At 64.9% G+C, this 56,875-nt stretch carries 51 protein-coding genes (2 of these 51 only partly in view); 27 read left to right on the top strand and 24 right to left on the bottom strand.

All coding sequences use genetic code 11. The features are described from left to right. Positions 1-1,251, top strand: partial view of a cytochrome P450 gene (locus tag AC0L20_RS08290; protein WP_219683050.1) — the 3' portion only. It extends 15 nt beyond the left edge of the window; 1,251 of the gene's 1,266 nt are visible here — the last part of the coding sequence; its start codon lies beyond the left edge, outside the window; its stop codon occupies positions 1,249-1,251. 207 nt (positions 1,252-1,458) lie between these two features. Beyond that, the gene (locus tag AC0L20_RS08285; RefSeq protein WP_473288142.1) at positions 1,459-2,733 is read left to right on the top strand and encodes a cytochrome P450; all 1,275 of its coding nucleotides are present in this window, start codon (positions 1,459-1,461) and stop codon (positions 2,731-2,733) included. A gap of 225 nt (positions 2,734-2,958) precedes the next feature. Here the strand turns inward: AC0L20_RS08285 and AC0L20_RS08280 are convergent, their stop codons facing one another. Then, positions 2,959-3,879, bottom strand: a complete 921-nt coding sequence (locus AC0L20_RS08280) for a LysR substrate-binding domain-containing protein (protein WP_473288141.1) — start codon at positions 3,877-3,879, stop codon at positions 2,959-2,961. 124 nt (positions 3,880-4,003) lie between these two features. Between AC0L20_RS08280 and AC0L20_RS08275 the strand changes: the two genes are divergently transcribed. The 4 genes from AC0L20_RS08275 (at position 4,004) to mdlC (ending at position 8,914) form a co-directional block, all read left to right on the top strand. After that, on the top strand, positions 4,004-5,173 hold the full coding sequence (locus AC0L20_RS08275; RefSeq protein ID WP_473288140.1) for an acyl-CoA dehydrogenase family protein: 1,170 nt from the start codon (positions 4,004-4,006) through the stop codon (positions 5,171-5,173). Between the two features lie 9 nt (positions 5,174-5,182). Next, positions 5,183-6,286: a CaiB/BaiF CoA transferase family protein gene (locus tag AC0L20_RS08270; protein WP_473288139.1), complete on the top strand. Its 1,104-nt coding sequence runs from the start codon at positions 5,183-5,185 to the stop codon at positions 6,284-6,286. 18 nt (positions 6,287-6,304) lie between these two features. After that, positions 6,305-7,153: an HTD2 family dehydratase gene (locus AC0L20_RS08265; RefSeq protein ID WP_473288138.1), complete on the top strand. Its 849-nt coding sequence runs from the start codon at positions 6,305-6,307 to the stop codon at positions 7,151-7,153. Between the two features lie 138 nt (positions 7,154-7,291). Then, entirely contained in the window at positions 7,292-8,914 is a 1,623-nt protein-coding gene (mdlC, locus tag AC0L20_RS08260) for a benzoylformate decarboxylase (protein ID WP_473288137.1), read from the top strand. 196 nt (positions 8,915-9,110) lie between these two features. Here mdlC and AC0L20_RS08255 read toward each other — a convergent pair whose 3' ends face one another. Next, positions 9,111-9,887 carry an SDR family NAD(P)-dependent oxidoreductase gene (locus tag AC0L20_RS08255; RefSeq protein WP_473288136.1) on the bottom strand — a complete coding sequence of 259 codons (777 nt, stop codon included), beginning with the start codon at positions 9,885-9,887 and terminating at the stop codon, positions 9,111-9,113. A 75-nt stretch (positions 9,888-9,962) separates the two neighbouring features. Here AC0L20_RS08255 and AC0L20_RS08250 point away from each other — a divergent pair, with 75 nt between their 5' ends. Further along, positions 9,963-10,424 carry a MarR family winged helix-turn-helix transcriptional regulator gene (locus tag AC0L20_RS08250; RefSeq protein ID WP_473288135.1) on the top strand — a complete coding sequence of 154 codons (462 nt, stop codon included), beginning with the start codon at positions 9,963-9,965 and terminating at the stop codon, positions 10,422-10,424. 120 nt (positions 10,425-10,544) lie between these two features. Here AC0L20_RS08250 and AC0L20_RS08245 read toward each other — a convergent pair whose 3' ends face one another. Together AC0L20_RS08245 and trhA are read right to left on the bottom strand one after the other, a co-directional pair. After that, a complete protein-coding gene (locus AC0L20_RS08245) occupies positions 10,545-11,339 on the bottom strand; it encodes an SDR family oxidoreductase (RefSeq protein ID WP_456767893.1) in 795 nt (264 codons plus the stop codon). A gap of 55 nt (positions 11,340-11,394) precedes the next feature. Beyond that, positions 11,395-12,090: a PAQR family membrane homeostasis protein TrhA gene (gene trhA / locus AC0L20_RS08240; protein ID WP_473288134.1), complete on the bottom strand. Its 696-nt coding sequence runs from the start codon at positions 12,088-12,090 to the stop codon at positions 11,395-11,397. A gap of 184 nt (positions 12,091-12,274) precedes the next feature. On the opposite strand from trhA, the gene AC0L20_RS08235 reads away from it, so the two are divergent. Both AC0L20_RS08235 and AC0L20_RS08230 read left to right on the top strand, forming a co-directional pair. Then, positions 12,275-13,744 carry a YcjX family GTP-binding protein gene (locus AC0L20_RS08235; RefSeq protein WP_473288133.1) on the top strand — a complete coding sequence of 490 codons (1,470 nt, stop codon included), beginning with the start codon at positions 12,275-12,277 and terminating at the stop codon, positions 13,742-13,744. After that, positions 13,741-14,769 (top strand): YcjF family protein, encoded by a 1,029-nt coding sequence (locus tag AC0L20_RS08230; protein WP_473288132.1) that lies wholly within the window; start codon positions 13,741-13,743, stop codon positions 14,767-14,769. Before AC0L20_RS08235 ends, AC0L20_RS08230 begins: the two co-directional genes overlap by 4 nt. Positions 14,770-14,966: 197 nt before the next feature. On the opposite strand, the gene AC0L20_RS08225 is transcribed toward AC0L20_RS08230, so the two are convergent. Continuing rightward, a complete protein-coding gene (locus AC0L20_RS08225) occupies positions 14,967-16,532 on the bottom strand; it encodes a glycosyltransferase family 39 protein (RefSeq protein ID WP_473288204.1) in 1,566 nt (521 codons plus the stop codon). A gap of 357 nt (positions 16,533-16,889) precedes the next feature. On the opposite strand from AC0L20_RS08225, the gene AC0L20_RS08220 reads away from it, so the two are divergent. From AC0L20_RS08220 to AC0L20_RS08205, 4 genes are all read left to right on the top strand, one after another. Beyond that, positions 16,890-18,623, top strand: a complete 1,734-nt coding sequence (locus AC0L20_RS08220; protein WP_473288131.1) for an adenylate/guanylate cyclase domain-containing protein — start codon at positions 16,890-16,892, stop codon at positions 18,621-18,623. Positions 18,624-18,941: 318 nt separating this feature from the next. After that, the gene (sorA, locus tag AC0L20_RS08215) at positions 18,942-20,141 is read left to right on the top strand and encodes a SorA family sulfite dehydrogenase catalytic subunit (RefSeq protein ID WP_473288130.1); all 1,200 of its coding nucleotides are present in this window, start codon (positions 18,942-18,944) and stop codon (positions 20,139-20,141) included. A gap of 11 nt (positions 20,142-20,152) precedes the next feature. Next, a complete protein-coding gene (sorB, locus tag AC0L20_RS08210; protein WP_473288129.1) occupies positions 20,153-20,461 on the top strand; it encodes a SorB family sulfite dehydrogenase c-type cytochrome subunit in 309 nt (102 codons plus the stop codon). Between the two features lie 208 nt (positions 20,462-20,669). Continuing rightward, positions 20,670-20,870 carry a cold-shock protein gene (locus AC0L20_RS08205; protein WP_007596519.1) on the top strand — a complete coding sequence of 67 codons (201 nt, stop codon included), beginning with the start codon at positions 20,670-20,672 and terminating at the stop codon, positions 20,868-20,870. 169 nt (positions 20,871-21,039) lie between these two features. Here the strand turns inward: AC0L20_RS08205 and AC0L20_RS08200 are convergent, their stop codons facing one another. Further along, positions 21,040-21,501 carry an Lrp/AsnC ligand binding domain-containing protein gene (locus AC0L20_RS08200; RefSeq protein ID WP_007596520.1) on the bottom strand — a complete coding sequence of 154 codons (462 nt, stop codon included), beginning with the start codon at positions 21,499-21,501 and terminating at the stop codon, positions 21,040-21,042. A gap of 114 nt (positions 21,502-21,615) precedes the next feature. Between AC0L20_RS08200 and putA the strand changes: the two genes are divergently transcribed. The 3 genes from putA (at position 21,616) to AC0L20_RS08185 (ending at position 26,788) form a co-directional block, all read left to right on the top strand. After that, on the top strand, positions 21,616-24,627 hold the full coding sequence (gene putA / locus AC0L20_RS08195) for a bifunctional proline dehydrogenase/L-glutamate gamma-semialdehyde dehydrogenase PutA (RefSeq protein ID WP_473288128.1): 3,012 nt from the start codon (positions 21,616-21,618) through the stop codon (positions 24,625-24,627). 113 nt (positions 24,628-24,740) lie between these two features. Then, positions 24,741-25,946, top strand: coding sequence for a CaiB/BaiF CoA transferase family protein (locus tag AC0L20_RS08190; RefSeq protein ID WP_473288127.1), 1,206 nt, complete (start codon positions 24,741-24,743; stop codon positions 25,944-25,946). Between the two features lie 194 nt (positions 25,947-26,140). Next, complete coding sequence (locus tag AC0L20_RS08185) at positions 26,141-26,788, top strand: glutathione S-transferase family protein (RefSeq protein WP_473288126.1); 648 nt, start codon at positions 26,141-26,143, stop codon at positions 26,786-26,788. 9 nt (positions 26,789-26,797) lie between these two features. On the opposite strand, the gene AC0L20_RS08180 is transcribed toward AC0L20_RS08185, so the two are convergent. The 3 genes from AC0L20_RS08180 to AC0L20_RS08170 all read right to left on the bottom strand — a co-directional run bounded on the left by AC0L20_RS08180 (position 26,798) and on the right by AC0L20_RS08170 (position 29,611). Continuing rightward, the gene (locus tag AC0L20_RS08180; RefSeq protein WP_473288125.1) at positions 26,798-26,962 is read right to left on the bottom strand and encodes a hypothetical protein; all 165 of its coding nucleotides are present in this window, start codon (positions 26,960-26,962) and stop codon (positions 26,798-26,800) included. 24 nt (positions 26,963-26,986) lie between these two features. Then, the gene (locus AC0L20_RS08175; RefSeq protein ID WP_473288124.1) at positions 26,987-28,537 is read right to left on the bottom strand and encodes a hypothetical protein; all 1,551 of its coding nucleotides are present in this window, start codon (positions 28,535-28,537) and stop codon (positions 26,987-26,989) included. A 93-nt stretch (positions 28,538-28,630) separates the two neighbouring features. After that, entirely contained in the window at positions 28,631-29,611 is a 981-nt protein-coding gene (locus tag AC0L20_RS08170) for a hypothetical protein (RefSeq protein WP_473288203.1), read from the bottom strand. Between the two features lie 289 nt (positions 29,612-29,900). On the opposite strand from AC0L20_RS08170, the gene AC0L20_RS08165 reads away from it, so the two are divergent. After that, a complete protein-coding gene (locus tag AC0L20_RS08165; protein WP_473288123.1) occupies positions 29,901-30,272 on the top strand; it encodes a Crp/Fnr family transcriptional regulator in 372 nt (123 codons plus the stop codon). Continuing rightward, the gene (locus AC0L20_RS08160) at positions 30,269-31,081 is read left to right on the top strand and encodes an MBL fold metallo-hydrolase (protein ID WP_473288122.1); all 813 of its coding nucleotides are present in this window, start codon (positions 30,269-30,271) and stop codon (positions 31,079-31,081) included. The genes AC0L20_RS08165 and AC0L20_RS08160 overlap by 4 nt, the downstream gene beginning before the upstream one ends. Before the next feature lie 212 nt (positions 31,082-31,293). Here the strand turns inward: AC0L20_RS08160 and AC0L20_RS08155 are convergent, their stop codons facing one another. From AC0L20_RS08155 to AC0L20_RS08145, 3 genes are all read right to left on the bottom strand, one after another. Continuing rightward, entirely contained in the window at positions 31,294-31,791 is a 498-nt protein-coding gene (locus tag AC0L20_RS08155; protein ID WP_473288120.1) for a TPM domain-containing protein, read from the bottom strand. Between the two features lie 3 nt (positions 31,792-31,794). Next, positions 31,795-32,685, bottom strand: coding sequence for a TPM domain-containing protein (locus AC0L20_RS08150; RefSeq protein WP_473288119.1), 891 nt, complete (start codon positions 32,683-32,685; stop codon positions 31,795-31,797). Between the two features lie 138 nt (positions 32,686-32,823). Continuing rightward, a complete protein-coding gene (locus tag AC0L20_RS08145; protein ID WP_027520238.1) occupies positions 32,824-33,432 on the bottom strand; it encodes a LemA family protein in 609 nt (202 codons plus the stop codon). A 183-nt stretch (positions 33,433-33,615) separates the two neighbouring features. On the opposite strand from AC0L20_RS08145, the gene AC0L20_RS08140 reads away from it, so the two are divergent. The 3 genes from AC0L20_RS08140 to AC0L20_RS08130 are packed head-to-tail and all read left to right on the top strand — an operon-like array spanning position 33,616 to position 36,836. Further along, entirely contained in the window at positions 33,616-34,470 is an 855-nt protein-coding gene (locus tag AC0L20_RS08140) for an enoyl-CoA hydratase (RefSeq protein WP_473288118.1), read from the top strand. 5 nt (positions 34,471-34,475) lie between these two features. Next, complete coding sequence (locus AC0L20_RS08135) at positions 34,476-35,624, top strand: acyl-CoA dehydrogenase family protein (RefSeq protein ID WP_473288117.1); 1,149 nt, start codon at positions 34,476-34,478, stop codon at positions 35,622-35,624. A 15-nt stretch (positions 35,625-35,639) separates the two neighbouring features. Next, complete coding sequence (locus tag AC0L20_RS08130; protein WP_473288116.1) at positions 35,640-36,836, top strand: acyl-CoA dehydrogenase family protein; 1,197 nt, start codon at positions 35,640-35,642, stop codon at positions 36,834-36,836. 197 nt (positions 36,837-37,033) lie between these two features. On the opposite strand, the gene AC0L20_RS08125 is transcribed toward AC0L20_RS08130, so the two are convergent. The 3 genes from AC0L20_RS08125 to AC0L20_RS08115 form a co-directional block, all read right to left on the bottom strand. After that, complete coding sequence (locus tag AC0L20_RS08125; RefSeq protein WP_473288115.1) at positions 37,034-39,355, bottom strand: xanthine dehydrogenase family protein molybdopterin-binding subunit; 2,322 nt, start codon at positions 39,353-39,355, stop codon at positions 37,034-37,036. A 144-nt stretch (positions 39,356-39,499) separates the two neighbouring features. Continuing rightward, the gene (locus AC0L20_RS08120) at positions 39,500-40,375 is read right to left on the bottom strand and encodes a dihydrodipicolinate synthase family protein (RefSeq protein WP_473288114.1); all 876 of its coding nucleotides are present in this window, start codon (positions 40,373-40,375) and stop codon (positions 39,500-39,502) included. A 64-nt stretch (positions 40,376-40,439) separates the two neighbouring features. Beyond that, positions 40,440-41,405: a VOC family protein gene (locus tag AC0L20_RS08115; RefSeq protein WP_473288113.1), complete on the bottom strand. Its 966-nt coding sequence runs from the start codon at positions 41,403-41,405 to the stop codon at positions 40,440-40,442. Positions 41,406-41,601: 196 nt separating this feature from the next. On the opposite strand from AC0L20_RS08115, the gene AC0L20_RS08110 reads away from it, so the two are divergent. Both AC0L20_RS08110 and AC0L20_RS08105 read left to right on the top strand, forming a co-directional pair. After that, positions 41,602-42,468, top strand: a complete 867-nt coding sequence (locus tag AC0L20_RS08110) for a S1C family serine protease (protein WP_473288112.1) — start codon at positions 41,602-41,604, stop codon at positions 42,466-42,468. Next, positions 42,465-42,836: a response regulator transcription factor gene (locus AC0L20_RS08105; protein WP_247358052.1), complete on the top strand. Its 372-nt coding sequence runs from the start codon at positions 42,465-42,467 to the stop codon at positions 42,834-42,836. Before AC0L20_RS08110 ends, AC0L20_RS08105 begins: the two co-directional genes overlap by 4 nt. On the opposite strand, the gene AC0L20_RS08100 is transcribed toward AC0L20_RS08105, so the two are convergent. From AC0L20_RS08100 to AC0L20_RS08085, 4 genes are all read right to left on the bottom strand, one after another. Then, complete coding sequence (locus AC0L20_RS08100) at positions 42,833-43,906, bottom strand: sensor histidine kinase (RefSeq protein ID WP_473288111.1); 1,074 nt, start codon at positions 43,904-43,906, stop codon at positions 42,833-42,835. The genes AC0L20_RS08105 and AC0L20_RS08100 overlap by 4 nt on opposite strands. Further along, positions 43,893-44,585 (bottom strand): response regulator transcription factor, encoded by a 693-nt coding sequence (locus tag AC0L20_RS08095; RefSeq protein ID WP_007596553.1) that lies wholly within the window; start codon positions 44,583-44,585, stop codon positions 43,893-43,895. Before AC0L20_RS08095 ends, AC0L20_RS08100 begins: the two co-directional genes overlap by 14 nt. A gap of 97 nt (positions 44,586-44,682) precedes the next feature. Beyond that, the gene (locus AC0L20_RS08090) at positions 44,683-45,132 is read right to left on the bottom strand and encodes a hypothetical protein (protein WP_473288110.1); all 450 of its coding nucleotides are present in this window, start codon (positions 45,130-45,132) and stop codon (positions 44,683-44,685) included. A 331-nt stretch (positions 45,133-45,463) separates the two neighbouring features. Beyond that, the gene (locus AC0L20_RS08085; protein ID WP_473288109.1) at positions 45,464-47,806 is read right to left on the bottom strand and encodes a Tex family protein; all 2,343 of its coding nucleotides are present in this window, start codon (positions 47,804-47,806) and stop codon (positions 45,464-45,466) included. A gap of 300 nt (positions 47,807-48,106) precedes the next feature. Here AC0L20_RS08085 and atzD point away from each other — a divergent pair, with 300 nt between their 5' ends. Further along, on the top strand, positions 48,107-49,219 hold the full coding sequence (atzD, locus tag AC0L20_RS08080) for a cyanuric acid amidohydrolase (RefSeq protein WP_473288107.1): 1,113 nt from the start codon (positions 48,107-48,109) through the stop codon (positions 49,217-49,219). A gap of 125 nt (positions 49,220-49,344) precedes the next feature. Continuing rightward, positions 49,345-50,814 (top strand): amidase, encoded by a 1,470-nt coding sequence (locus AC0L20_RS08075; RefSeq protein WP_473288106.1) that lies wholly within the window; start codon positions 49,345-49,347, stop codon positions 50,812-50,814. Between the two features lie 38 nt (positions 50,815-50,852). Here AC0L20_RS08075 and AC0L20_RS08070 read toward each other — a convergent pair whose 3' ends face one another. After that, entirely contained in the window at positions 50,853-51,173 is a 321-nt protein-coding gene (locus tag AC0L20_RS08070; RefSeq protein ID WP_354061762.1) for a hypothetical protein, read from the bottom strand. Between the two features lie 150 nt (positions 51,174-51,323). Here AC0L20_RS08070 and AC0L20_RS08065 point away from each other — a divergent pair, with 150 nt between their 5' ends. Beyond that, positions 51,324-52,232, top strand: coding sequence for a PaaI family thioesterase (locus AC0L20_RS08065; protein WP_473288105.1), 909 nt, complete (start codon positions 51,324-51,326; stop codon positions 52,230-52,232). 67 nt (positions 52,233-52,299) lie between these two features. Further along, positions 52,300-52,665, top strand: coding sequence for a hypothetical protein (locus AC0L20_RS08060; protein ID WP_027565260.1), 366 nt, complete (start codon positions 52,300-52,302; stop codon positions 52,663-52,665). Here AC0L20_RS08060 and AC0L20_RS08055 read toward each other — a convergent pair. The 4 genes from AC0L20_RS08055 to poxB all read right to left on the bottom strand — a co-directional run. Then, on the bottom strand, positions 52,662-53,822 hold the full coding sequence (locus AC0L20_RS08055; RefSeq protein WP_473288104.1) for an SCO family protein: 1,161 nt from the start codon (positions 53,820-53,822) through the stop codon (positions 52,662-52,664). The two genes, AC0L20_RS08060 and AC0L20_RS08055, sit on opposite strands and share 4 nt — an antisense overlap. Position 53,823: 1 nt before the next feature. Further along, positions 53,824-54,492 carry a hypothetical protein gene (locus tag AC0L20_RS08050; RefSeq protein ID WP_473288103.1) on the bottom strand — a complete coding sequence of 223 codons (669 nt, stop codon included), beginning with the start codon at positions 54,490-54,492 and terminating at the stop codon, positions 53,824-53,826. Between the two features lie 189 nt (positions 54,493-54,681). Then, entirely contained in the window at positions 54,682-55,911 is a 1,230-nt protein-coding gene (locus tag AC0L20_RS08045; RefSeq protein WP_473288102.1) for a tyrosinase family protein, read from the bottom strand. Positions 55,912-56,102: 191 nt separating this feature from the next. Then, a protein-coding gene (gene poxB, locus AC0L20_RS08040) for a ubiquinone-dependent pyruvate dehydrogenase (RefSeq protein WP_473288101.1) crosses the window boundary here: on the bottom strand, positions 56,103-56,875 show its end. Its footprint extends 964 nt past the window's final position; 773 of the gene's 1,737 nt are visible here — the last part of the coding sequence; its start codon lies beyond the right edge, outside the window; the stop codon is at positions 56,103-56,105.

The following is a 56,875-nucleotide window of genomic DNA, read 5'->3' as shown; positions in this document are numbered from 1 at the left end:
GAAAGCGCGGCGAAGCTCGACGCGTTACGCGCACGCGCAACGTCACTGCCGCTGGAGCAGTTCGATCCGGGCGACCCCGAGCTGTTCAGGACCGATACGTTCTGGCCCTATTTCGATCGCCTGCGCCGCGAAGATCCCGTGCACTATTGCAAGGACTCGATGTTCGGCCCGTATTGGTCGGTGACGCGCTACAACGACATCATGGAGATCGAGACCAATCATTCGGTGTTCTCCTCGGCCTCCTCGCTCGGCGGCATCACCATCCGCGACATCGATCCGGAACTGCGCCGCGAGAGCTTCATCTCGATGGACCCGCCGCGCCACGCGGCGCAGCGCAAGACCGTGGCACCGATGTTCACGCCGACGCATCTGGACAATCTCGCGCTGAGCATCCGCAAGCGCTCGGCCGAGTGCCTGGACAATCTGCCGCGCGGCGAGGTGTTCGACTGGGTCGACCGCGTCTCGATCGAGCTCACAACGCAGATGCTCGCCGTGCTGTTCGACTTCCCCTGGGAGGACCGCCGCAAGCTGACGCGCTGGTCGGACATCGCGACCACCATTCCCGGACCCGACGGCCTCGTCGCCACCGAAGACGAGCGTCAGGCCGAGCTGACGGAATGCGCGGGCTATTTCGCGCGGCTGTGGAAGGAGCGCATCGAGCAGCCGCCCAAGAGCGACTTGTTGTCGATGATGGCGCATGGTGCCGCGACGCGCGACATGGACGCAAAAAACTTTCTTGGCAATCTCATCCTTTTGATCGTCGGCGGCAACGACACCACTCGCAACACCATGTCCGGATCGCTCGATGCACTCAGCCAGCATCCGGAGCAATATCGCAAGCTGCGCGAAAACCCCGCGCTGCTCGACAGCTTCGTGCCGGAAGTGATCCGCTGGCAGACGCCGCTGGCCCATATGCGCCGCACCGCGCTTGCGGACTTCGAGTTCCGCGGCAAGCAGATCAAGAAAGGTGACAAGGTCGTGATGTGGTACGTTTCGGGCAACCGTGACGCCGACGCGATCGAAAAGCCCTACGAATTCATCATTGACCGCGCTCGCCCGCGCACGCATCTCTCGTTCGGCTTCGGCATCCACCGCTGCGTCGGCTTGCGGCTTGCCGAACTCCAGCTCAAGATTATCTGGGAAGAGATCCTCAAGCGATTCGACCACATCGAGGTGGTCGGCGAACCCAAGCGGGTCTATTCGAGTTTCGTGAAGGGTCTCGAAACCTTGCCGGTGAAGATTGCGGCGTGATGTGGCATACGCCGGTGCTTCTCTCCCTCGCCCCGCTTGCGGGGAGAGGGTGGGGTGAGGGGGAGTCTCCACGAGGACGGTGACAGCCGACTCGTGGAGACTCCCCCTCACCCGGATCGCATCTAGCGATGCGATCCGACCTCTCCCCGCAAGCGGGGCGAAGTGAACTGCGTCCCGGCGTCCGATTCAAACACTGGAGCAACCACCATGAACATCCAGACTCCGGTCCAAGCCGACAAGGCCGAACGCATGCGCAGGGCTCACGAGGAGGCCTATGCGACCCCGCTGGCGCAGTTCCACCCGGGCGCGCCAAGGCTGTTCCAGGATGACACCCTGTGGCCGTGGTTCGAGCGGCTGCGCAAGGAAGAGCCGGTGCATTACTGCACCAACGCGCCGATCGAGCCGTATTGGTCGGTGGTGAAGTACAACGACATCATGCATGTCGACACCAACCACGGCCTGTTCTCCTCTGACTCGACGCTCGGCGGCATCGGAATCCGCGACGTGCCGGAAGGTTATGATTGGCCGAGCTTCATCGCCATGGACCAGCCGCGTCATTCGTCGCAGCGCAAGACGGTGTCGCCGATGTTCACGCCGACGCATCTGGACGAACTGGCGAAACTGATCCGCCAGCGTTCGCAGACCGTGCTCGACAATCTGCCGCGCAACGAGACCTTCAATTTCGTCGAGCGCGTCTCGATCGAGCTGACGACGCAGATGCTTGCCACCCTGTTCGACTTTCCCTGGGAAGAACGGCGCAAGCTGACGCGCTGGTCCGATGTCGCGACCGCGCTGCCCAAGAGCGGCATCGTGGCTTCGGCCGAAGAGCGCCGCCGCGAGATGGACGAATGCTACGCCTACATGTCCAAGCTCTGGAACGAGCGGGTCAACTCCGCGCCGCGCAACGATCTGCTGTCGCTGATGGCGCACAACGACGCCACGCGGTTCATGGATCCCGACAATCTCATGGGCAACATCATCCTGCTCATCGTCGGAGGCAACGATACCACGCGCAATACCATGACGGGCTCGGTGCTGGCGCTGAACGAGAATCCGGAGCAGTACGACAGGCTGCGCGCCAACCCGGAATTGATCGATTCCATGGTGCCCGAGGTGATCCGCTGGCAGACCCCGCTCGCGCATATGCGGCGCACCGCGCTGCAGGACACTGAAGTTGGCGGCAAGCACGTCAAGAAGGGCGACCGCGTCGTGATGTGGTACGTCTCCGGCAACCGCGACGAGGAGATGTTCGAGCGGCCGAACGAGTTCGTCATCGATCGCCCGCGGCCGCGCACCCACCTCTCCTTCGGCTTCGGCATCCACCGCTGCGTCGGCATGCGCCTCGCCGAGCTCCAGCTCAAGATCGTCTGGGAAGAGATGCTGAAGCGCTTCGACCGTATCGAGGTGGTCGGCGAGCCCAAGCGGATCTATTCGAGCTTCATCAAGGGATATGAGTCGCTGCCGGTGAGGATTCCGGGGTAGGCTCATCCTCCGTCATTGCGAGGAGCCCTTGCGACGAAGCAATCCAGACCGCCACGGCGGAAAGATTGCTGGATTGCTTCGCTGCGCTCGCAATGACGAGGTTTTGGCGGCACATGCCCGCCAAACTGGCGGCGCACGAACCCAGCTATAAAATTCCGGCATGACAGCTCGCACAACATGCGATGGGTCGCATACGGCCTTCTGTCCTAAACCGCACCGGCACATCTAACTCAACTTGATGTCCCACACGCCGTCCTTGCGACAGGCGGCGACTTCCTCGCGCAGGAGGGTGGTGACGGCAACCGAGGCCGTCGAGACCGGACGGTCGATCGGAGAGGCAAATATGAGCTCGCGCGTCATCGGCTTCGAGACGACGGCCGTTTCCAGCCGCCCGTCCGCGACCTCGGCGTGGACCGACGAGGGCGGCAACAGCGCGAAGCCGAGGCCTTCCTCGACGAGGCTGGTGAGCACGCGGAACGAATCCGCCTCGAGCTGGACGTTGAGCTTGATCTTGCGCTGCGCCGCCGCATGCTCGATCAGCGCGCGGAGACCGTGGGAATGACTGGGCAGCACCAGCTGTTGCCGCAGCAGCCAGCCGACATCGACGCTCTTCTTGCGCGCCAGGCCGCAACCGCGCGGACCCACCGCGACGATGTTGTCGCGCCCCAAGCTCTCCACGTTGAGATGCAGATCGGCGGAGCGGCCGTAGAGGATGGCGAGATCCATCTCGCCGCGATGCAGCCATTCGACGAGATGGCCGCTGTAGCTCTCGACGATGCGCAGCGAAATGCCGGGAAATTTTTCGACGCAGCGCCGCGCGAAGCGAGCCGACAGCACGCAGCTCACGGTCGGGACCAGGCCGAGCACGACCTGGCCGGACGGCGGCCCCTTGGACGACTGGATGTCGTCGCGGATCTGGTCGATCTGCCGCACGATGCCGGAGGTGCGCGCCAGCAACAGGCGGCCGGCATCCGTGAGCACCATGCCGCGGCCGTTGCGGGTGAACAATTCGGTGCGCAGCTCGTGTTCCAGCAGCTTGATCTGCCGGGAGAGCGCCGGCTGCGCCACGCGCAACGTGTCGGACGCCTTGGAGAGGCTGCCGAGCTCCGCCACGCAACTGAAGGTCCTGAGCTGACGGAAATCCATGCTTGCCAATCCTGGAAGGCTACTCCATACGCTATAGCAAATGAGCATAGGGGGCTGGCATTGTTTTCACAACGCCAGAGGATCGGCCGGCGTTATCCTACCTGCCGCACATACGGGAAACCCCATGAGTGAAGAACACCACACCGAACATCACGCCGACATCCGCGAGGCCGTCGCAAAGCTGTGCGCGCAGTTTCCCGGCGAATACTGGCGCAAGCTCGACCGTGAGATGGCCTACCCGAAAGCCTTCGTCGACGCGCTGACCGAGGCCGGTTATCTCTCGGTGCTGATCCCCGAGGAATATGGCGGCGCGGGCTTGAAGCTTTCAGCGGCCGCCGCGATCCTCGAAGAGATCCAGCGCGCGGGCTGCAACGGCGGCGGCTGCCACGCCCAGATGTACACGATGGGCACCGTGCTGCGGCACGGCAATGACGAGCAGAAGGCAAAATACCTGCCGAAGGTCGCGAGCGGCGAATTGCGCCTGCAGGCCTTCGGCGTCACCGAGCCGACCAGCGGCACCGACACGACATCGCTGAAGACCTTCGCACGCAAGGACGGCAATGCCGGCTACGTGGTCAACGGCCAGAAGATCTGGACCAGCCGCGCCGAACATTCTGACCTGATGCTTCTGCTGGCGCGGACCACGCCGAAGGACCAGGTCAAGAAGCGCACCGACGGTCTTTCGGTGTTCATCGTCGACATGCGTGAGGCCAAGAACAAGGGCCTCGAGATCCGCCCGATCCGCACCATGATGAACCACGCCACCACCGAAGTGTTCTTTACCGACATGAAGGTGCCGGCGGAAAATCTGATCGGCGAAGAGGGCAAGGGTTTTCGCTACATCCTCTCCGGCATGAATGCCGAACGCATCCTGATCGCGGCCGAATGCGTCGGCGACGCGAAATGGTTCATCGCCAAAGCCACCAACTACGCCAAGGAGCGCAGCGTTTTCGGCCGGCCGATCGGCCAGAATCAAGGCATCCAGTTTCCGATCGCCAAGGCCTACGCCGCGATGCGCGCGGCCGAGCTGATGGTGAAGGAAGCGACGCGCAAATACGAAGCCGGGCTCGACTGCGGCGCGGAGGCCAACATGGCAAAGATGCTCGCGGCTGATGCGTCGTGGGAAGCGGCCAATGCCTGCGTCCAGACCCATGGCGGCTTTGGATTTGCCGAGGAGTACGACGTCGAGCGCAAATTCCGCGAGACGCGGCTCTATCAGGTGGCGCCGATCTCGACCAATCTCGTGCTGTCCTTCATCGCCGAGCACGTGCTCGGCATGCCCCGTTCGTACTGAGGCAGCATCATGGGAGCTCTTGACGGGATCAGGGTGATTGCGGTCGAGCAGGCGGTGGCGGCGCCATTCTGCTCGTCGCGGCTGGCGGATGCCGGCGCGGAGGTGATCAAGATCGAGCGGCCCGAAGGCGATTTCGCCCGCGGCTATGACGCGGCGGCCAAGGGCCAGAGCAGCTACTTCGTGTGGCTCAACCGCGGCAAGCAATCGGCGGTGGTCGATCTCGCCACCAAGGAGGGCTGCGCCGAGCTGGAGAGACTGATCGCGAGCGCCGACGTGCTGATCCAGAATCTCAAGCCGGGCTCGATGGACAAGCTCGGCTTTTCGCGCGAGCGGCTGCTGAAGGACTATCCAAAACTGATCTCGTGCACGATCACCGGCTATGGCGACGAGGGCCCCTATGCGCACCGCAAGGCCTATGATTTGCTGATCCAGGCCGAGAGCGGCCTTGCCTCGATTACCGGCAATCCCGACGGCGCCTCGCGCGTCGGCATGTCGATCGTCGATGTCGCGACCGGCGCGACCGCGCATGCGGCGATTTTGGAGGCGCTGATCGGGCGCGGACGCACCGGCAAGGGCTGTGACATCCGCATCTCCATGTTCGACGTGATGGCGGACTGGTGCACCGTGCCGCTGCTCAACTCGGAAGCCGGCAATCCGCCCAAGCGCATGGGGCTGCGCCATCCCTCGATCGCACCCTATGGCGTGTTCACGTCCAGCGACGGCAAGGACATCCTGATCTCGATCCAGAGCGAGCGCGAGTGGAAGACGCTTTGCGCGAAAGTGCTGGACCAACCCGATCTGCCCGCAGATCCGCGCGTTGCCAACATGGTCGAGCGCGTGCGCAACCGCGACTTCACCGACAAGACAGTCGCGGATGCCTTTGGCAAGATGACGCGCGATGAGCTATTGAAGCGACTGTCCGATGCCGATATCGCCTTTGCCGAGGTCAACACCATGGCCGACCTCACCAAACATCCGCATCTGCGCCGCATCGAGGTGGACACGCCGCAGGGACGTGTCAGCTACCCCGCGCCGGCGCCGATCATTGTCGGCGAAACGCGCAGCTATGGCGCGGTGCCAGGGATCGGCGAACGACCGGTCAAGAAATCATAACAACAAGAGCGAGGCGTCATGACCGGGAAGCTCGACATCGATCATCTCAGGCAGTGGATCGGCCGCAGCGAAGAGGCAACCGACACCGTCACCGCGCAGCTTGTGAAGGGTTTGCGCGCGACGCTGTTCCAGGAGGTCGGCGCGCCCAAGTCCGGCGATGCGGCGCCGTTCACGGTGCATTGGTGCCTGGCGCAGCCGGTGTTTCCGATGGCGATGCTCGGCCCCGACGGCCACCCCACCCGCGGCGGCTTCCTGCCGCCGGTGCCGCTGCCGCGCCGGATGTGGGCCGGCGGCGAGATCGAGTTCCTGCAGCCGTTGCGCGTCGGCGACGAATCGACGCGGACCTCGCGCATCGCGGACGTGCAGGTGAAATCAGGCTCGACCGGCACGCTGTGCTTCGTCTCAGTCGAGCACAGCATCTCCTCGCCGCGCGGCATCGCCATCCGGGAGCGGCAGGACATCGTCTATCGCGAGATGACGACGACGCCTGCGCCGGCAAAGACCCCGCCTCCGCCGCCCAAGGCGCAGCATCGCGAGACCCATGTCTCCGATCCCGTGCTGCTGTTTCGATATTCCGCGCTGACCTTCAACGGCCACCGCATTCATTACGACCGCGACTACGTCACCAAAGTCGAGGGCTATCCGGGGCTGATCTTCCACGGGCCGTTGCAGGCAACCTTCATCGTCGAGATGGCCGCGAAGCTGCGCGGCGGCAAGCCGCCGAAGAAGTTCACCTATCGCGGGTTGCAGCCGCTGTTCGAGGGCTCGGAGTTCTCCATCAACGCCAACGAGACCGCTGATGGCATGGAGCTGTGGACCGCGAACGCGGAGGGGCAGCCGACGATGAAGGGGACCGCGGTGTGGTGATAGTCTCTCCTCGTCATTGCGAGGAGCGAAGCGACGAAGCAATCCAGACTGTCACCGCGGCGGCATTCTGGATTGCTTCGCTGCGCTCGCAATGACGGGCGGGTTAGCGGCGCCGATAAACATCAAGGAACGGAAACCATGGCGAAGAACGGCAAGACCGGCAGCAAATCCGTCACCGTCAAGCAGGCGACGCTCGACCTGCTGCGCTCCTTCGGCATCAAAAAAGTGTTCGGCAACCCAGGCTCGACCGAGCTGCCGTTCCTGAGCGACTGGCCCGACGATATCGACTACGTGCTCGCGCTTCAGGAAGCCTCGGCCGTCGGCATGGCCGATGGATATGCGCAGGCCACGCGCAATGCCGGCTTCGTCAACCTGCATTCGGCCGCCGGCGTCGGCAATGCGCTCGGCAACATCTATACCGCGCATCGCAACCAGACGCCGCTGGTCATCACCGCGGGCCAGCAGGCGCGCTCGATCCTCCCGTTGCAGGCGTTCCTGTATGCGGAGCGTGCGTCCGAATTCCCGCGGCCTTATGTGAAGTACAGCGTCGAGCCGGCGCGGCCCGAGGACGTGCCGGCCGCGATCGCGCGCGCCTATTACACCGCGATGCAGCCGCCATGCGGGCCGACTTTCGTCTCGATCCCGGTCGACGACTGGGCGCATGCGGCAGCTCCCATCGAAGCCCGCAAAGTCAGCCGCGAGATCGGGCCCGAGGCTGACGCGATGAAGGCGCTGGTCACCGCGCTCGGTTCTGCCAAGCACCCTGCCCTCGTCGTCGGGCCCGGCGTCGACCGCGCCGGTGCGGTCGATTTGATGGTGCGCGTGGCCGAGAAGGCCAAGGCCAGCGTCTGGGTCAGCCCGTTTTCGGCGCGCTGCTCGTTCCCCGAGCGCCATCCGCAGTTTGCAGGTTTCCTGCACGCCTCTCCCGCGCAGCTCTCCGACGCATTACGGGAGCACGACCTCGTCGTCGTGATCGGCGCGCCGGTGTTCACCTTCCACGTCGAAGGCCACGCCGCGATCTTCGACGGCGACGCGACGATCTTCCAGATCACCGATGACCCGGATGCCGCAGCGGTGACGCCGGTCGGAACCAGCATCATCGCGACGATGAAGCCGGCGCTCGCGATGCTGCTCGAGCTCCTGCCCGAGAGCAAGCGCGCGGCACCGAAGGGGCGAACGCTGCCGCCGGCCCCGCAAGCCGCCGATCCGCTGCCGGTCGAATTCCTGCTGCATTCGCTGTCGCAGGCGATGCCGGACGGCGCGTCGCTGGTCGAGGAAATCCCTTCGCACCGGCCAGCGATGCAGAAGTTCATGCCGATGCGCGGTCAGGACAGTTTTTACACCATGGCGAGCGGCGGCCTCGGCTACTCGCTGCCGGCCGCGGTCGGCATGGCGCTCGGCAAACCAAAGAGCCGCACGGTGTGCCTGATCGGCGACGGCTCGGCGATGTATTCGATCCAGGCGCTGTGGACCGCCGCGCAGCGCAAGCTGCCGCTCACCATCGTCGTCATCAACAATTCCGGCTACGGCGCGATGCGCTCGTTCAGCCAGGTGATGCAGGTGCGCAACGTGCCGGGACTGGAGTTGCCGGGGATCGATTTCGTCCGGCTCGCCGAGGGCATGGGTTGCCATGCGGTGCGGGTGAGCAAGGCGGCGGAGCTGGGCGAGGCGCTCAAGCGCGGGATGGCGCACGAAGGCACGAGCCTTGTCGAGGTGATCGTGGATTCGGCGGTGCCGGTGCTGTACGGCCAGAAGCATTAGGGACGCACGGTATATCCACATCGTCGTCCCGGCGCAGGCCGGGACCCATACCGCGTGATCTATCGATTGCGCGCATTGCTAATCCCGAACAACCAATCTTCGCCAAATTACTCCCTGGGGTTATGGGTCCCGGCCCCCGTGCGCAATTGCGCACTAGGCCGGGACGACAGCGAATGTTTGGCGCGACCGCCCAAATCTACGACGCCAAAAATCCCCCATCCGCCGCCAGCACATGCCCGACGACATACGACGACGCGTCGGACGATAGCCAGACCACCGCCTCGGCCACCTCCTCCGGGCTGCCCATCCGCCGCAGCGGCAGACCGGCGGCGACGGTTGCGACATCGCCGACCCCGGCGCGCAGCATCATGTCGGTGACGACGCGGCCGGGCGCGACGGCGTTGATGCGGATGCCGCGTGGAGCGTTTTCCATCGCAGCAGAGCGTGTCAGCGAGATCGCTGCAGCTTTGGATGCCGAGTAGAGCGAGAAGCCGGGATTGGGATTGCGCACGCCGCTGACGGAGGCGTTGACGACGATGCTGCCGCGGCCTTGCGCGAGCATGACTGGCAATTGATGGCGCAAGCACAGGAACAGCGCGCGGACATTGGTGTCGAACACGCTGTCGTAGACATCCGTGCCCTGCTGCTCCAGCGGCGCCCGGCGCTCCTGGAAGCCGGCATTGTTGAAGGCGACGTCGAGCCGGCCGCAACGCTCGACCGCAGTGCCAACCAGGCGCGCGACGTCGTCCTCGCACGTGATATCGGTCTTGATCGCGATGGCGTCCGTACCGAGTTCGCGGCACGCCGCGCTGGTGGCGTCGATCTCGGCTTCGCGCCGGCCCGCCACGACAATCGCCTCCGCGCCTTCGGACGCCATTCGCAACGCCGTGGCACGGCCGATGCCACTGCCGCCGCCCGTCACCAGGCAGACCTTGCCCCTCATTCGCACCCCCGCAGGCAAAATTCCGCTCATGGCTCGCTCCAAACGCTTGCGCGCGTCGTTGCGCGCATATAGTTGTATCGTACAACTATATGCGCGGAGTCAAGCATGACCGGTCTTTCGCTGATCGACGACATTCGCGCGGCCTCGCGCCTGATGGTGCGGGAGCTCGGCTTCATGGATGCGACCGTGGCGGCATCGGACTATCCGCCGTCGGCCGTGCACACCATTCTGGAGATCGGTATCCGCGGCCCGATGAATTCGGGCGAGCTCGGCGATTTCCTGCGGCTGGAGAAATCGAGCGTCAGCCGCCTGGTGCGCAAGCTAGTCGACTGCGGCGAGCTGCGGGAGACGCCCGACGAAACCGATGCACGCAGCAAGCAGCTGTCGCTAACGGCGAAGGGCCGCCGCACGCTGGAGGCGCTGCACGCGTTCGGACGGCAGCAGGTGAGCGGCGCCCTTGCCGCGCTGACGGAGGCCGAGCAGCGCACGGTGCGGGAAGGGATGATGCTCTATGCGCAGGCATTGCGGCAGAGCCGGGTGGAGGACGAGGGGCGGACTGCGGCGTGAGTCCGTAGCCCGGATGGAGCGGAGCGCAATCCGGGGCCTTGCGTGCGGCGGAAAGACTTTCCCGGATTACGCTTCGCTCCATCCGGGCTACGACACCGCAGGTCGTGGCAAGCCTCTTCCTTACGTCCCGAACTCGTCGCGCATCCTGGCCTGGATCTTGGCCATGCCGCCGATCCAGCGGTCGTAATTCTCGGTCTTCTTGCGCATGTAGCCGAGCACCTGCGGGTGCGGCAGGATCAGGAAAGTCTCCTGATCGAGGCCAGCGAGCACGTCCTTGGCGACCTGCTCGGGCGAAAGGTCGCCGTCGCCGGATTGCGGGCCCTTGGGGATCGAACGCAGCATGTTGGTGTCGACACCCTGCGGACAAAGGATCGAGACGCGGATGTTGTGCGCCTTGTGCGAGATCGCGAGATTTTCGGCAAAGCCGACCGCGGCATGCTTGGTGGTGGAGTAAGCCGGGCTGCCGACCTGCGACAGCAGGCCCGCGGCCGAGATGGTGTTGAGGAAATAACCGCCGCCGCGCGCCTTCATGCGCGGGATCAGATGCCGCGCCGCATAGACATGCGCCATGACGTGAATAGCCCAGCTGCGCTGCCAGGGCTCGTCGGAGGCGCCGCCGGCGTTGACCGACATCGGGTCGAAACCGCCGCCGATGCCGGCATTGGAGCAGAACAATTCGATCGGGCCGAACTGCCGCTCGGTCTCCTCGATGACGTGGGAAATATCCTTTTCCTGCGCGACGTCGCATTTGAAGGCCGCGCCATCCACCGTGGCTGCGACCGCCCGCGCATTGTCCGCGTCCATGTCGGCGACCACGACCTTGGCCGCACCCGCCTTGTGAAAGGCTTCGCACAGCGCCTTGCCGATGCCGTTGGCGCCGCCCGTGACGACCACGACCTTGCCGGTCACCTGCATGCGACGTCTCCTCTTGTCTTATACCGCTTCGCTCATTCCGCCTCGCGGAGCTTGCTCAGCTCAACACGAGGTCGAGCACCGCGGTATAATGGCACGCCGCGCCGGCCAAGACAAAGCCGTGCCAGATCGCATTCTGGAAGCGCAGCCGTCGCCAGGCATGGAAGATCACGCCGAAGCTGTAGAGCAGGCCACCCGCAAGGATGAAGCCCAGCACCAGCGCAGGCAGCGCCTTGACCACGGAATCGTAGAGCATCACGCCGCTCCAGCCCATCGCGAGGTAGATGCCGACCGCGACGCGGTCGAACCGGCCGGGGTAGAGAAGTTTCAGCACGATGCCGAGGAGTGCCACGCACCAGACGCCGGCGAGCAGCACCAGCGCGAACCCGCTGTCCTTCACCTCCAGGATGAACGGCGTGTAGGTCGCCGCGATCAGGAGATAGATCGCCGAATGGTCGAAGCGCCGCAGCAGCCATTTGGCCGGCGAGATCGGCCAGAGATTATAGGTCGCCGACAAAACCAGCATCGAGAGCAGGCCGGCGACGTAGATCGAGACCCCGACGATGTCGGTTGCGTCGGCATAGAGCACCGTCAGTACCACCAGCACGGTCGCAGCGACGATGCCGCAGAGCACGCCGATCGCGTGGATCACGCCGTCGGCGATCAGCTCGGCGCGGTCGTAATGCCAGCCGATCGCGTCGGCGGCTGCGTGGACGGAGGAGGACGCGAGCTGTTTCAGTTGGAAGACGGTCATGGCAATCCGCAAAGTGAGACAATACCCTCTTGTATGGGTGTTTCGGGATCGGCGCGTCGTTCAAACGGCTGATTTGCCGACAAAGACGGTGGAAGTATGAAGCTTGATTTTCCTCAGCCAGTTGCCACTTTTGTGACTAGTCCTTTTTACGTATCCGCCCCCGCCCGGGATTCCCAACGTTCATATGGCATTTAGTTTCCAGGATATGTTCGAGGAGGCGCGCCTGTCGGCTCGGGCGCTGATCGACTACGGCGAACATTTCTTCAATCCGACGGTACGATTGGGGGTTACCGGCCTGTCGCGGGCCGGCAAGACCGTGTTCATCACCGCGCTGATCCACGGCCTCACCCGTGGCGGCCGGTTTCCGGTGTTCGAGGCCTATTCATCCGGACGGATCGCGCGGGCGCATCTGGCGCCGCAGCCGGACGACGCCGTGCCGCGCTTTGCCTATGAGAGCCATCTGCGCGCGCTGATCGAGGAGCGGCGCTGGCCGAGCTCGACTGTCGACATCAGCGAGCTCAGGCTCGTGATCGACTACCAGCGCCCGAACGGCGCCGACCGCACACTGACGCTCGACATCGTCGACTATCCCGGCGAGTGGCTGCTCGACCTGCCGCTGCTGCAGAAGAGCTTTGAGCAATGGTCAGCCGAAAGTCTCGCTTTGTCGCGCGAGGCGCCGCGCGTCCATCTTGCCGCGGACTGGCACGCGCATCTCGCAACCCTCAAGCCCGAGGCGCGCGAGGACGAGCAGGCGACGCTGACGGCCGCAAAGCTGTTCAGGGGCTATTTGCAAGGCTGCCGCGACGAGCGGTTTGCGATGAGCCTGCTGCCGCCCGGCCGCTTCCTGATGCCGGGCAATCTCGCCGACACACCGGCGCTGACCTTTGCGCCGCTCGACGTGCCCGCGGGCGGCCAGGCACCGGAAGGATCGCTGTGGGCGATGATGGTGCGCCGCTACGAGGCCTACAAGGACGTCGTGGTGCGGCCGTTCTTCCGCGATCATTTTGCCCGGCTCGATCGCCAGATCGTGCTGGCCGACGCGCTCGCCGCGTTCAATGCCGGCCCCGAAGCGCTGCACGATCTCGAAGCCGCGCTCGCGGGCATTCTCGACTGCTTCAACATCGGCCGCAGCACGATCCTCTCCGGCCTGTTCCGGCCGCGGATCGACCGCGTTCTGTTCGCGGCGACCAAGGCGGATCATCTGCATCATTCCAGCCACGACCGGCTTGAGGCCGTGCTGCGCCGCGCGGTCACCCATGCGGTTGCGCGCGCGGAAACGACCGGCGCGGCGATCGACGTCGTCGCGCTCGCCGCCGTCCGCGCCACCCGCGAGGCGCAGGTCGCGCATGGCCGTGACAAATTGCCCTCGATCCTGGGGACGCCGGCCGCGGGCGAAAGCGCCGGCGGCGAGTTCTTCGACGGCAACACCGAGGTCGCGACCTTTCCGGGCGACCTGCCGCTCGATCCCGAGCCGCTGTTCAACGGCACCGACGCGTTCCGCGGGCTCTCGACCGAGGCCGCCGAGAAGAGCGATTTTCGCTTCCTGCGCTTCCGTCCGCCAAAGCTCGAGCGCGAGGGGGCCGACCAGCCGGCGCTGCCTCACATCCGCCTCGACCGTGCCTTGCAGTTCCTGATCGGAGACAAATTGTCATGAACGACCGATCGAAGCCACGGCGACCGGCGACGTTCCGGCTCGACGACCCCGGCGTCGTCGTCACGGAGGCCGACGAGACGACCCGGCTCGGCCGCACCACCATCCAGATCACGCCGGAGCCCGATCCGGCGAATTTGCCGGTGCCGATCGCATCCGCGCTCCCGGCGCGGCGCGGCTTCCCCTGGGGCGCATTGTTCTGGTCCGGCGTTGCCGGGCTGACGCTGCTCGGGGTCGGGCTCGGCGTCGTCCGTCTGATCGAGGATCTGTTTGCGCGCAGCGAAAGCCTCGGCTTCGTCGGACTGGCGCTTGCCTCCGTCACCGCGCTTGCGCTCGCGGTGGTGACCGGACGCGAGGCGTACGGGCTGGCGCGGCTGGCAACGATCGAAAAGCTGCATCAGCGCGCGGCCGCCGTCCTTGCCAGCGACGATCGCAAGGAGAGCCGCATCATCGTGCAGGATCTGCTCAAGATCGCACATCAGAACCCGCAGCTCGCGCGCGCCCGTGCCGCACTGGAGAGCCACGCCGGCGAGATCATCGACGGCGCCGACATGATCCGGCTCGCCGAGCGCGAATTGATGTCGCCGCTGGACATCGAGGCGCGGCGGCTGGTGTCGTCAGCCGCGCAGAAGGTCTCGATCGTCACGGCGGTTTCGCCCCGCGCGCTGATCGACGTGCTGTTCGTGTTCGTGGCCTCGCTGAGATTGATACGCCAGCTCGCTTTTCTCTATGGCGGCCGTCCCGGTGCGCTCGGCATGATCCGCCTGCTCCGCCACGTCATCGCCCATCTCGCCATCACCGGCGGCATGGCGGCGAGTGACAGCCTGGTGCAGCAGATGCTCGGCCACGGCATTGCGGCGAAGCTGTCGCAGCGGCTGGGCGAAGGCATGCTGAATGGATTGCTGACGGCGCGGCTGGGCCTCGCCGCGATCGACGTCACACGGCCGCTGCCGTTCGCGGCACTGCCGCCGCCGAAGCTGTCGGATCTCGCGACGGATCTGCTGCGGAAGAAGGACGAGGAGGAGTAGCGTTCTGTTTGCGCGACGCGCTCGTTTTCCCCTCTCCCCTTGTGGGAGAGGGTGGCTCGACGCGAAGCGGCGAGACGGGTGAGGGGTCTCTCTCCGCGAGTCCAACTCTCACTCGAATTTGCGGAGAGATACCCCTCATCCGGCGCTTCGCGCCACCTTCTCCCACAAGGGGAGAAGGGAATTCGGAGCTTGCCGCGCTAGCTGAGCATACGCCTCTCGAATTCCCCCGCCAGCACGCGCCACTGGAATAGCGGCGAGTTCTTCGGCGGCGACAGCACTGGGGTCCAGCCAGACAGCTTCTCTAGCACATACGTATCCATCACGAGGCCGCGCCAGCGGCGCTCGACTTGACCGAGCGGCTCGCGCTTGGCGGGGATGTTCTCCCATAGCGATGAATGATTGTCCGGCTCGCGCCCGACATAGATGCCGGCGTGGTCCTTGATCCGGTCCAGGCCGGGATCACGAAAGTCCTGGAAGCGGCCGCGCTCGTTGATCTCGATCACGGGCACGCGGCCCCTGAACAGCCAGCGCATCATGGCATAGGTGCGGTAGTCCGTGGTGGCGATCCAGGTCGCACCGGTTTCATCCAATGCGGCCTGTGCGCGCGCGGCAACCTGCTCGTAGCCGGACTCGGCGCCGATCGGATCGATCTTGCTGAGCAAATTCCACGGCGCGGCGACGTAATAGAGGAACACGACCACGACAAAGGCGATGCCGGAGACCACCGCTGTGTTGGCCCAGAACAGCGCCGACCTGATCATCCGCGCAGACCATTTTTCACGCTGCAACATGGTGAGGTTGACAGCGGCGGCGGCGAAACCGACCGGCCACATGAACATCGGCCAGGTGTCGCCGACGCGGAGGGTCAGGGATTTCGCGAGAAAATAGAGAAACGGCACCAGGACCGCGGTCGACAACAAAATCGCGACCGGCTCGCGCGTGCGATAGCCGCGCCACGCCGTCATCACCACTCCCGTCAGCACCACCGGCAGCATGACGAAGCCGACCAGTCCGAATTGCAGGCCGATGTAATCGCCGAAGGTGCGGAGCGAGATGCCGTAACTGGTGGTGGCGCGCACGCCCTGGAAGCGGATTGCGGCCCAGTCGTGCTGCACATTCCAGATCAGGACGGGCGAGAACACGACGATTGCGATCAGCACCGCGAGATACGGATAGGGGCTGCGCAGCCAGCGCCAGCGCCAATCCGGCACCAGCAGAAAGGCGGCAACGGCAGGCGCAAACATGATCACGGTAAATTTCGACAGCATCGCCAATCCGGCGAACAGGCCGGCGGCGAGCCACCAGCGGCCGTCGCCGCCCTGCGCAAGCCGCACCAGGGACCACATCATCGCCACCGCAAACGGGATCATGGCGACATCGGGCGCGACCTTGGCCATCAGCAGGCCGTAATAGAGCGCGGCCTCCGGCATCAGCACCGCGAGCACGACGGCGCGCATGTCGTGGGTGAGGCGGCGGACGATATCGGCGAGCAGGAGCTGCGTCACCAGCATCGCGACGATGCCGCCGAAGCGCACACCGAGCCTGGTGTCGCCGAAGATCGCAGTGCCGAACCGGATCAGCCAGGCGATGCCGGGGGGATGATCCAGGAAACTGAGCGCCGTCTCCTGCGACCACGTCCAGTAATAGGCCTCGTCCGTGCGCAGCTCGATGGCCGAGGCGTAGACGATGCGCAGCAGCGTCATCGCGGCGACGATCGCCGTGGCCATGACGAGCGGCCGGCGCGCCGCGCCGGCGGGGGGCATCGTGATGTCGGGAGCTGTCGCCACGGCGGCGCTTTTCGCCAACCTGGGAGGGGGAGTCAATGTTGGGGGGACCGAAGCTGGGACCGCATACACCGCTGTCGTCCCGGGGCGCGACGCAGTCGCGAGCCCGGGACCCATAACCACAGGAAGGGGTTTGGCGAGCTGATCACCACGAGTCGTCGCCAAACCCGGTCCTGTGGCTATAGGTCCCGGATCTGCGCGCGCCCAAGGGCGCGCTTGTCCGGGACGACGTCGAGTGTGCGGCGGCTTGCCGCGGATGTGATCCCGCAAGCTGTCCACCCCCGGAATTAAACGCGGCGCTGGCTGTTCTCCTTCATGAACTGATACAAGCGAATCATGGCCGCAACCGCATCCTCACGATTTTCCGAGCTCTCCCGCGCGATCAGCTTGCGCCAGGTGCGGCTGGTCTGCGGCGTCATTCTGTTCGCCTATGTGGTCAGCCATTTCCTCAACCATGCGCTCGGCAACATCTCGGTCGATGCCATGGAGATCGGGGTCACCTACCACACGCTGTTCTGGCAGTTCCTGCCGGTTGCGATCACGTTCTACACGGCGGCGCTCACGCATATGGGGCTCGGCATCTATGCACTGTATCAGCGCCGGCAGTTCCGCTGGCGGACGGTCGAGCCGCTGCAGCTCGTGCTGGGCTTGAGCATCCCCGCGCTGGTCATGGCGCATGTGATCGGCGTGCGGCTCGGCCAGACGCTTTATGGGCACCAAAAACTCTATCCGCAGGAACTCTATCTGTTCTTCGTCGCGTCGAACCGTATCTGGACCATGACGATCCTGCTTCTGATCGCCTGGGTGCACGGCTGCATCGGCATCTATTTCTGGCTTCGCCTCAAACCGTTCTTCACGCGCGCGGCGCCCTATCTGCTCGCGGCGGCCGTGCTGATCCCGACGCTGTCGCTGCTGGGTGTCTACCAGGGTGGCCGCAGCGTCGAGGTCGAGGCCGACGACGGGGAATGGCGGACGCATAATCTCACACGCCGCCAGGTCGGCACGGCTGCCGAAGCCACGACGCTCGACCGCATCACCGGTGGCCTCACCGCCGGTTATCTCGGATTGCTCGCCTTGGCGCTCGCCGCACGCGGCGTACGGGCCTTGCGCGAACGACGCGGTGGCATGATCGCGCTGTCCTACGGTAACGGCAAGACGGTGCGGGTGCCAAAAGGCCTCTCCGTGCTGGAGGCGAGCCTGCGCCACAATGTGCCGCATGCCAGCGTCTGCGGCGGCCGCGCCCGCTGCTCGACCTGCCGCATCCGCATCATCGGCGATCATGGCGCCCTGCCCGAGCCGTCGCAGCGCGAGGCGTTCGTGCTCACCCGTGTCGGCACCAGCGACCCCTCGATCAGGCTGGCCTGCCAGTTGCGGCCGACGTCGGATCTCTCCTTCTTCCAGCTCTTCACCGCACACACCCTGACGGCGAGCACACAGGCCTCGACGCCTGCCAGAATCGGCCAGGAGCGCTATCTCGTCAGCCTGTTCGTGGACATGCGCGGCTCGACGCAGCTGGCCGAGAAGCGGCTGCCGTTCGACACCGTCTTCATCGTCAACCGCTTCCTCGGCGCCGTCTCGCAGGCCGTGATCGAGAATGGCGGCCAGCCGAACCAATTCGTCGGCGACGGCATGCTGGCGCTGTTCGGGCTGAGCGCCGATCCGCAAGAGGCCTGCCGGCAGTCGCTGAGGGCCGCCGCCGGCATCGCCAGGCAAATCGACGATCTGAATGAGCTCCTGAGCCACGATCTGCGCCAGCCGATCCGCTTCGGCATCGGCATCCACGGCGGCGAGGTCATCATCGGCGACATCGGCTATCGCGATCACATCGTGTTCACGGCGCTGGGCGATGCCGTCAACGTCGCGGCCCGCCTCCAGGACATGACCAAGACACTGGCCTGCGAAGCGATCGTCTCGGAGGAAGTCCGCCGCACCGCGGGCCTTGCCGACGATGCGCTGCCGCAGCAGGAGGTCGCGATCCGCGGCCGCGACGAACCAATGGCCGTGCGCGTCGTCGCGGACGCGAGGGAGCTGTCGGCGCTCGTCGATCGCGGCGAACGCGTGGCTGCGTGAGGCGCAACCTCGCCCCGCTTGCGGGGAGAGGTCAGATCGCGGAGCGATCCGGATGAGGGGGGACTCTCCGCGTGTCCAACTCTTACCATCCTTGCGGAAGCAGCCCCTCACCCCAACCCTCTCCCCGTAAGAACGGGGCGAGGGAGTGCACCGTCGCGGCGGTTACGACTCGAGTCCGCGTAACACCGGCTTGCTGCAACGCAGCGGCATGGGCCTGCTGCGAAAGCACGAATTGACTTCAACTGAGTCGTTGCGACACATGAGTGCGAGATCGCGGTGATGACCGTGATCCACCGAAAAGCTCCGGGAGGAGACCACATGTTCGATCGACGCGACCTGCTCAAAGGAGCGGGCCTTGCCGCTGTTGCGACTGCACTGAACTCGACCAAAGCGCTGGCACTCGACACCGTCGCCCTGCCCTTCGCCAATGGCGAACGGCCCTTGGTGAAATATCCGCAGAAGCGGCCGATGATCGGCCTGACCAGCCGCCCGCCGCAGCTCGAGACGCCGTTCGCGGTCTTCAACGACGGCCCGATCACGCCGAATAACGCGTTCTTCGTGCGCTATCACCTTTCCGACCTGCCCTACAATCTCGACCCCGACAAGTTCACCCTCGAGGTCAAGGGCAAGGTCGACAAGCCGCTCAAGCTGTCGCTGAAGGACATAAGGAAGATGAAGGCGACCGAGATCGTCGCCGTCAACCAGTGCTCCGGCAACAGCCGCGGCTTCCTGGATCCGCGCGTGGCCGGCGGCCAGCTCGCCAACGGCGCGATGGGCAATGCGCGCTGGCGCGGCGTGCCGCTGAAGGCGGTGCTGGCGATGGCGGGCGTGCAGAGCGGCGCCAAGCAGGTCACCTTCAACGGCATGGACGGTCCGGTCAGCGACAAGACGCCCGACTTCGTCAAGGCGCTCGATATCGATCACGCCAGCGACGGCGAGGTGATGCTGGCCTATGGCATGAACGGCGAGGACCTGCCGTTCCTCAACGGCTTTCCGCTGCGCCTGATCGTGCCCGGCTATTTCGGCACCTATTGGGTCAAGCACGTCAACGAGATCACCGTCATCGACAATGTCTATGACGGCTTCTGGATGAAGTCGGCCTATCGCATTCCGGACACGCCGAACAATGCGGTCGAGCCGGGCACCGCACCGAAGGCGACGATCCCGATCAACCGCTTCACCATCCGTTCCTTCATCACCAGCGTCCCCGACGGAGCCAAGCTGAAAGCAGGCGGCACGACGTTGCGCGGCATCGCCTTCGACGGCGGCAAGGGTATTAAGGAGGTCGCGGTCTCCACCGACGGTGGCAAGACCTGGATCGGCGCCAGGCTCGGCAAGGACCTTGGCAAATACTCGTTCCGTGAATGGACGCTGCCGGTGAAGCTCGCGGCGGGCTCCCACGAGCTCAAGGTGCGCGCCACCGGCAATGGCGGCGAAACCCAGCCGGATACGCCGCGCTGGAATCCGGCGGGTTACTTGCGCAACGTCGTCGAAACCGTCCGCGTCACCGTGGCTTGAGGGGAATGATCATGCAGCGCACCGTTTTCCTCGCCATCACGCTCGCCCTCGCCGCCGTGGTGGATTCGGCACTTGCGGCACCGGTCAATTACAAGACCCCCGATGAGGTCGCGGCGTTCAAGCCCGGGCCCAATCTCGAAGTCGTGCAGGGCAATTGCAGCGCCTGCCACTCCGCCGACTACATCAACACGCAGCCGCCGATGAAGGACAAGAAAGGTTTCTGGCAGGCCGAGGTGACCAAGATGATCAAGGTCTATGGCGCCCCCATCGACGATGCCGACGTCGGCAAGATCGTCGATTATCTGGCCGCGACTTATTGACGGAGAGCGCGCGGCGCGCGGACCAAGTGACCGCGAAACGGGCAAATCCGGCAAAAACGCCGCGAAGTTGAGCGGAATTCGGCGAAAGGCGGATGTGGTTTGAGCTACCAAGCCAGCCACATTCCGCGTATCGTATTAGGACCGAACCGGCCGGTTGGCGGGGACTGGCGGTTCGCGATCTCGGAGGAAGACCCGCGGAGAAGTCGTGATGGCTAAAGGTACGGTCAAGTGGTTCAACCCGACGAAGGGTTATGGATTTATCCAGCCTGCGTCGGGCGGCAAGGATGTGTTCGTGCATATCTCGGCAGTGCAGAAAGCCGGTCTGTCGTCCCTGAACGAAGGACAGACGGTGGAATATGAAGAGATCGCAAACCGAGGCAAAAGCTCCGCAGAGAACCTCAAAGTATAAGCCCGCCGGCTGTTGCTAACTCCCGGATTGATCCGGGAGACGGGCCAAGAAATTTCAGAAGACGGTCAGTGCATTCGACGACAAGCGTTGCGATTGCACACGGAGAACTATTTGCCCGCGAAGACCGCCCGTTCAATGCCACAGCAATGACAATCGCGGCTGCACTTCGTTAGTCCACCGGCAATGGTGCGTCGCGCTTGATCTCTTCCATCACCGCATAGGTTCGCGTTTCGCGCACGCCGGGCATCGACAGCAAGGTCTCGCCGAGGAAACGTCGATACGCGGTCATGTCCGCCAGCCGCGCCTTCACAAGATAGTCGAAGCCGCCGGCAACCATGTGACACTCCAGCACTTCGGGCGCGAGTTTCACGGCGCGGGCAAAACGCTCGAAATTATCAGGCGTGGTCTTGTCGAGCAGCACTTCGACGAAGACCAGGAGCCCGAGGCCGAGCCGGTGCGGGTTGAGTCGCGCGCCATAGCCCTCGATAAAGCCCTCTCGCTGCAAACGCTTCAGCCGCTCGCCGATCGAGGTCGGCGACAGCCCGATGCGTTCCGCGAGCTCGACATTGGCGATTCGCCCGTCCTGCTGCAAAATCGAGAGGATTTTGCGGTCGGTTCGATCTAGTTCCATATTTCATAAGGCCTGATGGCTACTAAGCCTCATTTCCTAAGCCAAATCAGCTAAATTGTCTATCGAGCTAAGGTAGCGTGGGCATTATCCTGGATTGGAGCCACAGGACACGCCATGCCGAACATTCCGCCTCCCTTCTCCGCCGCCTACGCGCCCGATGATGCCGATATCGCCGCGCGCCTTTTGCCGTCTGCGCATCTCGGCCCGCCGCAGGAGGCGAGGATCGATCGCACCGCGACACGGCTGATCGAAGCCATCCGCAAGCGCGACGATCGACTTGGCGGCGGTCTTGGCGGCGTCGAGGACATGCTGCGGGAATTCGCGCTCTCGACCAAGGAAGGGCTCGCTTTGATGGTGCTGGCCGAGGCGCTGCTGCGCGTGCCTGACGCGCGCACCGCCGACCAGTTCATCGAGGACAAGCTCGGCGAGGGCGACTTCATCCACCACGAGACCAAGTCCACCGCCTTCCTGGTCAACGCCTCGGCCTGGGCATTGGGCCTCTCGGCACGGGTGATCCAGCCCGGCGAGACGCCCGACGGCACCATCGGCCGGCTGGTGAAGCGGCTGGGCGCACCGGCCGTGCGCACCGCCACGCGCCAGGCGATGCGGCTGATGGGCAATCATTTCGTGCTGGGCGAGACGATCGCGCAGGCGCTGGAGCGGGCCCGGCCGCGCTCCGGCGAGAGGGCGCGCTATTCCTTCGACATGCTCGGCGAAGGCGCGCGCACGGCTGCCGACGCCAAGCGCTATTTCGACGCCTATGCCAGCGCGATCGAGACGATCGGCAAGGCGGCCGGCAACCATCCCCTGCCCGACCGGCCCGGCATCTCTGTCAAACTCTCGGCGCTGCATCCGCGCTTGGAGGCGATCAGCCGCGGCCGCGTGATGGCTGAGCTGGTGCCGCAACTGCTGGACCTGGCGCAGCGCGCCAAGGCCCATGACCTCAATTTCACCGTCGATGCCGAGGAAGCCGACCGGCTGGAATTGTCGCTCGACGTGATCGCGGCAACGCTCACCGATCCCTCGCTTGCGGGTTGGGACGGATTTGGCCTCGCGATCCAGGCCTATCAGAAGCGCGCCGGCGACGTGATCGACTATGTCGATGCGCTCGCCCGCGCGCACGACCGCAAGCTGATGGTGCGGCTGGTCAAGGGCGCCTATTGGGACACCGAGATCAAGCGCGCGCAGGAGCGCGGGCTCGACGGCTATCCCGTGTTCACCCGCAAGGCGATGACGGATCTGAACTACGTCGCCTGCGCTCAAAAGCTGTTGAGTCTGCGGCCGCGGATCTTCCCGCAATTCGCCACCCACAACGCGCTGAGCGTCGCGACCGTGCTGGAGCTTGCCGGTGCGAACGGCGGCTTCGAATTCCAGCGCCTGCATGGCATGGGCGAGGCGCTCTACGAGCAGCTCGCCAAGGATCACCCCGAGATCGCCTACCGCACCTACGCCCCGGTCGGCAGCCATCGCGACCTGCTCGCTTATCTGGTGCGGCGACTACTGGAGAACGGTGCCAACTCCTCCTTCGTGGCGCAGGCGTCCGATTACCGCGTGCCGGTTACGGCGCTGTTGCAACGTCCGGCGGATGCCATCGTCCGGCCGCAGCAGGCCGCCCATCCCAAAATTCCACTGCCGTGCGACCTGTTCGCGCCGGAGCGGCGCAATTCACGTGGCGTCGAGTTCGGCGCGCGCGCCGCACTCGACCGGTTACTGACGGAGGTCAAAGCCGAGACGATCGACCTCAAACCGATCGCGGACGCAACGCCGGATCAGGCCAATGCGGCAGTGGCTGCAGCGCGCGCCGGCTTTGCCGCCTGGAGCCGGACTCCGGCAGCCACGCGCGCGGCGGCGCTGGAGCAGGCCGCGCATCTTCTGGAGAACCGCGCGCCCCATTTCATTGCCCTCCTGCAACGCGAGGGCGGCAAGACGCTCGACGATGCCCTGTCGGAGTTGCGCGAGGCCGCCGACTTCTGCCGCTATTATGCCGCGCAGGGCCGCAAGCTGTTCGGCAACGATGTGGCGATGCCGGGTCCGACCGGCGAGAGCAATGCGCTGGCCATGCGCGGCCGTGGCGTCTTCGTGGCGATCTCGCCCTGGAATTTTCCGCTGGCGATCTTCCTCGGCCAGGTCACGGCCGCGCTGATGGCCGGCAACAGCGTGGTGGCCAAGCCCGCAGAGCAGACCCCGCGGATCGCGGTGGAGGCGGTGCGGCTGCTGCACGAGGCGGGCATCCCCGCAAGCGCGCTGCACCTCATCGCCGGCGACGGCAGCGTCGGCGCCGCGCTGACGGCGCATCCCGATATCGCCGGAATCGTCTTCACCGGCTCAACCGAGGTCGCGCGCAGCATCAACCGGGCGCTGGCCGCCAAGGACGGGCCGATCGTGCCGCTGATCGCGGAGACCGGCGGCATCAACACCATGATCGCGGATGCGACTGCACTGCCCGAGCAGGTCGCAGACGACGTCGTCACCTCGGCGTTTCGTTCCGCCGGCCAGCGCTGCTCCGCGCTGCGGCTGCTGTTCGTGCAGGAGGACGTCGGCGACCGCATGATCGAGATGATCGCGGGCGCCGCGCGCGAGCTGAAGATCGGCGACCCCAGCGATGTTGCAACCCATATCGGTCCGGTGATCGATGTCGAGGCCAAGCAGCGCCTCGATGCGCATATCGCACGGATGAAGAGAGAGGCGCGGCTGCACTTTGCCGGCACCGCGCCCGAGGGCTGCTTCGTCGCGCCGCATATTTTCGAGCTTGGGGATGCCGGCCAGCTCACCTCGGAGGTGTTCGGCCCGATCCTCCACGTGGTGCGCTACCCTGCCGAAAATCTCGAACGCGTCCTGCAAGCGATCGAGCGCACCGGCTACGGGCTGACGCTCGGCATCCATTCCCGCATCGACGATACCATCGAGGCGATCGTGGACCGCGTGCAGATCGGCAACATCTACGTCAACCGCAACATGATCGGCGCCGTGGTCGGCGTGCAGCCGTTCGGCGGCAACGGCCTGTCCGGAACCGGCCCGAAAGCCGGCGGCCCGCACTACCTCGCGCGCTTCGCGACCGAGCAGACCGTGACGATCAACACCGCAGCAGCCGGCGGCAACGCTGCCCTGCTCGCAGGGGATGAGTGAGGCGCGGCGAGGAGCGTTGCATCCCGCCGAAACATCGGTCTAATGCTGCCCGTAACGTGCCCTCGCCAATTCCAGCGCGCGGGAAACGACACGAGTGAGGGAGCAATTCGGCGATGGAAAAGGGCATTTTTGCAGGGCTCAAGGTGCTGGATTGCGCGAGCTTCATCGCAGCGCCAGCGGCCGCGACCGTGCTGTCGGATTTCGGCGCCGATGTCGTCAAGATCGAACCGCCCGGTGCCGGCGATCCCTACCGCAATCTGCCCAACATTCCGGGCTATCCGACCAGCGAGCACAATTTCGCTTGGCTGCTGGAGGCCCGCAACAAGAAGAGCATCGCGCTCGACCTCGCAAAGCCCGAGGCGCAGGCCGTGCTCTACAAGCTCGTGGAAGAGGCCGACGTCTTCATCACCAACATGCCGCCGCCGGTGCGCGCCAAGCTCGGCATCACCTACGACCATCTCGCCCATCTCAATGATCGCCTGATCTACGCCTCCTTCACTGGCTATGGCGAAAAAGGCGAAGAGGCCAACAAGCCCGGCTTCGACAGCAACGCCTATTGGGCGCGCTCCGGCCTGATGGACCTCGTCCGCGCCGACACCGACACGACGCCGGCCCGCTCGGTCGCCGGCATGGGCGACCATCCCTGCGCGATGGCGTTCTATGGCGCGATCGTCACCGCGCTGTACCAGCGCGAGAAGACCGGCAAGGGCTCGCATGTCGCCTCCAATTTGATGGCAAACGGCGTGTGGGCTGCGAGCGTGCTGGCGCAGGCAAAGCTCTGCGGCGCCAAATTCGCCGAGCGGCGGCCGCGCGAACGCGCGTTGAACGCAGTCGCCAACCACTACCAATGCAAGGACGGCCGCTGGCTGATCCTGTCGCTGCTGAGCGAGGAGAAACAGTTTCCAACGCTGGCCAGATGTCTCGGCCGCGAAGACCTCATCACCGATCCGCGCTTCGCCACCAAACCCGACCGTCACGCCCGCTCGATCGAGCTCATCGAGATCTTTGACGAGACCTTTGCGACCAGGGATCTCGCCGAATGGCGCAAGATCCTCGACGGCAACGGGCTGGTGTTCGGCATCGTCGGCATTCTGGACGATATCCCGAACGACAAGCAGATGCTCGACAACGAAGTTCTGGTGCCGTTCGAGAACGACACCATGCTCACCATCTCCAGCCCGATCTGGATCGACGGCGCCAAGAAAGTGCAGCCGCGCAAGCCGCCCGGCGTCGGCGAGCACAGTGACGAGATTTTGCGTGGCGCGGGATACGACGACGCCGCGATCAAGCGGCTGCGGTCGCAGGGGGCGGTGGGGTAAGGGCCGCGGCTCGCTGCATCTACTTGTCGTCCCGGCGAAGGCCGGGACCCATATTCCAGAGTGAGAGTTGTCGCGCAAACCGGGCAACTCCAAGTCTTCGCCAAACCACGTTCGGTGGTTATGGGTCCCGGCCTTCGCCGGGACGACCGTAAGGGAATAGCTTGCTTCAACAATCACCGTCATCGCGAGGTCCCATGCCCAGCTACCGCCTGCACTACTTCCCCGAATCCGGCAACAGCTACAAGCTGGCGCTGATGCTGACGCTTTGTGGCGAGAGGTTCGAGCCGGTCTGGACCGACTTTGGCGGCGGCGTCACGCGCACGCCGGAATGGCGCAAGAGCGTGAACGAGATGGGCGAGATTCCCGTGCTCGAGGTCGACGGTGTGAAGATGACGCAGACCGCGCCTCTCCTGCTCAAGCTTGCCGAGCAGTACGGGCGTTTCGGTGCCGAGACCGAGGAGGAAAAGTTCGAGCTGCTGCGCTGGCTGTTCTGGGACAACCACAAGCTCACCGGCTACATGGCGACCTATCGCTTCATGCGCGCCTTCACGCAAAACAACGATCCGCAGGTGCTGAAACATTTTCGCAGGCGGCTCGAAGACTTCCTCGGCATTCTCGCCGGCCATCTCCAGCACAATGAATTCGCGATCGGCACCAGGCCGACCGTCGCCGATATCTCGATGATGGCCTATCTGCACTATCCGAGCGACGAGCACGGCTTCGATTTCGCGGAAAGCTATCCCGCCATCCACGCCTGGCTTGGCCGCATGGCCGCACTGCCCGGCTGGCAGCCGGCCTACGAGCTGCTGCCCGGCAAGCGGATGACAAATTACGCGAAGTGAGAGCGCCGTCTACTTCAGCGCCAGCCAGCCGAGCGTAAACAGGATTCCACCGATGATGACGACGAAAGCGACCGCCCAGGTGCTGACGCGGATGCTGCCGGTGACCTGCTTGGCCTCTTCATTCTGCGCGATCTCGCGATTGCGCTCCTTGTTGGCGTCGCTCGTATTCGTCATGGGTCATCCAAATCGCTTGTGGGCTTAACGCGTCTTGATGAAGCACATGCCGATGCGGCGCGAGGCCGCGGCAGCCTGACAGGTCAATCCTTTAGCACAGCTCCATGACGTAAAACTCCTGTCGGCCGATCCCGATCCCGCATTTTCCAGGGAACAATGCGCGCCCCAGCCGTCCTGATATTCGGTCCCGGCCAGCTCAGTGCTGCCGCGGGTCTGCGGTCGGCTGGCAAATCCACGTGAGAAATCAGGACGTTTGCCTGCGGCCATCGCAGTCAGGATGTCGCGGCGACGGACCTGGTCGCCAAGAAAATGCGGCGAGGCCGGCACGATGGTGGCGATGGACGGCTTGTCCGCAAGCCAATCGACGCCGGGGAAATGAAAGCCGCCGATGCCGCGGGTCTGGTGGCAGCCGGAACAAGTGACGTCGTTGAGGCGGCGCTGGAAGCCCGCGACCGAGCGGACGTTCTGCAGATCGATGCCACGCGCCGCCGCCTGCTTCAGCGCCCCAACTACGTCGCTGTCGGAGAAGAGCGGCTCGCCTTGCCCCTCTCCGTTGCCCTCCCCCTGCATCATCCCGAACTCCGGCTGCAACGGAGAAGCATCGAGGCCGGCCGGCGTCGGCACGATTGCAGCCTTGGCGAGGAATTTCTCCGGGATCAGCACCGTGCCGCGATCGAAGTCGCGAAGATGATCGGACGCGAGCAGCCAATCCCTGAAGTCGCGCCGGAGATCATTGTCGGCGAGAATGCGGTCGCGGTCGATCTGGTTCTCCAGCGTCGATTCCTCGAAGGTCTTCGAGGCAGCGTCGTACTTGAACACCTTGAGCAGATAGTCGGAGCGGAAGTCGTGCAGCGCCGATTTCGCTGCAACCGAGATCTGAACATTGGTCTCGATGCGATCGAGCATCGCGTCGTAAGGGAAGAAGTCGCTGCCGATCAGCCCCTGCCAGTCGCCATTGCCGAGCCAGCGTCGCGCGACCTCGGCGCAGGTGATCGGCTTGCCGTTCCCGTCCATCTGGCGCGCGTCGCGCGCCTTCATCACCAGATTGAGCGTCATCGGCAGCCGCGTGGCTGTCCTGCCGCTATCCGGCTTGGTCTCGAAACGCGCGAGACGATAGATCAGCCTGATCTCGCCGCAAGAGTCTTCCGAGACATAGGCGCGGTCCATGCGGTTGACGATGCCGGCCAGCACGAAACGGGTGTCGCGGGATTTCAGATTGGCGCGATCGAACAATTGTACGTCGAAGCCCTCGCCGACGCCGATGGTCTCGGTCGGATATGCCGCCTTCTGCCGCGCGACGTAACGGTCGATCTCGGCGTCGATTGCGGGGCGAATTTCCTTGAGCTGCGACAGCCACGAGAACATCAGATCGGTCGTCAGCGGAAAGTTCGCGTTCCGCTCCGGCCACAACAGGCGCGAGATCGTGAGCGCATCGTGCTGGTCGAGCTCGCGCAGGAGATCGGGATCGGTGATCGCCGTGCCGCGCGCCAGTTGCGCGTTCTCCGCGGCCAACAACGACACGATGCCGCCGAAAAACACGGCGGCGGCAACGAGAATTCGCAAGGCGCGGCTCATGCTTCAGGTAACACCGCGCAGGGATCGCTATTCAAGCAAAAAGGCGCTTCACATGGTGGTGAAGCGCCTCTTCGAAAGTCTGATATGGGTCGCTCAGCGCGCGACGATCAGCCCCTTGCTGGTGACGACCACCCAGCGGCCGTCCTGGCGGCGGATCGCATCGACACGGCCGACGCCCGGAATGGGGTCACCGGCATAAACCTCGTAGAGGCCATTGCGGCCTTCGACCAGTGCGCCGCCGTTGGAGACGTCGCGCAGCACCCAGCCTTCGACGGTCGGCAACCGGCCGACCTCGGTCTTGGGTGCGGCGGGAGCCGGCGCAGCTGCGGCGGTCGCAACCTGGGTCGGCGCGATCGAGCCGGTGGTCTCACGGGCCGGCACGGCGGCTGCGGCTTGGGCGGGCGCCGCCGGCGGGGTGGCACGGAGCTTGTCGACGGTCTCGGACAGCTTCGCGATTTTGGCCATCGGCTCGGCCTGCGCCTTCTCGAGCTTGTCGAGGCGGTCGTTGGTCCTGTTGAACTGGCCGAGGCCGGTCTTGGAGGTATGCTCGACATTGGCCTTGAGCGCGACGACATCGGCATCGATCCGGGCGACCGAGGATTCCAGCGCGCTGGTGTCGGCAACCTGTGCCGGCGCGGGGCTTGCGAAGTGCATCATCCCTGCGGTCGCGAGCGCGCCACTGATGGCGCCGACACTGGCCGCAATCGCTACCACCGCGGCCATGGCCGACAGGCGGCGCTTGCCGCCGGTCTCGCGTGGCTCGTCCGCCTTCACATGCGGCGCAAACTCCTCACGGTCCCAGGACCGCTCCGCGGGTGTCATGACGATGAGCTTGCCGGGCTTTGGCTCGGACCTGGTCTCAGGCTTGGTCTCGGCCTTGACATCGAACTTCGGCGCCTCGATCCTCGATGCCTCGATTTTTGGCGGCTCGATCTTGACCGGGTCGGGCTTCGGCGGCGTCTCGTGGTCGGGGGCAATCGAGGGGGCCTCGATGCCGGCGGCAGCCTCGATGGCCTGTGGCACGGTCGCTGCGGCTTCGACGACGCCAGTATCCTGGGCGGCCCGCTCGGGCATTGGTTCGCTCACGGCTCAAATACTCCAGTCTCGGTTGACCTTTTGGTAACTTTCATTGCTTGCGAATTCCTTACCTCCGGACCCGCTTACCGAAATTTTAGGAAGTCTTCCGGGGCCGAATTGGGCCGGGAACGTGGAACCGGTGTGGCGCTGTGCAACAAATTGTCAGCCGATGCTGCCCTGCGGCAGGCCACGCTCCCGCCAGAACAGGCTGTTTGCCCGCCCCTGTTACCCCGCTAACATGACTGCCTGTCAGCCAGAACGGCTGCAGAGGCCCTTGGGGGGTGTCATGACGATCGAGAAGTGCATCAACGAGTTTGGCATCGATGACATCATCTTCGAGGAGGGCTCGACCGGCCGCGAGCTTTACGTTGTCCTCGACGGGGAGGTCGAGATCGCCAAGATCAGCGGCGCCAGCAAGACCAGCATCATCAAACTCGGCAAGGGCGAATTCTTCGGCGAGATGGCCGTGATCGACGGCTCCGCACGTTCGGCGACCGCGATCGCGGCGGCGCCGAACACCAGGGTGATGAGGGTCAACCACGCCCGCTTCGTCTATCTCGTCAGCCAGCAGCCGGCGTTTGCGCTGATGGTGATGGATGCGCTGTCGAAGCGCCTGCGCGCCGCCAACGCGGTCAGCTACCGGGCGGCCCAATCATGAGCGACGGCAAGCCGACGGCCTTTCCGGTCCTGATGAAGAACGACACCTGCTCGCTGATCCAGGCAGCGGACGACGTCTACCAGATCCGTTTCTCCAATCGTGCCGCCAACGTCTATCTCGTGCGCGGCTCGGCGCGGACCATCCTGATCGATACCGGGCTGTCCTCCAATTATGCGGCGATGGTCGAATGCCTGAACTTTGTCGGCTGCCCGCCGGAGAAGATCGACATGGTGGTTCTCAGCCACGAGCATCTCGACCACATCGGCGCGGCCTGGCACTTCAACGAACGCCGCACCTTCGTAGCCGCCCATCGCCTCGCAGCCAACAAGATCATGCTGCGCGACGACTTCTCGATGCTGCGCAAGATGTTCAACGAGCCGAACGTGCCTGTCAATATCGACATCTGGCTCGAAGAGGGCAATCTGATCGACCTCGGCAATTTCCGTCTCAACGTGATGCACACGCCGGGACACACCTCGGCCTGCATCACGCTGTTCGACCAGGACAAGGGGCTGTTGTTCGCCGCCGATACGCTCATGCCCGGCGGCGTGATGGGCGGCGTGTTCGGCTCGGGCAGCATCGCCGACTACATCGAATCGCTGGAGCGGCTCAAAGGATTGAACGCGAAGATCCTGCTATCAGGCCACGGCCGGCTGTCGGACACGCCACAGGAAGACGTGCGCATCGCCATCGCGCGGTCGCATGGTCTATTGGACGACACCGCGCAATTGTTCGACGCGCTGGATGCGCGCTCGAACTTCGAGCCAATCATGCAGTCTGTGCGGGATTTGAACAAGCTGGACGATTAGGGGGGCGTGCGGCTGCGTGTGCCGGCGAGGCGAAGCACCGATGCCCCCACAACGTCGTCCTGGCGAAAGCCAGGACCCATACCGCGAGGTTTATCGGTTGTACGCAGCAGGCGTACCGAACGATGAATCTTCGCCAAACTTCTCCCTGGGGTAATGGGTCCTGGCTTTCGCCAGGACGACAGCGGGGCTCCATCACCGCCTGCTTGTAGCGACTACATCACCACCGGCGCATCCGGCAGCTCGTTCGCATGCGGGCCCTGCGGCGGGAAATGCTTTGCCAGCTCCTGGGATACCGCCTCGATCCCGTCGATCACGCCGCGTTCGAATTGCCCTGACGTGAACTCCGCCTCCATCGCGCGGCAGATTTTCTCCCAACCCTCGGCGCCAACCTTCGCATCGATACCGCGGTCGGCGATGATCTCGACATCGCGGTCGGCAAGCAGGAGATAGATCAGGACGCCGTTGTTGTGCGCGGTGTCCCAGATGCGCAGTTGCGAGAACACGTCGAGCGCGCGCTCGCGCGCCGGCTGGTCACGAAACAGCGGGCCGCCGTCGAGCGCGCCTTCGACCACGAACCGCACCTGTCCGGAATGCATGGCTTCGCCACGCTTGATCGCCTGCTCGATGCGGTCGAGCACGTCTTTCGGAAACACCTGCTTGGCACGCCAATGATGCTGGAGCAGATGCCGGGTGATGCGCCTGATGCTCATGACCTACCAGCTCCCCGAAGCACCGCCGCCGCCAAAGCTGCCGCCACCGCCGCTGAAGCCGCCGCTCGATGACGATCCGCTGCTCCAGCCGCCGGATGACGAGCCGCTCGACCACGAGCCACGACGCGAGGACCCCGTGCCCGATCCCGCCCCAAATAGATCGGCGATAAACGTCAGGACGGCGCCGAGCAAACCGACGCCCAGTCCAATGACCGCGGAACCGATCACGAACCAGGCGATGACACCAACGATCGCTCCGGTTATCCCCGAACCGAACAGCCGCCCGAACATGGAGCGCAGGATGCCGCCGATGACCAGCGGGCCGAACAGCAGAAAGAAAAAAAGCGGCTCGATGTCGTTCCAATCGCCGAAATTCACGCTGCGCGAGGGCGTCGGCAGCGGCTCGCCATCGATGACGCGGATCATGCGGTCGACGCCCGCCGTGATGCCGCCGGCGAAATCGCCACTCCTGAATTTCGGCGTGATCGCTTCGTCAATAATACGCCGCGAGGTGACGTCGGTGAGCGCGCCCTCGAGGCCGTAACCGACCTCGATGCGCAAATGCCGGTCGTTCTTGGCCACCACGAGGATGGCGCCGTCGTCGACCTTCTTGCGTCCGATCTTCCAGGCCTCCGCAACGCGGATCGCGAACTGCTCGATGGTCTCCGGATCCGTCGTCGGCACGATCAGGACGACGAGCTGGCTGCCCTTGCGGGTCTCGAAGTCCTGCAGCTTTTGCGACAGTGCGGCGATGTCGCCACTGGAGAGCGTGCCGGTCTGATCGACCACGCGGCCGGTGAGCTGGGGTATGGCGACATCGGCTGAGGCGGGAAGCGCAAAGGTGAACAGGAGCGCGATTATGATCGCAACACGCCACCACACACTCGGTGTCATCGCCCGGCTCGACCGGGCGATCCAGTATTCCAGAGACGCCAGCGGGATGCGGTGAAGCCGCGGCGTACTGGATTCCCCGCTTTCGCGGGGAATGACGGCGGTGGGTGGGGCTGCGCGCATGCGCAAAATAGCGCGCACTTACTTCGACGGCGCGGGGGCCGGATTGAAATCGACCTTCGGTGCGGTGGAGATTTCCTTCTCGTTTCCGACCGAGAAGTTCGGCTTCTCCTTGTAGCCGAACATCATCGCGGTGACGTTGCTCGGGAACGAACGGATGGTGACGTTATAGTCCTGCACCGCCTTGATGTAGCGGTTGCGCGCCACGGTGATGCGGTTCTCGGTGCCTTCGAGCTGCGACATCAAATCCTTGAACAGCGCATCCGACTTGAGCTGCGGGTAGTTCTCGGTGACCACGAGCAGCCGGGACAGCGCGCCGGAGAGCTCGCCCTGCGCCGCCTGGAATTTCTGGAATGCGGCGGGATCGTTCAGCACCTCGGGCGTCGCCTGGATGCTGCCGACCTTGGCGCGGGCATTGGTGACGCCGAGCAGCACATCCTTCTCCTGCTGCGCAAAACCCTTCACCGAGTTGACGAGGTTCGGCACGAGATCGGCGCGGCGCTGATACTGGTTCACGACCTCGGACCAATTGGCCTTGATCTGCTCGTCCTCGCTCTGGATCGCGTTATAGCCGCAATTGGTGAGGCTCAACGAGGCCAGCGCCGCCAGTACGGTCAGGATCTTCCGCATCAAATTTCTCCCGGTGGAATCGGGCGCAAGCTACCAGATTGCGCGCGCGAGATGCCAGACATCTTGCGTCACGGCCGAAGCCGCCAAAGGCAGCCGATGTACGCAAGCCTCTTGCTTAATCCCGGCTGTAATAGTCAACTTGAGGGAACAATAATACCGGGTCGGGAACGCCAGGGGAATGCGATGAGTTCGTTCGAGACCATCCTCGTGGAGAGGCCGGAGCCGGCGATTGCCCGGGTCGTCATGAACCGGCCCGACGCGCGCAACGCGCAGAACCTGCAAATGACCTACGATCTCAACGCTGCCTTCGATGAGGCGGTGCAGGACGACGCGGTCAAGGTGATCATTCTGGCCGGCAACGGCCCGCACTTCTCCTCGGGCCATGATTTGCGACCCGGCAGCAAGAATGAAGCGGGCGTCGATTTTCCGCCGATCGGAAATTGGGGCGGCTTCGCCGAATCAAATGCTCATGGCCGCTTCGCGCGCGAGCAGGAGATCTATCTCCAGATCACACGGCGCTGGCGCAACCTCGCCAAGCCGACCATTGCAGAGGTGCACGGCAAGTGCATCGCCGGCGGCCTGATGCTGGCCTGGGCCTGCGATCTCATCGTCGCCAGCGACGATGCGCAGTTCTGCGATCCCGTGGTCACCATGGGTGTCTGCGGCGTCGAATGGTTCGTGCATCCCTGGGAGCTCGGGCCACGCAAGGCCAAGGAATTTCTGTTCACGGCCGACAGCTGGAGCGCGCAGGAGGCGCACCAGCTCGGCATGGTCAACAAGGTCGTGCCGCGCGCGGAGCTCTCATCGCAGGTGCTGGAGCTGGCACGCCGGATCGCATCAAAGCCGTCCTTTGCGCTGAAACTGACCAAGGAAGCCGTGAATCGTTCGGTTGACGTGATGGGCCAACCGGCCGCAATCGACCAGGCCTTTGCGCTGCATCAGCTCTGTCACGCGCATAATCTTCAGGAATTCGGCATGGTGGTCGATCCATCCGGCCTGCACCCCTCCGTGCGCAAACCGCCGGCCGCCGCGGAGTAGATACGATGGATCTCAATCTCACCGACGAGCAACGGCTGCTGCGCGAAAGCGCGGAGCGCTTCGTGGCCGAAAGCTACGATGCCGCTCACCGCCGCAGGATGGCGAACGATCCGCTCAGCTTCAGCCCGGCGGTGTGGACGCAATTCGGCGAGCTCGGTTGGCTGGCATTGCCGATCGCGGAAGAGTTTGGCGGGCTCGGCGGCAGCGCGGTCGAGATCGGCATTTTGATGGACGCCTTCGGCCGCGGGCTGGTGTCGGAGCCGTATATCGCGACGGTCGTGCTTGGCGCTGCGTTGATCGAGCGGTGCGGCAGCACGACGCAGAAGCAGGCCATCCTGCCGAAGATCGCGGAGGGATCGTTGAAGCTCGCGTTCGCGCATTCCGAGCGCGCGGCGCGGTTCGATCTTGCCAAGGTCGCAACCACCGCCCACAAGACGGCGCAAGGCTGGCGCCTGGCCGGCAGCAAGATTGCCGTGCTCGACGGCCATGCCGCCGACGAGATCATCGTCTCCGCGCATATCCACGATCATCAGGGGCCATCGGCGCGGATCGGCCTGTTCCTGGTGCCCGCGACGACTCCGAATGTTGCGATCTCCGATTACGAGCGGCTCGGCGGCGGGCGCGCCTGCAACATCGAGTTGTCGGATGCGCAACTGCCGGAGGATGCCTTGCTCGGCAACGGGCATGACGCACTGCCGGCCATCGAATGGGCCGTTGATCGCGCCATGGCCGCACTCGGTGCCGAGGCCGTTGGCATCATGCAGGTGCTGCTGGACACCACGCTGGAGTACACAAAAATTCGAAAGCAATTCGGCCGGCCGCTCTCGGCCAACCAGGTGATCCGCCACCGCCTCGCCGACATGGCGGTGCAGGTGGACGAGGCGCGCTCGATGGCGCTGCGCGCCGCGCTGAAGGTCGATGCCGATCCGGTCGAGCGCGCGCGGGCCGCGTCGGGCGCGAAGGCGAAGATCGGCAAATCCGCGCGCTTCGTCGGCGAGCAATCGATCCAGCTTCACGGCGGCATGGGCGTCACCGAGGAGCTCGAGGTCGGCGCTTATTTCAAGCGGCTGATCGCGTTCGACACGCTGTTCGGCGGCAGCGCCCACCATTATGGCCGCCACGCCCGGCTTGGCCGCACCACGGTGCCAGCCTGACACTGGGAGAGCCTCATGGACCTGTCCTTCAATGCCGAAGAGCGCGCCTTCCAGGACGAGGTGCGCGGCTTCATTGCCAAAAATCTCACCGAGGAGATGAAGCGCGCGACCGCGCTGACGCCGTCGGTGTTCTCCGACCCCGATATCGGCATGGCCTGGCAGCGCACGCTGCACAGCCGCGGCTGGGGCGCGCCGGGCTGGCCGGTCGAGCATGGCGGTCCCGACTGGACGCCGGCGCAGCGCTGGATCTTCGAGACTGAAAGCGCGCGGGCCGGCGTGCCCAATGTCAACGTGATGGGCGTGAAGATGGTCGGCCCCGTCATCATCGGCTTCGGCTCGCCTGAGCAGAAGAACTTCTACCTGCCGCGGATTCTCGCCGGCGAGGACTATTGGTGCCAAGGCTATTCCGAGCCGGGCTCCGGCTCCGATCTCTCCTCGCTGAAGACGCGCGCGGTGCGCGACGGCGACGACTACATCATCAACGGCACCAAGATCTGGACCACGCATGCCCACCACGCCAACCGCATGTTCGCGCTGGTGCGCACCAGCGACGGCCCGCGGCAGCAGGACGGCATCAGCTTCATCCTGATCGACATGAAGACGCCGGGCATCACGACGCGCCCGATCCTCACCATCGGCGGCGACCACGAGGTCAACCAGGTGTTCTTCGACGATGTACGCGTTCCCGTGGCGAACCGCGTCGGCGAGGAAGGCAAGGGCTGGACCTACGGCAAGTATCTGCTCGAGTTCGAACGCGGCTCCGGCATCGCATCGGCAAAATTGCGCGAAGGGCTGAAGGCGGTCGCGGAGCTTGCCGAGTCCGACCTGACGGGCCGCGCGATCGACAGTCCCGACATCGCGACGCGCATCTCCAAGGTGGAGGTCGACATCGACGCGCTGGAGATGACCGAGCTGCGCGTGCTCTCGGCACTGCAGACCGGCCAGAATCCCGGCGCGGTGTCGTCGATCCTGAAGCTGCGCAACAGCGAGATCCGGCAGGCCGTGACCCGGCTTGGCGCCGACGTGATCGGCCATGACGCCCTCGCGGTCGAGCCGATGCGCCCGCTCTACAGGCTCAACCATGAGCCGGCGATGCCGGAGGAGATGCTGACGGTGGTGCCGGAATATCTCAACGGGCGAGCGTATACGATCTTCGGCGGTACCTCGGAGATTCAGCGCGATATTATTGCGAAGATGATGTTGGGGATTTGAGGGGCACTGGCGCTACATTCTCACTGTCGTCCCGGCCTAGTGCGCAATTGCGCACGGGGGGCCGGGACCTATACGCCGTGACCAAGTTGTAGCGCGAAGCTGGTCACCACCAGCCGTCACCAAATTAGACTCGGTGGTTATGGGTCCCGGCCTTCGCCGGGACGACGGCGGAGATCGCCGCCACAGCGCGGGCTCAACTACCCCACCTTCGCGTCCCGGATCGCCTGCCAGATCTTCTGCGGCGTCAGCGGCGTGTTGAGCTGGGTGATGCCGAGCTCGGCGAGCGCATCCATCACGCCGTTGGTGACGCAAGGCGGGCCGCCGATGGCACCGGATTCGCCGCAGCCCTTGGCGCCGAGCGGATTGGTGCGGCAGGGCGCGGAATCGTCCAGCGTCACCACGATCGGCGGAACGTCGTCGGCGCGCGGGATGCAATAGTCCTGGTAGCTCGCGGTGAGCAACTGGCCGTCGGCATCATAGGTCACGCCCTCATACAGCGCCTGGCCGATACCCTGCGCCACGCCGCCATGGATCTGGCCGGTGACCAGCATCGGGTTCACGGCGACACCGACGTCGTCGACGGTGGTGTAGCGCACGACCTTGGAGACGCCGGTCTCCGGATCGATCTCGACCTCGCAGATATGCGTGCCGTTCGGCCAGCTCGGACCATCCACCTCGCCTTCGGAATCGACGCTGAGTTTCGCGCCACTTTCCTTCTCGGCGAGATCGAACAGGCTGATGCGGCGGTCGGTACCGACCACGGTGAGCAGGCCGCCCTGATATTCGATGTCCTCGATCGAGGTCTCCAGCACGTTCGCCGCCTTCTCGCGCGCCTTTTGGATCAGATCGTTGGAGGAGACCGCGACCGCCGTGCCGCCGACGAACAGCGAACGCGAGCCGACGCTGCCGAAGCCCGTCGCCAGATCAGTATCGCCCTGGACCACGTCGATCTTGTCCATGGCAATGCCGAGCGTGTCGGAGATCATCTGGGTGTAGGTGGTCTGCAACCCCTGCCCCATCGCCATGGTGCCGGAATGCAGGACGACGCGGCCTTCCGAGGTCGCGTGCAGGCTGACCTTTTCGGTGTGGGCGCGGCCGCCGGTCCATTCGATATAGGAGGTGAGCCCGCGGCCATAGAGCAGGCCCTTCTTCTTCGCCGCCTTCTTGCGCGCGGCAAAGCCGTCCCAATCCGCAAGCTTCACAGCGCGATCGAGCATGTGCGCGAAGGCGCCGGAATCGTAAACCTGCCCCGCAGCGTTGGTGTAAGGCAGTTGCCCCGGCTTGATGTAGTTGGCTTTCCGGATCGCGCGCGGATCCATGCCGATTTTCCGCGCGGCAGCGTCGAACAGGCGCTCGACGATGAACACGGCCTCCGGCCGGCCCGCGCCGCGATAGGCGCCGACCGGCGCGGTGTGGGTCATCACCGACTTCACCTCGAAATGCACCAGCGGCAAATCATAGACGCCGGTCTGGACGAACGGCCCCAGCACCAGCGGAATGATGTTGGCCGCGCCCGACGAATACGCGCCGGTGCAGCCGATCGAGCTGACGCGATAAGCCAGCACCTTGCCCTTGTCGTCGAGCGCGAAGGAAGCGGTCGAGGTGAGATCGCGGCCGTGAGTGCCGCCGACGAATTCGTCAGTGCGGTCGCCGCGCCAGCGGATCTTCTTGTTCAGCTTGGTCGCGGCATAGGCGACGATGCCATCTTCCGGATAGAGGTTGGTCTTCTGGCCAAAGCCGCCGCCGATATCGCCGACCAGCACGCGCACGCTGTCCTTCGGACGCTTCAGCACGGCCTCGGCCAGCACGTCGCGGGTCGAGGCGGGCGTCTGCGACTGCACATGCAGCAGAAGGCGGCCGGAGGTCTTGTCGATCTCGGCAATGGTCGAGCGCGGCTCCATGGCAGACGGCACCAGGCGCTGGCTGACGAGATCGAGCTCGACGGTATGCGCCGCCTTGGCAAAAGCCTCGTCCACCTTGGTAGCATCGCCATAGCTCATCGCGCCGACGATATTGTCGGGCGCCTCCGGCCACACCAATGGCGCGCCGGGCTTGACCGCCTCGACGGGATCGACCACCGCCGGCTGCACGTCATATTCGACCACGATCGCTTCGGCCGCGCTCTGCGCGTCGGCACGCGAGGAGGCCACTACGGCGGCCACGGCCTCGCCGGCATAGCGCACGATGTCGTGCGCCAGCAGGCGGCGTGGCGGCACCGTCATCGGCTTGCCGTCGGGGCGCTTGAAGATGCTCAAAGTCGGGATGATTCCGATGTCGTCCTTGACGAGGTCGGCGCCGGTGTAGACCGCGGTCACGCCGGGCATCGCAGCCGCCGCGCTGGTGTCGATCGAGACGATCTTCGCATGGGCATGCGGCGAGCGCAGCAGGTACAACCACAGCGCGCCATCTTCCGGCTTGTCGTCGATGAACTGCCCCTTCCCGGTGAGCAGTCGCTGGTCTTCCAAACGCTTGACGGGCTGCCCCGCTCCGAAACGCAAATTGCCGGGAAGAATGTTCATTCCGTGGGGTCCCTTAATCTCTCAAATGCGGCCGCCTTTTAGCGGATCGAGGCATGCGAGGCCAGCCGCGGTTTTGGGCGGTATATCCACGATTTCGTCATGCCGGGGCATAGGCGAGCGGAAGCAAAGCCGTCCTATGGACGCCTAGCCCAGCTCCCGCAGGGCCGCTTCCACGACCTTGCGCGCATCGGCGGTGAGTGCGGCCTGCGGCGGGACGGGATCGCCGACGTCGTAGCCCTGGAAGGCCAGGCCGGCCTTGATGCAGGCGGCCAGGTTGAAACGGGCAAAAGCCTCGTTGATGCGCCACAGCCTGCGCTGGAGCGCCATCGCCTCGTCCCAGCGGCCGGCCTTGCAGAGCTCGTAGAGCGCGACGCTCTGGCGCGGGATGATGCAGGCGGGCCCCGCCATCCAGCCGAGCCCGCCGATCAGCATCACGGCGGCCGGGATATGGGCGGAGGCCGAGAACACCCGCAAGGCGTCGCCGCAGCGATTCATGATGGAGAGCAGCCGGCCGGTGTTGGTCGAGGCGTCCTTGATGTAGCCGATGCGCGGATGTTCGGCGAGCCGCGCGATGACATCGAGGGTGAGATCGGAGCGCTGGAATTGCGGATTGGTGTAGATCACGACGGGGATGTCCACGGCATCCGCGATGGCGCGAAAATAGGATTCGATTTGGGCATCGGCGAGCGGGAAATAGGCTTCCAGGATCGCCAGAATGCCGTCGGCGCCGAGCTTCTGATACGCCTTCGCCTGCGCCACGGCGTCCGCCGTCGAGGTGGAGGCGACGCCCGCGACAACAGGCACACGCCCCCTTGCCGCCTCGATCGTGGTCTGCACGATTGCGGTGCGTTGGGCGGCGTTGAGATAGGCGAACTCGCCGGTCGAGCCCAGCGGCGTCAGCCCATGCACCCCGGCGCCGATCAGATCGTCGCAGAGTTTTGCGAGCACGTTCGTCCGCACCGCGCCATCGGCATCGACGGGCGAGACGAGATAAGGGAAGACGCCGCGAAATTCGGACATGTCAGCTGTAAATTCCGGAAACTGGCTTGCACCTGACCGGTCTTACCAACGCTCGCGCCGGCGATCAAACCCTGATCAGCCGCACTCGCGTGCCCCAGGGATCAACCGCCTCCACGCCATTCGCCAGTGCCGTGACTTTCGCGCCGCCCTTGCGCAGGCGCTCGTCCTGCGCGGCAAGCAGGTCCGGCTTCTCCGTCACCAGCGAAAACCAGGCGAGCCCCGTTGCCTGATCGTCGCGTTGGCCGGCACCCTGGCTCTGCCAGACGTTCATACCGAGGTGATGGTGGTAGCGGCCCGACGACAGGAACGCGGCGCCGTTGCGGCTGCGGGTCGGGTCGAGTCCGATCGTGCCGTGGTAGAAATTCTGCGCCTGCGCGAGGTCGCCAACGCGCAGATGCATGTGGCCGATGCGCAGACCGTCCGGCGCCTTGGCATAATCAGGCACGCGCGTATTGGTCAGCGACAGCAGGTCGGGAATGTTGAGCTCGTCGGCCGCCATCTTCACGCTGCCCTCGCTCCACTGCCATTGCGAGGGATCGCGGTCGGCATAGACCTCGATGCCGTTGCCTTCGGGGTCATCGAGATAGACGGATTCGCTGACGAGGTGATCGGCGAAGCCCGACAGCGGCACGCGATGCGAAGCGGCTGCCACCAGCCAGCGCGCCAGGTCCTTGCGGGTCGGCATCAGGAAGGCGGTGTGGTAAAGGCCGGCGGCGTTGCGCGGCTCGATTGCGGCATCGGGGCGGGCCTCGAGCACCAGCAGCGTGATACCGGCTGTGCCGAGCTTGGCGGCGCTGGCAGAGCGCTCCATCACGGTGAGCCCGATGACGTCGCGGTAGTAGTCCGCAACCTTGTCGAGATTTTTCACCCGGAGCGTCACCATGCCGACCCGCATCGGCGTGCGACTGGCATAGGTCGGCCCACCGCCCTGTGGTGCGCCCTCGGCGCGCGCCGCGCCCGCCGCCGCCATGGCCAGCGAGCTGGCGCCGGCGAGTTGAAGCAGGGTGCGGCGGGTGAGGTCGATGGTCATTGGTCAGCTCGCTGAAAGGTTTAGGGCCGTGCGGCGCAATTTCTCGATTGCTACACGTTGCCGTGAGCGGCTCCCAATCACATGTTCGTCGGCCGTGGTCTTACGGACCAGCTTCCCTGCTTATTTCCTGGCCATGCGGCCAGTTACGCGATCGCCCGCGACATCCCAGATTGAGGACAGCTTACAGGAGCCTGCCATGACCGACTCAACTCCCCTGACTTCGCTGTCGTCCGCGCTCGCGGATGTGGTGTCCCGCACCGCGCCGTCCATCGTTGCCGTCCATTCGCATCGCTCCCGCGCCACCGGCTTCGTCTGGAAGCCGGGCTTGATCGTCACCGCCGACGAGGCGCTGGCCGATGAGGGCGACGTCGAGATCGGCCTCCCCGACGGCAGCACCGCAGCCGCCACGATTGCAGGCCGCGACCATACGACGGATATCGCACTGCTGCGTACCGATAGCGCGATCACCCCGGTCAAGCTGGCCACAATTGTGCCGCCCCTGGGTGCGTTGTCGGTCGTCGTCGCCACCAACCGCGATACGCCGAGCGCCGCGCTCGGCATGGTGTCGCTGTCGGGCAAGAGCTGGCGCTCCTTGCGCGGCGGCGATATCGATGCGCGGATCGAGCTCGACGTCCGCTTGCGCTCCAGCCAGCAGGGCGGCCTCGCGCTCGATCCATCGGGCGAAGCCTTCGGCATGGCCGTACTCGGCCCGAGGCGTGTGCTGGTGATCCCGACGGCGACGATCGAGCGGGTCGCGGCCCAGTTAGAGGCGCGCGGCCGCATCGCACGCGGATATCTCGGCCTCGGGCTGCAGCCGGTCCGGCTCGACGACGGCGTCGGCGCGATGGTGATGAATGTCGACAAGGCCGGCCCTTCGGCGGCGGCCGGAATCCGCCAGGGCGACGTCATCGTCGCCGTCAACGACCAGAAGCTGTCCGGCGTACGCGCGCTGTCGCGGACGCTTGGTCCGGCGAGCGTGGGCGCGGTGGTCGATATCGCGGCGCGCCGCGGCGGCGAGCCGGTCAGCTTCAAGGTCACGATCGGCGAGAGGCCGGCGGCGTGAGCGAGGATATCGCGCCCGAGATCGTGTTGGCTTTGGAGATCGACGATCCCGTCCTCGCCGATCGCCTGGCGGCTCTGCTCGGCAATATCGCCGGGCTTCGCCTCGCCGAACCCGGCGAGAAGGCCGCAGCGGCGATCGTCACCCGCGATCCGCGCATCATGCCTGAGGACATCGCGCTGACACAGCGCGAGCTCGATGTGCTGGCGTTGATGGCGGAAGGTGGCTCCAATAAGATGATCGCGCGTCAGCTCGGCATTTCCGTCCACACCGTGAAATTCCATGTCGGCTCGCTGCTCGACAAGCTCGACGCCACCGGCCGAACCGATGCGGTGGCACATGCGGCACGCCGCGGCGTGATCGAACTCTAGGGCGGATGCGGCGGGAAGCTGAGCTGGACCGTCAGGCCCGGCGCGTTGTCGTGCAGGGCAATCTCGGCGCCATGGAGGCGGGCGACCGCGGCGACCAGGCTTAAGCCGAGGCCGTTACCGGGGGTGTAGCGACTCTGTTCGAGCCGGTAGAAGCGCTTGAACACGTGATCGCGCTGATCCGCCGGAATGCCCGGACCGTCGTCGACGATCGCGATCACTGCCCCCTCGTTGGCACTGCGGCAGATAACGGTCACCTGCCCGCCCTTGCAGCCGTGCTTGATCGCGTTGTCGACGAGATTGGCGATGGCGTCGAACAGCAGGTCGCGATCGCCAATAATCGCCACCTCGCGGTCGCCGCCCAGGCTGAGCCGCGTCGCGACCTGTTCGGCGGCGGCATCGTAGAGCTCGACGACCTCGCCGGCGATTTCGGCGAGATTGAGGGTGCGAAACGCGCTGCGGCGGGCTCGGGTCTCGATCTCCGAGATGCGGGTGATGGAGGCGAACATGCCGAGCACGGCGTCGAGATCGGCGATGGTGTCGCCGATCAGCGTCGCGTCGGCTTCGCCGTTGCGCGGGGCGTGATAGGCCTTCTCCAGCCGGCCGCGCATGCGCGTCAGCGGCGTGCGCAAATCATGGGCGACGTTGTCGCTGACCTGCTTGACTTCGCTCATCAGCGTCTCGATGCGGTCGAGCATCTGGTTGAGGTTTTCGGCGACCCGGTCCCACTCGTCGTGGCTGCCGCGCAAGGGAATGCGCTGGTCGAGGCCGGACATCATGATGGCGCGGCTGGTGGCGTTGATCTCCTCGATTCGCCCGACCGTACGGCGCGTCACCAGCACCGCGGCGAGCCCCGCGAGCACCAGCATCAGCACCGCAACAGCGACCATTGCGAGCTCGATCATCGCGGTGAAGCCGCTGTGATCGCCGGCATCTCCGACACGGTTCTGCACATAGGCGATCGTGCCGAAATAGACATAGGCCATGATCGCCGCGACGATCAGCCCGAACGCCGCGATCGCGATCAGCGCAAGGCGGAAGGTCGAGGAGCGGAGCGTTTTAGCCAGGAGCACGGAGACAATATCCGATGCCGCGGATGGTGTGGATCAGCGGATAGGCCTGGGCATCATCGACCTTGCGACGGACGCGCCCGACATAGACATCGATGATGTTGGTGGAGGGATCGAAGTGCAGATCCCAGACATGCTGGAGCAGCATCGCACGCGAGACGACGCGGCCCTCGTTGCGGACGAGATATTCGAGCAGCTGGAATTCCCGCGGCAACAGCGGAATCTTCCGGCCGCGGCGGCTCGCGCTCCGCGCGATCAGGTCGATGGCGAGATCGCCGACCCGCAGGATCGTCTCCTTGGCAACGGTGTCGCTGCGCCGGCCGAGTGCCTCCAGCCGCGCCAGCAATTCGGTGAAGGAGAACGGCTTGACGAGATAATCGTCGCCGCCGGCGCGCAAGCCGCGCACGCGGTCGTCGACTTCGCCAAGTGCGGAGATGATCAGGAACGGCGCGGCGATGCCGTCGTCGCGCAACTGGCGCATCACGCTGATGCCGTCGATGTCGGGCAGCATCCGGTCGATGGTGATCACGGCATAGTCGCGCGCGGCGCCGTGGCTGAGGGCTTCGCGCCCCGTGGCGGCGAGATCGACGTCGTAGCCGGAAATCGTCAGCTCCTCGACGAGCTGGCCTGCGGTTTCCGCATCGTCCTCGACGACCAGAATGCGGCGGTGACCTCCGGACATGACAAACTCCGAGCGACGATCGCCACCAGACTATCCCGTTCCGGGGCTGAGCGGAACCGCCCGATGACGATCGCGACAATGGTGCGGTACGGCGATGCTAGTACCAAGAGTCTCCGCACACATTGACCCATTGCCACCCATAGGGCGTCAAGCTCCTGCGCCAGCAGCCGTCATTGTAGCCGGCATAGTAATAGGGCGCACCGAAGACGGCGAAACGACGGAAGTGATGGTGGTGGAAGGCATGGTGGCCGTGCCAGCCGACACCGGCAAAGCGTGGTCCGATCGCGCCATGCGCAAAGCGCGGTCCACCGAAGCCTGCTCCGCCAACATGGGCAAAGCGCGCACCGCCCATGCCGCCCACATGCATGCCGCCGAAGCCACCGGCGTGCATACCGCCACCGAAATGCCCACCACCGCCGAAATGCCCGCCGCCGCCGAATCCGCCATGACCGCCACCACCGCCACCTCTGGCGAGCACCGGTGAAGCGAGCGCCATCACCGCTGCGATCGTCACCGCGGTGAGGCCTTTGAGAAGCCTGTTGTCCATCGAAGCATCCTCCGTGCTGCGCGGCGACACGTCGGCCGCGCGAGGAGGATCAAATGAGGAGAAGGCGCGGCCTCCTTCAACTTACAAATGCGCCAGATTCTGACGCGGGTGTCAGGGAGACATCGCTCTCTCACTCCCTCGCCCCGTTCTTACGGGGAGAGGGTGGGGTGAGGGGTTGCATCCATGAATTCGATTTTGAATTGGAGGGTGCAGCGCGTGGGGACTCGGAGGATCTTTGATCCGGTTCGCAGGTTGCCCTGCCCCTCACCCGGAATTCGCGCTTCGCGCGAATTCCGACCACTCCCCGCAAAGAGCGGGGAGAGGTTGAAGATCACGCCCGCTTGCCGCCGTTCTTCTCCGCCGCGCGGCGCAGCGCTTCGGCGAGCGCACCGCCGCCGCCGCCGGAAGATTCCTGCTGGCGCGGGGCCGACGAAGTCATGCGGGAGGGGTTGCGTGGGCTGTTGTCCCGCTGCATGCCGGGCGCGTCCTTCTTGGCGCCGACCTCGTCGTCGAGGCGCAATGTCAGCGAGATGCGCTTGCGCGCGACCTCGAAGTCCAGCACCTTGACCTTGACGATGTCGCCGGGCTTCACCACCTCGCGCGGATCCTTGATGTAGGTCTTGGACATCGCCGAAATGTGCACGAGCCCGTCCTGATGCACGCCGATATCGACGAAGGCGCCGAACGCGGCGACGTTGGTCACGGTGCCCTCTAGGATCATGCCCTTCTTGAGGTGCTTGATCTCCTCGACGCCATCCATGAACACAGCGGCCTTGAACGCCGGACGCGGGTCGCGGCCGGGCTTCTCGAGCTCGCGCAGGATGTCAGTGACGGTCGGCAGACCAAACGTCTCGTCCACGAAGTCTTTCGGCTTCAGCGTGCGAACGATGTCGCTGCTGCCGATCAGCGCCTTGATGTCGCTCTTGGTGGCGCTGAGAATCCGGCGCACCACCGGATAGGCTTCCGGATGCACGCCGGAGGCGTCGAGCGGGTCCTCCCCGCCGAGGATGCGCAGGAAGCCCGCGCACTGCTCGAACGCCTTGGGGCCGAGCCGCGGCACGTCCTTCAGCGCCTTGCGCGACTTGAACGGCCCGTTGGCGTCGCGGTGTGCCACGATGCTCGAGGCGAGGCCGGAACCGACCCCCGATACGCGCGCGAGCAGCGGAGCGGACGCGGTGTTGACGTCGACGCCAACGGCGTTCACGCAGTCTTCGACCACGGCGTCGAGCGATTTGGCGAGCTTGGCCTGGCCGAGGTCGTGCTGGTACTGGCCGACGCCGATCGCCTTGGGCTCGATCTTGACCAGCTCGGCGAGCGGATCCTGAAGCCTCCGCGCGATTGACACCGCACCGCGCAAGGTGACGTCGAGATCAGGCAATTCCTCCGAGGCAAAAGCCGAGGCCGAATAAACCGACGCGCCGGCTTCCGACACCACGATCTTGGTCATCTTCAAGTCGGGCAGGCCCTTGACGAGGTCGGCCGCGAGCTTGTCGGTCTCGCGCGAGGCGGTGCCGTTGCCGATCGCGATCAGCTCGACGCGATGCTTCAATGCGAGCTTGCCGAGGATCGCAAGCGCCTCGTTCCACTGCCGCTGCGGCTCGTGCGGGTAGATCACGGCGGTATCCACCACCTTGCCGGTCGCGTCGGTGACGGCGACCTTGACGCCGGTGCGGAAGCCGGGATCGAGGCCCATGGTGACGCGGGTGCCCGCGGGCGCGGCCAGCAGGAGGTCGCGCAGGTTGGAGGCGAACACGCGCACGGCCTCGGTCTCGGCGGCATTCCACAGCCGCATGCGCAGGTCGATGTTGAGATGCACCTGGATCTTGGTGCGCCAGGCCCAGCGCACGGTGTCGATCATCCAGCGGTCGCCGGCGCGCTTGAGGTCGGCGATGCCGAACCGCTTCATGATCTTCAGCTCATAGACACTCGGCACGCCCGGGGGCGATGCTTCGACCTCGGCCTGGATCTGGAGATCGAGGATCTCTTCCTTCTCGCCGCGGAACATCGCGAGGATGCGGTGCGAGGGCAGCTTCGTCAGCGGCTCGGAGAACTCGAAATAGTCGGCAAACTTTTCGCCCTCGGTCTTCTTGCCGTCGCGTACCTTGGAGGCCATGCGCGCATTGGTCCACACCTCCTCGCGAAGCGCGCCGATCAAATCGGCGTCTTCGTCGAAACGCTCGACCAGGATGGCGCGGGCGCCGTCGAGTGCCGCAGCGGCATCGGCAACGCCCTTCTCTGCATTGACGAAGGCTTCGGCGACGACCTTCGGATCGTTGGTGGGCTCGGCCATGAGCTGATTGGCGAGCGGCTCCAGGCCAGCTTCCTTGGCGATCTCGGCCTTGGTGCGGCGCTTCGGCTTGAACGGCAGATAGATGTCTTCGAGGCGCGCCTTGCTGTCGGCGGCGCGAATGGAGGCTTCCAGCGCGGCATCGAGCTTGCCCTGCTCGCGGACCGATTCGAGGATGGCCTTGCGGCGGTCCTCGAGCTCGCGCAGGTAGCCCAGGCGTTCCTCCAGCGTGCGCAATTGCGCGTCGTCGAGCGCACCGGTCGCTTCCTTGCGGTAGCGGGCGATGAAGGGAACCGTAGCACCGCCGTCGAGCAGCGCCACTGTCGCCTCGACCTGCTCCGCCCGAACCCCAAGCTCCTGCGCAATTTTCTGGTTGATATTTGCCACGCGAGAACCCCTCTATCCAAGCACGCATCGCGGAGGCGAACCACCGGCTGCGGGACGCCGCTTATGGACCAATCGGGGTTGATTCATCAAGGTGCGGCGGACGATCGTCGACAAGGGATTTTTTCTCGAAGCGATGCGATCTCGCCACAATCGTGGGTGCGACGCAGGCGACGCACATACTCCACCGTCGTCCTGGCGAACGCCAGGACGACGGTGGGGATTGCCTCGACACCTTGACAGCAGCCCCGGTTCGACGGCTGTTTTGTCCGCCGGGCTCCTGAACCCCATGTGAGGACTAAAATGCGGACGACATCGGTCGGCGTCTTCAAGGTCGCCACCAAAGGCCCCGGCGACGTCTCGGGATTGATGAGCATGATCGCCTCCGGCGCGATCGATCCGACATCCATATTGGCCATCCTCGGCAAGACCGAAGGCAATGGCGGCGTCAACGACTTTACCCGGGAATATGCCGTTGCCGCGCTGTGCACGGCGCTGGCGCCGCAGCTCGGCATGTCGCCGCAGGAGGTCGAGCAGCGCATCGCCTTCGTGATGTCCGGCGGCACCGAGGGCGTGCTCAGCCCGCACATCACCGTGTTCACGCGCAGGGAGGTCCCGCAGCGCCCGGCAGGCATCTCCGGCAAGCGGCTGAGCATCGGCATGGCACACACACGGGATTTTCTGCCTGAAGAGCTCGGGCGCTCCGCTCAGATCACGGAGACAGCCGACGCCGTGAAGGCCGCGATGGCGGATGCCGGCATCGCCGATCCCGCCGACGTCCACTTCGTGCAGATCAAGTGTCCGCTGCTCACCAGCGAGCGCGTCGAAGCGGCGAATGCGCGCGGCCACAAGACGGCGACGACCAGCGCCTACAGTTCGATGGCCTATTCGCGCGGCGCTTCCGCGCTCGGGGTTGCGGTCGCGCTCGGCGAGATCGCAACCGACATACGCGACGACGACGTGCTGCGACGCTACGATCTGTTCTCGAACGTCGCCTCGACCTCATCCGGAATCGAGCTGATGCACAACGTCGTCATCGTGCTCGGCAATTCGATGTCCTCGACGAGCGAATTCGAGATCGGGCATGCCGTGATGGACGATGCGATCGACGCCACCGCGGTGCTTGCGGCGCTGGAGAGCGTTGGGCTCGGTGCCGCGCCGCAGACGACGACCGGCCGCGAGCTCGTCAACATCTTCGCCAAGGCCGAGGCCTCGCCTGATGGCAGCGTGCGCGGCTTCCGCCACACCATGCTGGAAGATACCGATATCAGCTCGACACGCCACGCCCGGGCTGCCGTTGGCGGCCTGATTGCCGGCCTCGCCGGCACCGGTGCGGTCTACGTCTCCGGCGGCGCCGAGCACCAGGGTCCCCCCGGTGGCGGGCCGGTCGCGGTGATCGCAAAGCTCTCGAATTGATGCGTGCGCATGCAATGGAGGATTACCTCTCCATCCGGCGCAACCCTGCCCTTCGCGCCGCCTCAGTTGATTAAAGTGCTCCTGTGCGAAACTAAGGTGGCGCCGCACGAAGAGGTTTGGACCGCATGACTTTTCCGATGAGCTGGAACGAATGGGCGCAGCACGATGGCGTGGGGTTGGCGGCGCGCGTCCGCAAAGGCGAGCTCACGGCGAAGGAATTGGCACGCCAGGCCGCCGCGGGCGTCGCCAAGGTCAATCCGGCACTGTCGGGCGTGGTCGAGCTGTTCGATGACGTGATCGCCGATCCGGCCAAGGACGGCGCCAATCTCGCTGGCCCGTTCGCCGGCCTGCCCTTCCTGATGAAAGACCTCGGCCCGACCATGAAGGGCCGGCTCCAGGAGATGGGCTCACTGTTGATGCGCGGCAATCGCGCCAGCGCCGACACGTTCCTGACCGGCAAATTCCGCCAGGCCGGACTGAACCTGATCGGACGCACCACGACGCCGGAATTCGGCGTCTGCAGCTCGGCCGACAATCCGGCCGTCTATATCACGCGCAATCCCTGGGATACCGACTACACCACCTGCGGCTCGTCGGCCGGCAGCGCCGCAATGGTCGCGGCCGGCGTGGTACCGATCGCACATGCGACCGACGGCGGCGGATCGATCCGCATTCCCGCCGGCGTCAACGGCAATATCGGGCTGAAGGTCTCGCGCGGCGTGTTCTCGCTGGCACCGCACATGTCCGATCTCACCGGCCTGGTCTCGATCCAGGGCTGCCAGTCGCGCTCGGTGCGCGACACCGCCGCTTTCGTCGATCATGCAAGGGGAGCGGCGCCCGGCGAGTTCATGCCGTTCTGGACGACGGCGCAGCCTTATTCCGAGATGATCAAGCGCGATCCGTCAAAACTTCGCATCGCGCTGTCGCACAGTTGGGGCGACTACACCGCGACACCAGAGATCGCGGCCGAGCTGGCGAAGGCCGGCCGCTTCCTTGAAGGCCTCGGCCATCACGTCGACTACGCCCTGCCCGAGCTCGACTTCCGCGCCGCATTCGAGGCGCAGACCACCTGCTACATCTCGAATTTTGCGGTGGTGATCTCGAACATGCTCGCCGCGCGCGGACTGGAACGGCCGCCGGAAGACCTCATCGAGCCCATGAATATCAGGATTTGGGAAGCCGGCCGGCATACGAGCTTCGCCGAGCGGGCGAAGATGCAAAGCGTGTTCAACACGACCTCACGCGCCTTCGGCGCCTTCTTCGAGCAGTGGGACGTGATCCTGACCCCGATCACCGCGCTGCCGACGCCGAAGGTCGGCACCCGGGAATATCTCACCATCTCCGACAACCCTGATGTGCTCGACTGGTTCGGCAATCTCTGGCGCTTCTTCGCCTTCACGCCGCTCGCCAATCTCTGCGGCATGCCGGCGATCTCGATGCCGATGGCCACGCAGGACCACGGACTGCCGCTCGGCATCCAGGCGATTGCGAAGCAAGCCAATGACGGCCTCCTGCTGCAACTCGCCGCCCAGATCGAACGCGCGCTCGACGGCAAGTGGAACGACGGCAGGAAGCCGAAGGTGCATGTGAGCTGAGTGAGTTGACCGCATTAACTTGCGATCCGCTAACTGCCTTAGTTCTTCACCGTCGGAATTTCCTCCGGCCGGGGCTGCTGCTGGCCCTGCTGGTACATTGCCAGCGCCTTTTCGAGCGCTTCGCGCAGCGCCAGCGCCGCGGCCACGCTGCAGCGCAGATGCGCGGTCTGGACCACGTCGACCCTGACGGCGGCGCCGACCGGCATCAGGAGGTTTGCGGCAAGCTCGATCTGAATCGCGCCGTTGTGGTGGCCGAAGCAGGATGCGCCGTCGAAATAGATGATCGGCGCCCGCTCCGAGCTCGAGGTCGAAATGATGACGGGCCCCTGGCTGGTGGCGGGCGTTTCGGGATCGGCCATGGGCACTCCTTGCGGCTAGTCGAACGAACGGGGCGCCCACCATCGTTGCTTCGGCCCGCCCTGTCGAGGCCAAACCGCCCCCGGCACGCCTGCCGTGGGACGCGCATCCGGGGTTTTGCGCCGCGCCCGCCGCTGGTCTAGAACGTCCTCATGTCCAGCTCACCGACCACACTTTCGTTCGAGGACCTCGCCGAGGCGATCAAGGGCCGCCGCTCCGATTACGGCCAGATCAGCGGGCTCCAGCTCGATCGCTTCGCACCTCGCGAGGCCTGGTCCAGCCTGCCCTACCGGCCGGTCTTCGTCGGCGACACCGAGACCGGGGTCCTGCATGGCGGCGTCGTCACAGCGATGCTGGACGAGAGCTGCGGCATGGCGGTGCAACTTGCGCTCGACGGCACGAGCGCAATCGCGACGCTCGATCTGCGCATCGACTATCAGAAGCCGGCAACGCCGGGACTCGACATCAAGGCGCATTCGGTCTGCTACCGCACCACGCGTTCGATCGCCTTCGTGCGCTCCACCGCCTATCAGGAGTCCGAGGACGATCCGGTCGCGACCGCGACCGCCTGCTTCATGATCGGCGCCAACCGCACCAACATGCTCGCGGATCGCAGGATGGACTCGCGCAACGTCCCGACGCTGGAAGCGCCGGACGATCCGAAGGGCCCGTTCGCCAACAGCCCGTTCGCGCGTTGCCTCGGCATTCGCGTCAACGACGACGACACCCTGACAATGCCGTTCTCGCCAAAGATCATCGGCAACCCGATCCTGCCCGCGATTCATGGCGGCATGACCGGCGCCTTCCTCGAGACCACCGCGATCTTCGGAGTGGCGCGCGAACTCGGCGCAGCTGCGCTGCCCAAGCCGATCGGACTGACCGTCAACTATCTGCGCTCGGGCCGCGCGCTCGACACCTTCGCCAACGTCTCGATCGTGAAGCAGGGCCGGCGCATCGTCGCCTTCGAGGCGCGGGCCTGGCAGGACGATGCGAACAAGCCGATCGCCACGGCCTTCGGCCATTTCATGCTGCGGCCGACGCCCGGAAACGACGAGGAATAGGCGCATTTTCCCTTGACGGCCAAGGTCTGGGCCACAACGATAGCATGTTCCCGCGAGAGGTATTGGGTTGCGGCATCCGCTCGACATCGTCGCCATGTTCGCCGCGCTCTGGCTGCTGGCAGCGATGGTGCTCGACGCGCTGACGCCGAAGGAGCTGACGACGGTGATGATCGGCATCGCCATCGGACCCGCCGTCGTCATCACCGCCGTGTTCTACTATCTGCGCTGCCCGCGTACCGATTTCGCGGTGATGTTCGCAGCACTCTGGCTGATCTCCGACATCGGCATCGCGTTCATCTCCCCGGCGCAGCTGCCGCATTTCCTGATCGCGCTCGGCTTCGTACCGGCGCTGCTGATCGGCATCGTGCTGCACTGGCAACGCTTCCAGCGCCGCCATGAGCGGCTGCCCGTGCCGTCGGTCAAGCGGGGTTAGCGCGGTTCGTAGCCGGTCAACGTCTCGACCGCGCGAGCCACGATTTGCTCCTCATCCCAGTGAAGACGTTCGAAGGACACCGCGATCCGTCCTGTTGCATCAAGAATGAAGAGTTCGATGCGGTGACGGTTCACGAGCGATTCACCAAAATTGACACCAAGCTCGAAATATGAGCGCAGCGTGTCGTTCCCCTCGACGGCTCGTAGCAACCGGTGATCTTCGTCCATACGCACGGCACGGTCCTGGCCATAGACCCGCAACCGTTCGGCCCTATCGAACGCCGGATCATACGTGATCGCAGCCGTACGGATCCGTCCCGCGAGTCCCCGCGCGGCGAGCAATGCCTGGACGCGTCCCAGCTTCGTGACGCTGAGCGAGCACTTCATCGGATTATCGCAACGAGTATAGAAGAAGACCACGATGGCCGGGTTGCCACTGAAGAACTCTAGGAACCTCACCGATTTCCCGTCTTGATCCTGCATCAGGATGGAATCGATCGAGCAAGGCTCCAGGTTCGCCATCGGCGCCCGGATCGAGACATTTCCGGCCGCCGGTAAGCCACCGCAGCATGAAGGAACGGCACTGTCGGGCTCGCGGATGGCCTTCAGCGCCCGATCGAGATCGAGCCGCAACTTCCGTGACAGACCGAGCTCCGCCCGCCAGCTCTCGAGCTGGTGTTGAACGGCTTGCGCCTTCGAACCGAGCCAAGCCAGCACGGCCAGCAACTCCGATACCGCACTGGTCCCGGTGGATGACGTCGCATACTCGCCATACCTCTCGAACGAAACCGGCTCGTCATGGAATCGAATCCGGCTGAGCGCCCGCGCGACAAAGGGCGCAAAGGCTTCGTTCGGCTTCGAATAAGAACGCAATGCGCGCGCGGCCGCAGCGACCAGGTAAGCATCGATACCCGTATCCAGCTCTTCGAGCACGAAGATCAGCGCTTGATCTGAGAGTCCAGCGCGCGCCAGAGCAAGGAGAATCCAGCCTCGCATCTGGACGACAGTCGCTGTCCCTCGCCCGGCGTAGACGGGATGCTCTTCGCGCAGAAGATTCGCGAGCGCCGCACCACCGGCCGGATCGGCGGCGAGTGTGTCGACCAGATCGGCGAACCGATCTTCCGACATCACGCGCGTTGCGTCGCCGGAAATAGTCATCCTACTGATCGTACTTGCTGAGGAAGCGGCGCGCGGACTGCTTGTACTTTGCCGGCGTTTTAGACGAGTTGAAGCGAGTCACACTCCGCATCAAGACCTTGTCCTTGGCGAGCGCGGCATCATCGCCGAACTGCTCCAAAGCGGTCAAACTCGTGGCTTTGATGTCCGAATAGTCCGATTTGTCCTTCAGTATCTTGAGCGCCTGCTGTTGCAGTTTTTGCGGATTCAACGAGTGCAATGCAGAGGCAGCGAGCTGCCGGTTTTCGCGCAACTCCTTTTTGTCGCGGAGCATCTTCTCGAACAGCGGCGCCGACTTGGCATCGGCCGCTAACAGACGCAGTGCCTCGCGCTTCGCGTCCTGGTTCGGCGGCTTTTTCACGATCGCGCGCGCTATCGAGTACGCATCGGCATGAGCGTCGTTGCCGAGGAGCTGAAGCGCCTTCTCGGGCGGGAGCAGCGCCTTGGCGGGGTTCCTCAGGCCGTCCAGGAGCTTCTTTTGCGCAAATCCATCCTTGTTGCGCATGAGAATACCGAGCGACCGCCGCCGCAGCTGCTCATGAGAATCGGTCGAGACCTCGCGTAAGGCCGCAATGTAGTCCGCATTGACGGATTCGAAATTGGGGACACTGAAGGCCGCCGCGCCGAGCGATTGCAGCGCGGCCAGCCGCACCTCGATGACCTTGCCGGAGTCGCACAAGACCTTCAATAGACGCTGAACATCGTCGGTGCTCTCTGCTACCTGGACAGGGGCCGGGGCCGAGGTCTTTCGCTTTCGCGTCGCGACCTTCTTCTTTGCGGCTTTCTTCTTTGCAACTTTCCGCTTCGTTGCCATCATCTCATCTCCCCGCGCAGGCGCGCGCTAGATCTGCACGTCATCATAGCCGAATCCCATGTTGGATGCCGCATTGATGACGCCGAGGTAATCGATGCAGTCCTTGACATGCGGCTGCAGCCCCGGCGCCGCGACGCAGGGTGATGTGGCCAACGTCCCGCCCGGCGCGTCCGGGGGACGGGTGGGGTCCGCGGGGCTGGTGATGCCGTTCCACGGCCACATGGTATCATTCAGCCTGTGGCCCGGCCGACTGGTTGGTCTCTCGTCGAACGACGCCGCGGTCGCCGGATCGAAACGTCCATTCTGGCGTTGCCACTTTGCCCACAGTCGATCGACGTTGCAGTGAAGCAGGAAAAACAACGGGTCCTTCGCCGCGGTCGTGGGATTTTGGATAGAGCCGCCAAAGCTGGTGTGCGCAAGGCCGTGCGGATCTCCTTCCATGCCCCGGAACGCGCGAAACTGATTACCCAGCGCCAACGTTTGCGCTTGCTTCATCGGATTTGGAGGAGCCTGCGATGTGGGAAAGTCCGGAGTACGATTGATTCCGGGAGTGCCGTCCGTCGCCCAGAATTCCAGCGGATTACCATTGCGGAACTTAACGGTGCCATTTGCGTCGGACTCGCCCAGGAAGTCGCGCGTAAAAACATTCGGAGCGGGCTGGTCGAAGCGCCAATAGGGGAGCGCCACACCCGGATCGATCGCTTGAAGCTCACGCTCGAGGTCGAGCAGATAGGCGCGATGCCATGGCAGGAAACCGGGCGCGGCATGCGCCTGCGGATAACCAGGCGCCTTGTGCATGTTATTGAAATCCGCGAAGCGGCCGAGGCCCTGGTTATTGAGCTTGGCAAACGCCGCGATGAACCGATCGCGCTCGCCGTTCGTGAGCTTGTTGGCATTCTTGCGGATGCGCACCATCAGTTGGGACGATCCGACGAGCGTGTTTCCCACGCGTGCCTCGATCGTGACGTCGCCGGAGTTGGTACTGGGCTGGCCAAATTTCCCGGCAACGAAGAACGGAACCGTTGTGCCGTTCGTCGGGACGGTCAGAGTGAGGCTGCTCGCTAACGCTCCAGTCGTGCCGCTGCGAAATCCGACTCCACCGCCATTTGCCGCCGATACGGAGGCAAGTCTAACACTGACCGTTGACGCGTTGGCGCCAGACGGATCAGTCACGCGAATCCGGCACGGAGACGGTACCCATGCAACGAAGCGCGCTTCTGGAGCTGTACTGTTGTTGATCTGCAGTTCGACGTTCATAAGTGCGCGCTCCCCGAAATTGGGCGGCCCGAACAACATTCTCTGCGAGTAACAAGTCACGATACAATCACATCGTGCAGATAGCAAGTTGATCGGCCGCGACCGAATGCCCTCCGGCCGGTGGCGGGCACCGGCCGGAGGGCTTCGCGTCGCGGTCGGAGACGAGCGGGGATGCGCCGGCGATGCGCGCCTTAGCGCGGCAGTAAATTGGTCTTGGCGAGATCGACGACCTCGTCGCCGCGGCCGTTCATCACGGCGCGCAAGACCCAGAGGCTGAAGCCCTTGATCTGTTCGGGCGTGATGGTCGGCGGCATCGACAGTTCTTGCTTGGCGGTGACCACATCGAGCAGTGCCGGCCCGTCGTGGGCGAGCATCTCCTTCACCGCCCCGGAGAGTTCGCCGGGATCCTCGACGCGCCGCGCAAAGATGCCCATGGCGCGCGCCATCGCCGCGAAGTCCGGATTCTCCAGATCGACATTGGTGTCGACGAAGCCGGCCGCCTTCATCTCCAGTGCGACGAAGCCGAGCACGCCGTTGTTGAAGATGACCACCTTCACCGGCAGCTTCATCTGCGTCAGCGTGATCAGATCGCCCATCAGCATGGTGAAGCCGCCGTCGCCGGAGAGCGAGATCACCTGGCGGCCGGACTGCGCGGCCTGCGCGCCGATCGCCTGCGGCATGGCGTTGGCCATCGAGCCGTGCACGAACGAGCCGATCAGCCGACGGCGGCCGTTCATCTCAAGATAGCGCGCGGCCCACACCGTTGGCGTGCCGACATCGGCGGTGAACACGGCATCATCAGAGGCGTGGTCGCTTATGACCTTGGCCAGGTACTGCGGATGGATCGGTTTACTGCCCGGCGTGCCCTTGGCGAGCGAGTCCAGCCCCTCGCGCGCCTTCTTGTAATGCGCGATCGCATCGTCAAGATGCTTGCGCTGCGTCTTGGACTTCAGCAGCGGCAACA

It is taken from the genome of Bradyrhizobium sp. Kon58 (genome assembly GCF_055807455.1).
Note: the sequence above shows the minus strand (reverse complement) of the source record. Positions and strands in the feature narration are given on the sequence as shown.

Coding starts and splice junctions, on each gene's coding strand:
- AC0L20_RS08285 (WP_473288142.1), top strand. CDS start 1,459: ATGAACATCCAGACTCCGGTCCAAGCCGACAAGGCCGAACGCATGCGC.
- AC0L20_RS08280 (WP_473288141.1), bottom strand. CDS start 3,879: ATGGATTTCCGTCAGCTCAGGACCTTCAGTTGCGTGGCGGAGCTCGGC.
- AC0L20_RS08275 (WP_473288140.1), top strand. CDS start 4,004: ATGAGTGAAGAACACCACACCGAACATCACGCCGACATCCGCGAGGCC.
- AC0L20_RS08270 (WP_473288139.1), top strand. CDS start 5,183: ATGGGAGCTCTTGACGGGATCAGGGTGATTGCGGTCGAGCAGGCGGTG.
- AC0L20_RS08265 (WP_473288138.1), top strand. CDS start 6,305: ATGACCGGGAAGCTCGACATCGATCATCTCAGGCAGTGGATCGGCCGC.
- mdlC (WP_473288137.1), top strand. CDS start 7,292: ATGGCGAAGAACGGCAAGACCGGCAGCAAATCCGTCACCGTCAAGCAG.
- AC0L20_RS08255 (WP_473288136.1), bottom strand. CDS start 9,887: ATGAGCGGAATTTTGCCTGCGGGGGTGCGAATGAGGGGCAAGGTCTGC.
- AC0L20_RS08250 (WP_473288135.1), top strand. CDS start 9,963: ATGACCGGTCTTTCGCTGATCGACGACATTCGCGCGGCCTCGCGCCTG.
- AC0L20_RS08245 (WP_456767893.1), bottom strand. CDS start 11,339: ATGCAGGTGACCGGCAAGGTCGTGGTCGTCACGGGCGGCGCCAACGGC.
- trhA (WP_473288134.1), bottom strand. CDS start 12,090: ATGACCGTCTTCCAACTGAAACAGCTCGCGTCCTCCTCCGTCCACGCA.
- AC0L20_RS08235 (WP_473288133.1), top strand. CDS start 12,275: ATGGCATTTAGTTTCCAGGATATGTTCGAGGAGGCGCGCCTGTCGGCT.
- AC0L20_RS08230 (WP_473288132.1), top strand. CDS start 13,741: ATGAACGACCGATCGAAGCCACGGCGACCGGCGACGTTCCGGCTCGAC.
- AC0L20_RS08225 (WP_473288204.1), bottom strand. CDS start 16,532: ATGCCCCCCGCCGGCGCGGCGCGCCGGCCGCTCGTCATGGCCACGGCG.
- AC0L20_RS08220 (WP_473288131.1), top strand. CDS start 16,890: ATGGCCGCAACCGCATCCTCACGATTTTCCGAGCTCTCCCGCGCGATC.
- sorA (WP_473288130.1), top strand. CDS start 18,942: ATGTTCGATCGACGCGACCTGCTCAAAGGAGCGGGCCTTGCCGCTGTT.
- sorB (WP_473288129.1), top strand. CDS start 20,153: ATGCAGCGCACCGTTTTCCTCGCCATCACGCTCGCCCTCGCCGCCGTG.
- AC0L20_RS08205 (WP_007596519.1), top strand. CDS start 20,670: ATGGCTAAAGGTACGGTCAAGTGGTTCAACCCGACGAAGGGTTATGGA.
- AC0L20_RS08200 (WP_007596520.1), bottom strand. CDS start 21,501: ATGGAACTAGATCGAACCGACCGCAAAATCCTCTCGATTTTGCAGCAG.
- putA (WP_473288128.1), top strand. CDS start 21,616: ATGCCGAACATTCCGCCTCCCTTCTCCGCCGCCTACGCGCCCGATGAT.
- AC0L20_RS08190 (WP_473288127.1), top strand. CDS start 24,741: ATGGAAAAGGGCATTTTTGCAGGGCTCAAGGTGCTGGATTGCGCGAGC.
- AC0L20_RS08185 (WP_473288126.1), top strand. CDS start 26,141: ATGCCCAGCTACCGCCTGCACTACTTCCCCGAATCCGGCAACAGCTAC.
- AC0L20_RS08180 (WP_473288125.1), bottom strand. CDS start 26,962: ATGACGAATACGAGCGACGCCAACAAGGAGCGCAATCGCGAGATCGCG.
- AC0L20_RS08175 (WP_473288124.1), bottom strand. CDS start 28,537: ATGAGCCGCGCCTTGCGAATTCTCGTTGCCGCCGCCGTGTTTTTCGGC.
- AC0L20_RS08170 (WP_473288203.1), bottom strand. CDS start 29,611: ATGCCCGAGCGGGCCGCCCAGGATACTGGCGTCGTCGAAGCCGCAGCG.
- AC0L20_RS08165 (WP_473288123.1), top strand. CDS start 29,901: ATGACGATCGAGAAGTGCATCAACGAGTTTGGCATCGATGACATCATC.
- AC0L20_RS08160 (WP_473288122.1), top strand. CDS start 30,269: ATGAGCGACGGCAAGCCGACGGCCTTTCCGGTCCTGATGAAGAACGAC.
- AC0L20_RS08155 (WP_473288120.1), bottom strand. CDS start 31,791: ATGAGCATCAGGCGCATCACCCGGCATCTGCTCCAGCATCATTGGCGT.
- AC0L20_RS08150 (WP_473288119.1), bottom strand. CDS start 32,685: ATGACACCGAGTGTGTGGTGGCGTGTTGCGATCATAATCGCGCTCCTG.
- AC0L20_RS08145 (WP_027520238.1), bottom strand. CDS start 33,432: ATGCGGAAGATCCTGACCGTACTGGCGGCGCTGGCCTCGTTGAGCCTC.
- AC0L20_RS08140 (WP_473288118.1), top strand. CDS start 33,616: ATGAGTTCGTTCGAGACCATCCTCGTGGAGAGGCCGGAGCCGGCGATT.
- AC0L20_RS08135 (WP_473288117.1), top strand. CDS start 34,476: ATGGATCTCAATCTCACCGACGAGCAACGGCTGCTGCGCGAAAGCGCG.
- AC0L20_RS08130 (WP_473288116.1), top strand. CDS start 35,640: ATGGACCTGTCCTTCAATGCCGAAGAGCGCGCCTTCCAGGACGAGGTG.
- AC0L20_RS08125 (WP_473288115.1), bottom strand. CDS start 39,355: ATGAACATTCTTCCCGGCAATTTGCGTTTCGGAGCGGGGCAGCCCGTC.
- AC0L20_RS08120 (WP_473288114.1), bottom strand. CDS start 40,375: ATGTCCGAATTTCGCGGCGTCTTCCCTTATCTCGTCTCGCCCGTCGAT.
- AC0L20_RS08115 (WP_473288113.1), bottom strand. CDS start 41,405: ATGACCATCGACCTCACCCGCCGCACCCTGCTTCAACTCGCCGGCGCC.
- AC0L20_RS08110 (WP_473288112.1), top strand. CDS start 41,602: ATGACCGACTCAACTCCCCTGACTTCGCTGTCGTCCGCGCTCGCGGAT.
- AC0L20_RS08095 (WP_007596553.1), bottom strand. CDS start 44,585: ATGTCCGGAGGTCACCGCCGCATTCTGGTCGTCGAGGACGATGCGGAA.
- AC0L20_RS08090 (WP_473288110.1), bottom strand. CDS start 45,132: ATGGACAACAGGCTTCTCAAAGGCCTCACCGCGGTGACGATCGCAGCG.
- atzD (WP_473288107.1), top strand. CDS start 48,107: ATGCGGACGACATCGGTCGGCGTCTTCAAGGTCGCCACCAAAGGCCCC.
- AC0L20_RS08075 (WP_473288106.1), top strand. CDS start 49,345: ATGACTTTTCCGATGAGCTGGAACGAATGGGCGCAGCACGATGGCGTG.
- AC0L20_RS08070 (WP_354061762.1), bottom strand. CDS start 51,173: ATGGCCGATCCCGAAACGCCCGCCACCAGCCAGGGGCCCGTCATCATT.
- AC0L20_RS08065 (WP_473288105.1), top strand. CDS start 51,324: ATGTCCAGCTCACCGACCACACTTTCGTTCGAGGACCTCGCCGAGGCG.
- AC0L20_RS08055 (WP_473288104.1), bottom strand. CDS start 53,822: ATGACTATTTCCGGCGACGCAACGCGCGTGATGTCGGAAGATCGGTTC.
- AC0L20_RS08045 (WP_473288102.1), bottom strand. CDS start 55,911: ATGAACGTCGAACTGCAGATCAACAACAGTACAGCTCCAGAAGCGCGC.